General features: G+C 44.9%; 49 protein-coding genes. 26 read left to right on the top strand and 23 right to left on the bottom strand.

From position 1 onward, the window contains the following. Window positions 1-46: 46 nt before the first annotated feature. The 3 genes from AB4484_RS18450 to AB4484_RS18440 all read right to left on the bottom strand — a co-directional run bounded on the left by AB4484_RS18450 (window position 47) and on the right by AB4484_RS18440 (window position 2527). Window positions 47-781: an RNA methyltransferase gene (locus tag AB4484_RS18450; protein WP_372079698.1), complete on the bottom strand. Its 735-nt coding sequence runs from the start codon at window positions 779-781 to the stop codon at window positions 47-49. A 175-nt stretch (window positions 782-956) separates the two neighbouring features. Continuing rightward, entirely contained in the window at window positions 957-2009 is a 1053-nt protein-coding gene (locus tag AB4484_RS18445; protein WP_032545660.1) for an aldo/keto reductase, read from the bottom strand. A 371-nt stretch (window positions 2010-2380) separates the two neighbouring features. Continuing rightward, window positions 2381-2527 carry a hypothetical protein gene (locus AB4484_RS18440; protein WP_017068404.1) on the bottom strand — a complete coding sequence of 49 codons (147 nt, stop codon included), beginning with the start codon at window positions 2525-2527 and terminating at the stop codon, window positions 2381-2383. Between the two features lie 343 nt (window positions 2528-2870). On the opposite strand from AB4484_RS18440, the gene pepT reads away from it, so the two are divergent. The 3 genes from pepT to AB4484_RS18425 all read left to right on the top strand — a co-directional run bounded on the left by pepT (window position 2871) and on the right by AB4484_RS18425 (window position 5640). Then, the gene (gene pepT / locus AB4484_RS18435; protein WP_050644321.1) at window positions 2871-4103 is read left to right on the top strand and encodes a peptidase T; all 1233 of its coding nucleotides are present in this window, start codon (window positions 2871-2873) and stop codon (window positions 4101-4103) included. Window positions 4104-4179: 76 nt separating this feature from the next. Next, window positions 4180-4647 (top strand): DM13 domain-containing protein, encoded by a 468-nt coding sequence (locus AB4484_RS18430; protein ID WP_081230873.1) that lies wholly within the window; start codon window positions 4180-4182, stop codon window positions 4645-4647. A 150-nt stretch (window positions 4648-4797) separates the two neighbouring features. Further along, the gene (locus tag AB4484_RS18425; protein ID WP_050647866.1) at window positions 4798-5640 is read left to right on the top strand and encodes a mechanosensitive ion channel family protein; all 843 of its coding nucleotides are present in this window, start codon (window positions 4798-4800) and stop codon (window positions 5638-5640) included. A gap of 130 nt (window positions 5641-5770) precedes the next feature. On the opposite strand, the gene AB4484_RS18420 is transcribed toward AB4484_RS18425, so the two are convergent. Beyond that, on the bottom strand, window positions 5771-6214 hold the full coding sequence (locus tag AB4484_RS18420; RefSeq protein ID WP_004737813.1) for a dCMP deaminase family protein: 444 nt from the start codon (window positions 6212-6214) through the stop codon (window positions 5771-5773). Between the two features lie 259 nt (window positions 6215-6473). Here AB4484_RS18420 and AB4484_RS18415 point away from each other — a divergent pair, with 259 nt between their 5' ends. The 3 genes from AB4484_RS18415 (at window position 6474) to AB4484_RS18405 (ending at window position 11793) form a co-directional block, all read left to right on the top strand. Then, complete coding sequence (locus AB4484_RS18415; protein ID WP_372079696.1) at window positions 6474-7610, top strand: efflux RND transporter periplasmic adaptor subunit; 1137 nt, start codon at window positions 6474-6476, stop codon at window positions 7608-7610. An 11-nt stretch (window positions 7611-7621) separates the two neighbouring features. Beyond that, window positions 7622-10774: an efflux RND transporter permease subunit gene (locus AB4484_RS18410; protein WP_372079694.1), complete on the top strand. Its 3153-nt coding sequence runs from the start codon at window positions 7622-7624 to the stop codon at window positions 10772-10774. A 332-nt stretch (window positions 10775-11106) separates the two neighbouring features. Then, a complete protein-coding gene (locus AB4484_RS18405) occupies window positions 11107-11793 on the top strand; it encodes a MaoC family dehydratase (RefSeq protein WP_017059493.1) in 687 nt (228 codons plus the stop codon). 73 nt (window positions 11794-11866) lie between these two features. Here the strand turns inward: AB4484_RS18405 and AB4484_RS18400 are convergent, their stop codons facing one another. Continuing rightward, on the bottom strand, window positions 11867-12682 hold the full coding sequence (locus AB4484_RS18400; protein ID WP_048610785.1) for a phosphate ABC transporter substrate-binding protein: 816 nt from the start codon (window positions 12680-12682) through the stop codon (window positions 11867-11869). 253 nt (window positions 12683-12935) lie between these two features. Here AB4484_RS18400 and AB4484_RS18395 point away from each other — a divergent pair, with 253 nt between their 5' ends. Beyond that, window positions 12936-13298: a DUF3024 domain-containing protein gene (locus tag AB4484_RS18395; protein ID WP_019826408.1), complete on the top strand. Its 363-nt coding sequence runs from the start codon at window positions 12936-12938 to the stop codon at window positions 13296-13298. A 179-nt stretch (window positions 13299-13477) separates the two neighbouring features. Here AB4484_RS18395 and AB4484_RS18390 read toward each other — a convergent pair whose 3' ends face one another. Then, a complete protein-coding gene (locus tag AB4484_RS18390; RefSeq protein ID WP_372079691.1) occupies window positions 13478-14308 on the bottom strand; it encodes a helix-turn-helix domain-containing protein in 831 nt (276 codons plus the stop codon). 211 nt (window positions 14309-14519) lie between these two features. Continuing rightward, window positions 14520-16526 (bottom strand): exoribonuclease II, encoded by a 2007-nt coding sequence (rnb, locus tag AB4484_RS18385; protein ID WP_248336055.1) that lies wholly within the window; start codon window positions 16524-16526, stop codon window positions 14520-14522. A gap of 308 nt (window positions 16527-16834) precedes the next feature. Here rnb and AB4484_RS18380 point away from each other — a divergent pair, with 308 nt between their 5' ends. Together AB4484_RS18380 and AB4484_RS18375 are read left to right on the top strand one after the other, a co-directional pair. After that, entirely contained in the window at window positions 16835-18904 is a 2070-nt protein-coding gene (locus tag AB4484_RS18380; protein ID WP_080582207.1) for a DEAD/DEAH box helicase, read from the top strand. Window positions 18905-19635: 731 nt separating this feature from the next. Then, window positions 19636-20829 carry an acetate/propionate family kinase gene (locus tag AB4484_RS18375; protein ID WP_048614814.1) on the top strand — a complete coding sequence of 398 codons (1194 nt, stop codon included), beginning with the start codon at window positions 19636-19638 and terminating at the stop codon, window positions 20827-20829. A 400-nt stretch (window positions 20830-21229) separates the two neighbouring features. On the opposite strand, the gene AB4484_RS18370 is transcribed toward AB4484_RS18375, so the two are convergent. Beyond that, window positions 21230-22084, bottom strand: coding sequence for an AraC family transcriptional regulator (locus tag AB4484_RS18370; protein WP_050632932.1), 855 nt, complete (start codon window positions 22082-22084; stop codon window positions 21230-21232). A 161-nt stretch (window positions 22085-22245) separates the two neighbouring features. Between AB4484_RS18370 and AB4484_RS18365 the strand changes: the two genes are divergently transcribed. Both AB4484_RS18365 and AB4484_RS18360 read left to right on the top strand, forming a co-directional pair. Beyond that, window positions 22246-22878 carry an HAD-IA family hydrolase gene (locus tag AB4484_RS18365; RefSeq protein ID WP_372079687.1) on the top strand — a complete coding sequence of 211 codons (633 nt, stop codon included), beginning with the start codon at window positions 22246-22248 and terminating at the stop codon, window positions 22876-22878. A 4-nt stretch (window positions 22879-22882) separates the two neighbouring features. After that, window positions 22883-23500, top strand: coding sequence for an HAD family phosphatase (locus tag AB4484_RS18360; RefSeq protein ID WP_029827040.1), 618 nt, complete (start codon window positions 22883-22885; stop codon window positions 23498-23500). A 465-nt stretch (window positions 23501-23965) separates the two neighbouring features. On the opposite strand, the gene AB4484_RS18355 is transcribed toward AB4484_RS18360, so the two are convergent. Next, the gene (locus tag AB4484_RS18355) at window positions 23966-24181 is read right to left on the bottom strand and encodes a hypothetical protein (protein WP_050648117.1); all 216 of its coding nucleotides are present in this window, start codon (window positions 24179-24181) and stop codon (window positions 23966-23968) included. A 170-nt stretch (window positions 24182-24351) separates the two neighbouring features. Here AB4484_RS18355 and AB4484_RS18350 point away from each other — a divergent pair, with 170 nt between their 5' ends. After that, entirely contained in the window at window positions 24352-25401 is a 1050-nt protein-coding gene (locus AB4484_RS18350) for a cysteine synthase A (protein ID WP_372079684.1), read from the top strand. Window positions 25402-25497: 96 nt separating this feature from the next. On the opposite strand, the gene AB4484_RS18345 is transcribed toward AB4484_RS18350, so the two are convergent. Then, entirely contained in the window at window positions 25498-26064 is a 567-nt protein-coding gene (locus AB4484_RS18345) for a helix-turn-helix domain-containing protein (protein ID WP_372079681.1), read from the bottom strand. 98 nt (window positions 26065-26162) lie between these two features. Here AB4484_RS18345 and AB4484_RS18340 point away from each other — a divergent pair, with 98 nt between their 5' ends. Further along, window positions 26163-27356 carry a benzoate/H(+) symporter BenE family transporter gene (locus AB4484_RS18340; RefSeq protein WP_372079679.1) on the top strand — a complete coding sequence of 398 codons (1194 nt, stop codon included), beginning with the start codon at window positions 26163-26165 and terminating at the stop codon, window positions 27354-27356. A 113-nt stretch (window positions 27357-27469) separates the two neighbouring features. On the opposite strand, the gene AB4484_RS18335 is transcribed toward AB4484_RS18340, so the two are convergent. Beyond that, on the bottom strand, window positions 27470-28453 hold the full coding sequence (locus AB4484_RS18335) for a hypothetical protein (protein WP_372079676.1): 984 nt from the start codon (window positions 28451-28453) through the stop codon (window positions 27470-27472). A 408-nt stretch (window positions 28454-28861) separates the two neighbouring features. Between AB4484_RS18335 and AB4484_RS18330 the strand changes: the two genes are divergently transcribed. After that, a complete protein-coding gene (locus AB4484_RS18330) occupies window positions 28862-29248 on the top strand; it encodes a hypothetical protein (protein WP_048606034.1) in 387 nt (128 codons plus the stop codon). 148 nt (window positions 29249-29396) lie between these two features. On the opposite strand, the gene AB4484_RS18325 is transcribed toward AB4484_RS18330, so the two are convergent. After that, the gene (locus tag AB4484_RS18325) at window positions 29397-30329 is read right to left on the bottom strand and encodes a LysR family transcriptional regulator (protein WP_050644311.1); all 933 of its coding nucleotides are present in this window, start codon (window positions 30327-30329) and stop codon (window positions 29397-29399) included. 268 nt (window positions 30330-30597) lie between these two features. On the opposite strand from AB4484_RS18325, the gene AB4484_RS18320 reads away from it, so the two are divergent. Then, window positions 30598-31365, top strand: coding sequence for a glycine betaine ABC transporter substrate-binding protein (locus tag AB4484_RS18320; protein WP_372079710.1), 768 nt, complete (start codon window positions 30598-30600; stop codon window positions 31363-31365). Window positions 31366-31521: 156 nt separating this feature from the next. Continuing rightward, window positions 31522-32547 (top strand): zinc-binding alcohol dehydrogenase family protein, encoded by a 1026-nt coding sequence (locus tag AB4484_RS18315; protein WP_372079673.1) that lies wholly within the window; start codon window positions 31522-31524, stop codon window positions 32545-32547. A gap of 129 nt (window positions 32548-32676) precedes the next feature. Here the strand turns inward: AB4484_RS18315 and AB4484_RS18310 are convergent, their stop codons facing one another. The 7 genes from AB4484_RS18310 to AB4484_RS18280 form a co-directional block, all read right to left on the bottom strand. Continuing rightward, window positions 32677-33312, bottom strand: a complete 636-nt coding sequence (locus tag AB4484_RS18310) for a CIA30 family protein (protein WP_372079670.1) — start codon at window positions 33310-33312, stop codon at window positions 32677-32679. A 46-nt stretch (window positions 33313-33358) separates the two neighbouring features. After that, window positions 33359-33625 carry a DUF3081 domain-containing protein gene (locus tag AB4484_RS18305; RefSeq protein ID WP_017077457.1) on the bottom strand — a complete coding sequence of 89 codons (267 nt, stop codon included), beginning with the start codon at window positions 33623-33625 and terminating at the stop codon, window positions 33359-33361. Window positions 33626-33886: 261 nt separating this feature from the next. Continuing rightward, the gene (locus AB4484_RS18300) at window positions 33887-35089 is read right to left on the bottom strand and encodes a type III PLP-dependent enzyme (protein WP_048606046.1); all 1203 of its coding nucleotides are present in this window, start codon (window positions 35087-35089) and stop codon (window positions 33887-33889) included. Continuing rightward, window positions 35082-36947, bottom strand: coding sequence for an IucA/IucC family siderophore biosynthesis protein (locus AB4484_RS18295; protein ID WP_372079668.1), 1866 nt, complete (start codon window positions 36945-36947; stop codon window positions 35082-35084). The genes AB4484_RS18300 and AB4484_RS18295 overlap by 8 nt, the downstream gene beginning before the upstream one ends. Then, window positions 36919-38136, bottom strand: coding sequence for an MFS transporter (locus AB4484_RS18290; protein WP_372079665.1), 1218 nt, complete (start codon window positions 38134-38136; stop codon window positions 36919-36921). The genes AB4484_RS18295 and AB4484_RS18290 overlap by 29 nt, the downstream gene beginning before the upstream one ends. A 6-nt stretch (window positions 38137-38142) precedes the next feature. Then, a complete protein-coding gene (locus AB4484_RS18285; protein WP_372079661.1) occupies window positions 38143-39954 on the bottom strand; it encodes an IucA/IucC family protein in 1812 nt (603 codons plus the stop codon). Continuing rightward, entirely contained in the window at window positions 39951-41162 is a 1212-nt protein-coding gene (locus AB4484_RS18280; protein WP_052878688.1) for an acetyl-CoA carboxylase biotin carboxylase subunit family protein, read from the bottom strand. Before AB4484_RS18280 ends, AB4484_RS18285 begins: the two co-directional genes overlap by 4 nt. Before the next feature lie 239 nt (window positions 41163-41401). Here AB4484_RS18280 and AB4484_RS18275 point away from each other — a divergent pair, with 239 nt between their 5' ends. From AB4484_RS18275 to fecE, 6 genes are all read left to right on the top strand, one after another. Then, complete coding sequence (locus tag AB4484_RS18275) at window positions 41402-43438, top strand: TonB-dependent receptor (RefSeq protein ID WP_372079658.1); 2037 nt, start codon at window positions 41402-41404, stop codon at window positions 43436-43438. Between the two features lie 183 nt (window positions 43439-43621). Beyond that, entirely contained in the window at window positions 43622-45751 is a 2130-nt protein-coding gene (locus AB4484_RS18270; RefSeq protein WP_372079656.1) for a TonB-dependent receptor family protein, read from the top strand. 87 nt (window positions 45752-45838) lie between these two features. Next, window positions 45839-46816, top strand: a complete 978-nt coding sequence (locus tag AB4484_RS18265; protein ID WP_050632947.1) for a Fe(3+) dicitrate ABC transporter substrate-binding protein — start codon at window positions 45839-45841, stop codon at window positions 46814-46816. Continuing rightward, on the top strand, window positions 46813-47847 hold the full coding sequence (locus tag AB4484_RS18260) for a FecCD family ABC transporter permease (protein WP_372079654.1): 1035 nt from the start codon (window positions 46813-46815) through the stop codon (window positions 47845-47847). The genes AB4484_RS18265 and AB4484_RS18260 overlap by 4 nt, the downstream gene beginning before the upstream one ends. After that, a complete protein-coding gene (locus AB4484_RS18255) occupies window positions 47847-48818 on the top strand; it encodes an iron chelate uptake ABC transporter family permease subunit (RefSeq protein ID WP_372079651.1) in 972 nt (323 codons plus the stop codon). Before AB4484_RS18260 ends, AB4484_RS18255 begins: the two co-directional genes overlap by 1 nt. A 2-nt stretch (window positions 48819-48820) precedes the next feature. Continuing rightward, window positions 48821-49585: a Fe(3+) dicitrate ABC transporter ATP-binding protein FecE gene (gene fecE / locus AB4484_RS18250; RefSeq protein ID WP_372079649.1), complete on the top strand. Its 765-nt coding sequence runs from the start codon at window positions 48821-48823 to the stop codon at window positions 49583-49585. A gap of 82 nt (window positions 49586-49667) precedes the next feature. Here fecE and AB4484_RS18245 read toward each other — a convergent pair whose 3' ends face one another. Continuing rightward, the gene (locus AB4484_RS18245) at window positions 49668-50288 is read right to left on the bottom strand and encodes a heme-binding beta-barrel domain-containing protein (RefSeq protein WP_048614862.1); all 621 of its coding nucleotides are present in this window, start codon (window positions 50286-50288) and stop codon (window positions 49668-49670) included. 396 nt (window positions 50289-50684) lie between these two features. Between AB4484_RS18245 and AB4484_RS18240 the strand changes: the two genes are divergently transcribed. Beyond that, the gene (locus tag AB4484_RS18240) at window positions 50685-51104 is read left to right on the top strand and encodes a VOC family protein (protein ID WP_372079647.1); all 420 of its coding nucleotides are present in this window, start codon (window positions 50685-50687) and stop codon (window positions 51102-51104) included. Window positions 51105-51260: 156 nt separating this feature from the next. Here AB4484_RS18240 and AB4484_RS18235 read toward each other — a convergent pair whose 3' ends face one another. Next, window positions 51261-52160 (bottom strand): DMT family transporter, encoded by a 900-nt coding sequence (locus AB4484_RS18235; RefSeq protein WP_372079645.1) that lies wholly within the window; start codon window positions 52158-52160, stop codon window positions 51261-51263. A gap of 267 nt (window positions 52161-52427) precedes the next feature. Here AB4484_RS18235 and AB4484_RS18230 point away from each other — a divergent pair, with 267 nt between their 5' ends. Continuing rightward, entirely contained in the window at window positions 52428-53828 is a 1401-nt protein-coding gene (locus AB4484_RS18230) for an alpha-amylase family protein (protein ID WP_372079643.1), read from the top strand. Between the two features lie 91 nt (window positions 53829-53919). Here the strand turns inward: AB4484_RS18230 and AB4484_RS18225 are convergent, their stop codons facing one another. Next, on the bottom strand, window positions 53920-54876 hold the full coding sequence (locus AB4484_RS18225) for a LysR family transcriptional regulator (RefSeq protein ID WP_210450581.1): 957 nt from the start codon (window positions 54874-54876) through the stop codon (window positions 53920-53922). Between the two features lie 100 nt (window positions 54877-54976). Between AB4484_RS18225 and AB4484_RS18220 the strand changes: the two genes are divergently transcribed. Further along, a complete protein-coding gene (locus AB4484_RS18220; protein WP_048610858.1) occupies window positions 54977-56329 on the top strand; it encodes an MATE family efflux transporter in 1353 nt (450 codons plus the stop codon). Window positions 56330-56472: 143 nt separating this feature from the next. Here the strand turns inward: AB4484_RS18220 and AB4484_RS18215 are convergent, their stop codons facing one another. Further along, window positions 56473-56910, bottom strand: coding sequence for a Spy/CpxP family protein refolding chaperone (locus tag AB4484_RS18215; protein ID WP_050644294.1), 438 nt, complete (start codon window positions 56908-56910; stop codon window positions 56473-56475). A gap of 212 nt (window positions 56911-57122) precedes the next feature. On the opposite strand from AB4484_RS18215, the gene AB4484_RS18210 reads away from it, so the two are divergent. Further along, window positions 57123-57368 carry a hypothetical protein gene (locus AB4484_RS18210; protein WP_010430578.1) on the top strand — a complete coding sequence of 82 codons (246 nt, stop codon included), beginning with the start codon at window positions 57123-57125 and terminating at the stop codon, window positions 57366-57368. Window positions 57369-57671: the final 303 nt, after the last annotated feature.

The raw sequence follows: 57671 nt of genomic DNA, 5'->3' as shown, positions 1-57671 counted from the left end.
GCTCTTTGTATCCGCTAAATCTGGCTAGCTGTTTCTCTTGAATCGATTAGCTGTGCTGACGACGCATGTTGTCGAGAATGATGCCAGTCGCCATTGCAACGTTCAAAGACTCTGCGCCACCGAATGCTGGAATCGTAATCTTATCTGTCACGTATTTAGCGGCGTGTTCACGAATACCGTGAGACTCGCTGCCCATAAGCAAAATGCCATTTGCAGTGAAGTCAGTCTTATGAACACTTTCGCCTTCTAAAAATGCACCGTAAACCGGTAGGTTCGCTTGCTCTAAGTATGCGGGTAAGTCTGTTTGGCTTACGTGCACGCGGCCAAAGCTGCCCATAGTCGCGCTGATCGTTTTAGGGCTGTATGGGTCTGCGCAATCGCTGCTCGCAACAATATGCTTGATGCCATACCAGTCTGCTACGCGAATAATCGTACCTAGGTTGCCAGGGTCTGAAACACCATCAAGTGCAATCATCAGTCCTGTTGCTTCTGGTAGCTCAAACGTTGGGATCTCAACAACCGCAATCGCGGCATTGTTGCTTACCAAAGTACTCGATTTGGTTAGGTCATCCAGCGAGGCTTCAACACAATCAAACTCAATCAGTGAAGCATGATTTTCAGATAAGAAATCAGTGGTAGCAAAGACGTTCTTCACCACTAAGTCACTATTGAACAGCTCAAGAACGTTCTTTTCACCTTGAACTAGAAACAGGCCGTGGGCTTTACGTTGTTTCTTTTGGCCCAAAGCACGAAGGAGTTTTAATTGGTTTTTTGAAATCATGTTTTTATCCTAGATATAAGCCCGCGCATTATAGAGCAAAGGTTGGCGAACCAAAAGCGTGATGACTCAATACGATCTACATAAAAAGCAAAAGCAACTCACTTAAAAAAGAAAAGCGCACTAAATAGCGCGCTCTTATGGGATTAACTCACCTAAGTTAAGCTGAACTGACAGCCTAATACGGAGCCGGGTAGCGTTTAAATACTGTGTTGATATCAGTCAGGATCTCTTCTGATAGCGGTTTACTGAAAGCGGCTACGTTCTCTTTTAGCTGCTCCATCGTAGTTGCACCAATGATGGTGGACGTCACCCCATCAACTTGATTACACCAAGCCAATGCCAGTTGGCTCGGAGTGAACCCATGAGCATTCGCCACTTCAACATAGCCTTTAACCGCTTCGTTGGCAGATTCAGTGTCACGGAAAATGCCTTTACGTTGCATGTAAGTCCAACGGCTGCCTTCAGGTCTTGCGCCATCAATGTACTTTCCACTCAACATGCCTGCAGCTAAAGGTGACCATGGCAGATAAGCGACATCTTCATGCACACAGTTCTCAATCAGATATGGCCAGTCTTTTGCGTGCAGTAGGCTAAATTCATTCTGAATCGAAACCATACGTGGCAAATCGTGTTTTTCACTCAGCTTGAGGTATGTGTTAATGCCCCAAGTAGAATCATCTGAAAGCCCGACATGGCGAATTTTCCCCGCCTTAATACAGCTTGCCAGTGCTTGTAGGATTTCCAACATCTCAGCTTCATGCTGCTTTCGGTCAATATCACTGAATCGAATGTGATTCGGGAAATGCTTACCAAAGTGAGGCGTTGTACGATTTGGCCAATGAAGTTGGTAAAGGTCGATATAGTCTGTTTGTAGGCGCTTTAATGATGCATCAACGGCTGCGATTACGGCTTCACCTGTTATCGGCCCACCATCTCGAACCCAAGGAAGTCCAGGCCCGGCAATTTTGCTTGCGATGATCAACTCTTGGCGACGCTGTGGGTTACGCGATAACCAGTTGCCAATGATCGCTTCTGTTTTGCCGTAGGTGTCTGGAGAAGGTGGAACCGCGTACATCTCTGCGGTATCGATAAAGTTAATACCTTGGCTTAATGCGTATTCGATCTGTTGGTCGGCTTGCTGTTGCGTATTTTGTAGCCCCCAAGTCATGCTGCCAAGACAGATACGGGAAACGGGAATTTGACTACTTCCTAGCTTTGAATATTCCATTGAATTCGGGGTTCCTGTGGTTAGGTTCTCTGGTACTCGCATTATAGTTTTGAAAAGAGGGCGAGTGAGGAATGAAAACGAATATGAATTATTAGCACAAAATGACACGACAAGGTATGGCATCGGGGAGTTTAGTGAGTCATTTCTCAGCGCTGCAAGCTAGTGTGTGCAATGCGTGAAAATACATTCGCGAGAAACTATGAGCCAATTGGTGAGCGAGAAGTGAAGAACAACAAGCAATGAGTGAAGGTTTAATGTTCAGCTTGTTTGGGAGTAGGGGAGAGGATAACCGATCAAAAATAAAAAAGCTCTACAGGATAGAGCGTAGAGCTTTTTTATAGGGGTCTTAATAGTGCTAGGTATTCATTGAGTTACGAGGTCGCGTTTGTGTCTAATCCACCCTGGATCTGCGCCTGTCTTAGAGCTTCCTGCCTTTGAACTTCTTTCTCAGTTAATACTGGTTGAAGCGTTTCCTCAGAGGCTTGAGGAGAGAAAATGAAATATTTATTAATCGTCATAACTGTGTCTCCGTGTAACGTATGACAGATTCTGCATCAAGGATAAATTGTGATCATCATCCACTTTGTACTTTTTTTAGGCTGAGAGCGGAGGGCGTAGAATGCGTACAAAGCGATCTCTTATCATCCGTATGCAATGTTGAACTGACGAAACCCTCTGTTTTCAAGTATAGGAAGTGCATCTAATTTCGCACAATAATGATTTAGAGCAATTACATACATGGTCAGGGGCGTAAGATGAAAAACCTCGCTACTGACTCTGTGTTTGTATTTATTTAACGATGCATCGCTTATCGGCATAATAGTCAGTAAATCAATTACTTAATCCATGGTGAGATGAATTATGGAAAAGCTTGTAGAACGTTTTCTGAATTACGTTACTTTTGATACCAAATCCGATCCTTCTAATCAGCAATGCCCAAGTTCACCGGGTCAAATTACCTTTGCTGAAGCCTTAAAGTTAGAATTGGTGGCATTAGACTTAGTTGATGTGTCTTTAGATGACAATGGATACTTGATGGCGAAACTGCCGTCGAATGTCGATTATCCAGTGCCTGCGATTGGCTTTGTGGCACACATGGATACCGCTCCTGACGCATCAGGTGCCAACGTGAAACCGCAAGTGATTAAAGATTACCGAGGTGGAACGATTGAATTAGGTGAAAGTGGCGAGAGTTTGAGCCCAAGCCAATACCCAGACCTTGATTCTTTACATGGTCACGACCTGATTACGACTGACGGCACAACTCTGCTTGGTGCCGACAACAAAGCGGGCATCGCTGAAATCATCAGTGCAATTGCTTACCTGAAAGCGAATCCAGACATCAAACACGGCGACATCTGCATTGGTTTCACGCCGGATGAAGAGATTGGTCGCGGTGCGAACCTGTTTGATGTTGAAAAGTTTGGCGCCGAGTGGGCGTACACCATCGATGGTGGCCCAGTAGGGGAGTTGGAATTTGAGAACTTTAATGCCACGAGCGCCGATGTTATTTGTCATGGCGTGAACGTTCACCCGGGTACCGCAAAAGGTAAAATGGTGAACTCGATGAACATTGCAGCGCAATTCCAATTGATGATGCCTGCGCAAGAAACACCAGAGTGCACAGAAGGTTATGAAGGTTTTTACCACCTGAAATCGGCGGAAATGGGTGTGGCTCGATCTGAACTGGGATACATCATCCGTGATTTTGAACGTGAGGGTGTAGAAGCGCGTAAGGCATTCATGCAGCAGAAAGTGGATGAGCTGAATGAGCGTCTTGAGAAAGGCCGTGTTGAGCTGGTGCTAACCGATAGCTACTTCAACATGAAAGAGATGGTTGAACCGCATCAACATATTATCGAATTGGCCAAGCAAGCGATGATTGAGTGCGATGTTGAGCCAATGATCAAGCCTATCCGAGGTGGTACAGACGGTGCTCGTTTATCTTTCATGGGACTACCATGTCCGAATATCTTTACTGGTGGCTACAACTTCCACGGTATTCATGAGTTCATTACCATTCAAGGTATGGAGCAAGCGGTAAAAGTGATTGTCGAATTGTCTCAACGTACAGCGACGCATTACCAAAAATAGAGCATCAGAGCGTTATATCTCTTTGTATTTTTGAGAGTATTCAATAATACTCTCTTTAAGCATAAGGGAGTACGCGATGAAAAAGTTAGTTTTACTTTGCACCCACTTAGCCGTGGGTGCTTTTGGTTTTGGGCTGGGTGTTTACGCATTACCTATCTTGATTGAGCCTGATTCTCCTTCCTCAAGTTCTGTTGAAGCGATCAGTGAGCAGGCTATCTACACGGGTGAGTTCACTAAAGATCGACAAGACAGTGATTTCTTGCACTGGGGAGAAGGCATCGTCTCAGTATCTGAAAGTGCGATCGCTTTTGAAGGTGAATTGGCGCCGGGGCCTGATTACAAGGTTTACCTCTCACCTAAGTTCATTGAAACCGAGCAAGCTTTCAATGACAGCAAGAATGAGTTGCTGAGAGTCGGAGATGTGAAAACATTCGACCGCTTTATGGTTGAGCTTCCCGAAGGTACTGATCTTAATCGATTTAATACGGTTGTGATTTGGTGTGAAACTTTTGGCCAATTTATTACTTCTGCCAAGATAAAATGATAGCCTTAGCTTGGCTAATACCAGAATGAAATCGAGCGCTCAACAATCGAGCGCTCAACAATCGAGCGCTCAACAATTGAGCGCTTTTTCATAGCGAAGTCTCCGCTAATTGTTGTAAAGCTCGTCGTTATAAAGCTAAAGGAATAAGTAATGGAAAAGTTGTGGCAAGTAATTGATTTTCTACTCGCTCATAAGTTTATTTTTAGTGCGTTGATTATTACTATTATTTTAATCATTCGCCGAATCACCTTATCTCAAATAAGAGGTGATGTTGCTTTCCTTAGCGAAGACCAACGTAACTGGATGTCACGAACCAAAAACGGCACATTCGCGATTATTGTTGTGACGTTATTTGTGCTGTGGAAATCCGAAATCAGCGAGTTTGCGCTGTCGGTAACAGCCATTGCTGTTGCTATAGTTGTCGCATCTAAAGAGATCATTTTGTGTTTCACTGGTTCTATTCAACGTGCGAGTTCTCGCTCATTTAGAATCGGCGACTGGATCGAAGTGGGTAAAATCAGCGGTGAGGTGATTGAGCACAATTTGATGGCGACTGTGATTCAAGAAATCGATTTGTACCATGGGCAATATCACTTTACTGGCAAGACAGCCACGCTGCCTAATAGTATGTTCTTCACTTATCCGGTAAAGAACCTCAACTTTATGAAGCGCTATGTTTATCATAACTTTTTTGTGACGGTGAAAGACTTTGTAAACCTATACCCTATGGTGCCGGGTCTTATTGTGAAAATTGAAGAGCATTGTGAAGAGTTTATCGATGTTGCTCGCCGTTACAACGGTGTGATCGAAAAGCACGCTGGCGTTGACCTTCCGGGTTCTGAGCCTCACATCCATATCACAAGCAGTTCGACAGGTGAGCAAGAAGTGCACTTTATGATCTTCTGTCCGACCGAAAAAGCGATTCATTTAGAGCAAGATATTCGTAAAGACTTTATGGAAGCGTATGCGGAAGCATTCCCAACGAACGCTTAGTTTGCTCATCAGTTTATAGTGACCAAGCTATAGCCTCAAAACTATAGCACCCAAGCTAGAAGTCCAAACATAAGAAAGCCGAGAGCGATACTATCGAATCTCGGCTTTTTTGTTCTTACTATCTGTTAGCTTAGTCTAGGTCAGCGAGTGGTAACCAATCCACTTGTACACCAGCTTGCTCAAACATATCTTGGCTAACTTTAATCTTGTCGCCCCAGCGAGAAAGGAAATCTTCACTTTGCTCTGGGCAATGTACCGCTGAAATACCTGTTTGGATGATTTTTGCAGCACAGTTTGGACAAGGGAAATGCGTCACCCAGATTTCGCAGCTGTCCAAATCACGTTTAGCAAATAAAATTGCATTTTCTTCAGCGTGAAGCGTCTTGAGGTACTTCATCTCTCTGTCATCAGTATCCGCACTATCAGACACGCCATGTGGGTAGCCATTAAAACCAACAGAAACGATGCGGTTGTGCTTAGTGATTACGGCGCCGACTTGAGTTGAAGGATCTTTACTCCAAGAACCGACCAATTCCGCCATTTGATAGAAACGTTTAGCCCATTTTGAAATCATGAGAATTCCTTAACAATTAAATGTGAATGCTTATCTGTCTGACAATACATTATGTTAGACAATATCCATAGAGAACAAAAGCTGAGAGATTGATTTACTTAGGAATTGTAGCGTGTTTGTAATCACTTTATAAGCACTTGGTTTCAATTAACATATTGATACACTTTGGCCGGTTATAATTGATATTCCTCGGACAATGGTAACAGAGGTGTTACGTAAATTTTATGCTGTTCAAATACTAATAAGTGACGGTATAACCATGCGTAAAAAGTTGATCCTTACTGCTCTTGCAAGCTCTCTTATTCTTGCTGGGTGTGGGCAAGATGCTCAAAATGCCAAGCAAGCACCTTTACCTCTCGTAGCTGTACAGGATGTTAGCGTTGTTTCTCACCAGCAAAGTAAGTCGTATATCGGTCGTATAGAAGCCGTTGAAGACACGGCTATTACAGCGCAGGTTTCTGGCTACCTACAAAGCCGTCATTTCAATGAAGGCCAAATGGTTGAAAAGGGTCAATTGCTTTACTCGATTGAACCTTCTTCGTTTGAAGCCGAAGTAGCAAGCGCAAAAGCGTCTGTTGCTCAAGCGAACGCGAACCTTAAAAAAGCTGAGCTTGATTTTAATCGTGGTAAAAACCTACTCCCGAAAGGCAGCATCTCTCAATCCGAATTCGATGCATTAACCGCAAACTTGTTAGGTTCTCAAGCACAGCTTGAAGCAAGCCAAGCACAGCTAAATGCTGCGAATGTTCAGCTTTCTCATACCAAAATCATCGCGCCTTTCTCTGGCCGTATTAGCGATACCAAAGTGAGCACGGGTGATCTGGTTTCACCGTCTTCAGGTGTGCTGACGACTTTGGTTAGCCTAGACCCAATCCACGCATCGTTCAGCATCAGTGAGCGTGAGCGTATTGAGCTAGGTATGGACCGCATTGAAGGCGATGGCAGCAGCGACTCTGCAGGTGTTGAAGTTCAGATCATGCTTGAAAATAGTGAAGCGTTCGAACATCTAGGTCAGCTTGACTTCTTGGGCAACCGTATCAACCTCAATACTGGTACGATCGCGATGCGCGCGATTGCCGATAACCCGAATCAGCAACTACTTCCAGGCCAACACGTTCGCGTTGATCTACGTGAAAAACAACCTATTGATGTTGTGACTATTCCTCGTCGCGCAGTGCAGACCGACCTCGAAGGTGACTTCGTGATGGTATTAGTTGAAGGCGAAGCCGAACCCGTTGCTGAGCGCAGAAACATCGAGATGGGTCGCCAGATTGAAGGTGGCGTGATTGTTCATTCTGGATTAGAGAAAAACGACGCGGTCATCACTCAAGGCCTACAGCGTGTACGTAATGGTATGTCTGTTCGTATTCAAGCTTCTGCTGAACAAGCTGAGTAAGGGGACTATTTATGTTAAGTCGTTTCTTTATTCAAAGGCCTAAATTCGCCCTTGTTATATCCATAATCTTAACGCTGGCGGGTGCGATTTCTCTCGCTATCTTGCCAGTGGCTGAATATCCAAAAATTAGTCCACCGTCGGTTAGTGTTTCGGCATTCTACACGGGCGCAAGTGCTGAAGTGGTGGAACAGGCGATAGCCGACCCCATAGAAACGTCGGTTAACGGCGTAGAAGATATGATCTACATGTCTTCTAAAAGTGCTAACGATGGTTCATACAACCTTAACGTGACCTTTGATGTTGGTACTGATCCAGATATGGCTCAGGTCAACGTTCAGAACCGAGTTGCTCAGATCGAATCGAAGCTTCCACAAGAAGTAAGAATGGTGGGTGTAACGGTTAAGAAGCGTTCTCCGGACCTGTTGATGGTATTGAACTTCTATTCGCCAAACGGTGAGTACAACGACCAATTCCTGATCAACTACGTGAACTTGAACATTAAAGACCAGCTGGCTCGTGTGAAGGGCATCAGTGAAGTTAACGTATTGGGTGGTGGCGAATACGCGATGCGTGTTTGGTTAGATCCTGAGAAAATGGCTAACCTCAATATAACCACCTCTGACGTGAATCGCGCCTTGGCTGAACAGAACGTTCAAGTAGCAGCTGGCCGTATTGGTGCAGCACCTTACGACAATGCACAAGAAGTGCAGTTCAACTTGGTAACCAAAGGTCGACTAGAAACGGCTGATGAGTTTGAAAATGTTGTGCTTCGCGCTAGCCAAGATGGTTCAACGGTTTACTTAAAAGACATCGCACGTGTTGAGCTTGGTAAAAAGTTCTACGACGGCAATGGTAAATACCGTGGTCAAGACGCTTCAATCGTAACGCTGTCACTTCAATCAGACGCTAACGCGCTGGAAAGTGGTAAAGCGGTAATGGCGATGCTGGACAATCTAAGCAAAAACTTCCCCGAAGGCGTTGCTTATGAGGCGAGCTATGACACGACAGTATTCGTTGCTGAGTCGATCAAAGGGGTAGTAAAGACCTTAATCGAAGCTATCTTGCTGGTTATTGCGGTAACGTACCTGTTCTTGGGTAGTGCGCGTGCAACCTTGATTCCTGTGGTTGCGATTCCGGTATCTTTGATTGGTACCTTTGCAATCATGCAGATGACGGGGTTCACCATCAACACGGTAACTCTGTTTGGTTTGATACTAGCGATTGGTATCGTAGTAGATGATGCGATCTTGGTTATCGAGAACGTTGATACCACGATGGCTAAAGACCCAGCCATTTCACCGCGTAAAGCAACGCTCATCGCGATGAAAGAAGTAACGGGTCCGATTATTACTTCTACATTGGTTCTGTTAGCAGTATTCATTCCAGTAGCGATGCTGCCAGGTATCACCGGCATCATGTATCGTCAGTTCGCTCTGACTATCTGTATTGCGGTTGTTATCTCTTCTATTAACGCACTAACGCTATCACCAGCATTGTGTTCATTGGTTCTTAAACAGGGCGGTGGTAACACAGCACGTTGGTACCAAGCGTTTAACCGTGGTCTTGAATCCGTAACCAACAAATACGGTCAAATTGCAGGCTTCCTTGTGAAAAAGGGTGTTCTACTGTTTACCTTCTTTGTTGTGGCACTAGCGGCGGTAACTTACTTCGCGAAAACTACGTCTACGGCATTTGTACCTCAAGAAGATAAAGGCATCTTGCTGGTTAACGTGCAGCTTCCTGACGCGGCATCACTGTCTCGTACAGAAGATGTGACTGAGCAATTGCTAGAGATGGTTGAGCAAGAGCCGGGTGTTGATGGTGTGACACTGGTAAACGGTTATGCATTCATGACGGGCGCTTCTGCTTCGAATGGTGCGTCGCTATTTATCAAACTGCATGATTGGGATATGCGTAACGCACTGGACGGTCAACACTCAGCGCAAGCTATCTCACAGCGTATTAACGGTCGAGCAGCAACAGAATTGCCTCAAGCGATTGTATTTGCAATGGGACCTCCAGCAGTACCGGGTATGGGTGCAGCGTCTGGTTTTGAGTTCGTTCTTGAAGATACATTAGGTCGTAGCCGTACTGATCTAGCGATGGTTATGAATGACGTGATTGCTGAGGCCGCAAAACAGCCTGAAATTTCACATACATTCAGTACCTTCCGTGCCAATGTACCGCACTACTATGTCGACATTGACCGTGAGAAAGCGCAGCAACTTGGTATTCCGTTGTCGGAAATCTTCCAAACACTACAAGGTAACCTAGGTTCTCTGTACGTGAATGATTTCACCATGTTTGGTAAGAACTTCCGCGTAACCATGCAAGCTGACAGTGAACACCGTAGCAGCATGGACGACCTACAACGATTCCACGTTCGTTCGTCTAATGGCGAGATGATCCCGTTAAGCACATTGGTGACTTACGACCAGATCTTTGAACCGGATGTAGCATGGCGTTACAACATGTACCGCAGTGCGGTGATTCAAGGTCAACCTGCAGAAGGTTACTCAAGTGGTGATGCGATTGCGGCAATGGAACGCGTAGCTGCAGAAGTATTGCCTCAGGGTTATCAGTACGAATGGACAGGCATGGCTTACCAAGAAGTACTAGCAGGTAACCAAGCGATCTTTGCTTTCGCACTGGCTCTGATCTTCATCTATCTGTTTATGGTGGCTCAATACGAGAGTTGGACAATACCGATTACGATTATCCTCGTGGTACCTGTCGCAACCTTAGGCTCCTTCTTAGCGTTGAATCTAACGGGCACACCGTTGAACCTATATGCACAGATTGGTTTGGTTCTCTTGATAGCCTTGGCCGCGAAGAACGCAATCTTGATTGTGGAATTCGCAAAGGTTGAGCGTGAAGAGAAAGACGCACCGATTGAAGATGCGGCGGTGAAGGGCGGTACGTTACGTTTCCGTGCTGTGAACATGACGTCTTGGTCGTTCATCTTAGGTATCTTCCCGCTTATCTTTGCTGCGGGCGCAGGTCACGTGAGTCAGAACTCTCTGGGTATTTCACTGATCGGCGGTCTGTTATGTGTATTACTGGCGGGTACGTTCCTAATCCCTGGCTTCTACGCATTCGTGCAACGTAAGCGTGAGAAAGCACACGGTGGTAATACCAAGCTGGTTCCGCTTGATGACGAATAGGGATTGAGTGTCTTGTAAGATTTGTCTCTTGCAAGACCAACCCTTGGGGAATTAAATCCTTGTAAAAACTAAGGCTTAGCATCGCGCTAAGCCTTTTTTATTCCACTTATGAATAAAAACGCCTTTTATATAAACAAATGTTTGTTATGTGATAGAGCTAACACTCTAATTTGGGTTTTGTAATAAAATGATGTTTTATTGGTAAGTGTATGTTTAATATGATTTTAACAAGGTTCAGCTAACGGGTGTATGCTCGAAAACATTTGCACAATAGTGTGAAGTGTTTCAAAATTACGGAGTTATATTGAAATTTTTTGTGCATTGAGGTTCTTATGAAAGTCATTGATTTATTTAAACACCGAGGCGATAGCATGTCTTCGCAACACTCAGAGTTTATGCAATGGATGTCTCCAGCTCTTAGAGATTACTGGGGCGACTTTCTTAATCGTACGCAAAATAGCCATTTCTTTGCGTGGGTTCGTGATCACCACAAACCTGCTGTCAATGAAGATGCACCAGAGATGCCGGTGGAACAGCCGATCGTACTTAAGCCTGAAGCACAACTTGTGTTTGATGAGCTTAATCAGCAGATCGGTGAAGTCATCCATACTGGCGACTGGATCAATGTAAGTCAAGACCGTATTAACCAGTTCGGCCTTGTTACTGAAGATATGCAGTGGATTCACACTGAGCCTGAAAAAGCGGAAACAGACTCTCCGTTCAAAACAACCATCGCACATGGTTTTTTAACTTTATCTCTGCTTCCTCGATTGACTGACAGTGTTGACCCTGACAAATCTCAATTCCCAACAGCGAAGATGGTCGTAAACATTGGTCTTAACCAAGTACGTTTCCCATACCCTGTTAAATCGGGCAGTAATGTTCGTGCTAAAAGTACGCTAACAAAAGTAACGCCAATTAAGAAAGGCCTAGAGATTGAACGCGAAATTCGCGTAGAAATCGAAGGTATTCGTCGTCCTGGCGCTGTGATCGTTTCAGTGATTCAACTTCACTTCTAAACGAACCATATAGATTCCAAAAAAAGAGAGAGCTTAATGCTCTCTCTTTTTTCATAAGATAAAACTCACTCACTTATTTAATGCGAGTGTAGCCGTATTCTTCGATAAGGTCTTGCCCTTGCTTTGACTTCACGAACTTGATGAAGTCTTTGCTTTCGTCAGAAACTGAGTCTGTCTTATGCAGCAACAAGAATGGGCGAGCCAATTCATAGCTGTGGTTAGCAATGTTCTTAGATGTTGGCTCTACGCCTTCAAATGTGATTGCTTTAATCGAACGGTCGATCGAACCAACAGAGATAAAACCAATCGCATGCGGGTTATGGTTAACAATCGTTTTAACCATGCTGTTGCTGTTTACAACCAAGTTATTTGGGTTGATGTCAGACACTAGACGGTCATTAATGATCTTCGTTAAACCAAGCAAGCTTTCGAAGCTATAGCGTGAACCAGAAGACGCCTCGCGAGTGACAACTGCGATAGGCTGATCTGCGCCACCCACAGCTTTCCAGTTCGTGATTTTGCCTTTGTATATATCGAACAGCTGCTCACGTGTAACGTTGCTTACAGCGTTTGAGCGGTTAGTTACGACAGCTAGGCCGTCAAAGGCAATTGGAAATACCTTCAACTTATCGTCCTGTTCGCGGTCGGTTAAATAACGCGAGCTCATACCGATGTCAGAGACACCTTTATTAACCATCGTAATACCTGCTGTAGAACCAATGCCCTGAACCGCAATATAGTTATCAGGGTGAGTCTTGTTGTACTCCTCAGCTAATACATCCATCACTCGTGATACTGAAGTGGAGCCCGAAATAGTGGTTTCTTGTGCTAAAGCAGCATGAGAAGACAGGGCTAAGGATAAAAGAGAGGCAAGCGCGACTCGTAACATAAACAACTCCTAGTTAATAACATTTGTCGCATATGATAGGTCGGTTATATGACACTTTTGTGAAATTCCATACGCTCGATGTATAGCTGTTTGCTTGATGAGTCGTAGCTTTCTGGGTTTCCGAAAGCAAGATTCGTTTCTGGGAGCAGGGCGGGTATTTTGGTTGCGCTTGTTCGCTAAAATGTTTGTTGAGTCCTAAGCTAAGTAGAGGAATTCACTACTTAGAAGTTTCTATGAAGTTACAAGGGGTGTTATGTCCGTCATTCATATCGAACTGAATCGTCTTTTAATTGGAGCTGAGAGGCTCTGTACATCTCGAAATCGCAGTTTACCTGTCGAGCTAGGTAAATCCCTATATGAAGAGTGTGAGGGGGGTGTGCTGTTTTCTCAGGCGCATTATCTACTCGACTCATCTCACAGTGATTATACAAACGAGATCGCCTGCGTGACTTTTGATGAGTCGTTATCTTGTTGGTTAGTGATGGTGCCGCTTGAGGGGGATGTCGAAACCGATTCTGTGAATTGGGGGCCTTATCCGTACCTGCCTAAATCGAAGGATCTTGATGCTATTTTGGCGGAAATAGAAAAAGACCCTAAATCGTACTTCTGGTCATAGTCACTCGGGCTTCACGTTTGCTGGTGGCCTGTTCCTGAAGATAATTAGCTTAATCTCAAAACTCAACCGCTGAATCCCAAAACCAAATGACCTCACCTCAAATCCAAGTGGCCTAATATTGAAGACACTTGGTTACACCCCAACTAAGACGTTCACTTCAATCCTATTACTTTGTTTGTTTAAACTTGCGGCTTGACGCTTTGCAGTTGTGCTTGTGCCACTAGCGATCGGAAGTCTTTTGGTGTTTTGCCGTGATACGTTTTAAAGGCTGTGCTGAAGTGAGCGGCACTTTTAAAACCGGACTCATACGCGATTTGAGTGATCGACTTATCCGATGTTCTTAACTGAGTGGCTGCATGAGCAATACGTTTTATCTTTAATAGGTTTGAGAACGACAGATCTTCAGCGGATAAGCGACGTTTAAGCGTAGCCGGTGACATTCCCATGTAACTGGCGAGCGTATCCAAAGAGATATTGTTTTCAATGTTTTGCTCGATGTAATGAATGACTCTTTGGGTCACGGTTAATCTTGAAGCTCGAGCAATAATAGCCAATAGAGCAGGGTACTGTTCCACCATCAAAGACAGCAAACTTAAGCCTAATTGAGTGAGTGCGTAGTCATTCTGAGAAGAAGAGTTGGCCAGTGACATGATGAGATCTTTCAACTGACAGAGCTCAGTATCCGTTTGATTGAACTTAATGTACTTGTCTGGGATTCGAGTGGATTCTAAATCGCTGAACTGATTAATGAACTTCTGAAAGATAGCCAAATCAAAATCTAAGCAGGTTGCGCTGAATTCGCCATTTTCAGTGTTAACCGTGATGTCTTTAATCTGACCAGAATTGTAAAGGGTGAAATCTCCCGCTTGCAACGAGGCTTGGGTACCATTGGGTAACTCAAAAGAAATGCTGCCTTTCGATACCATGAAGATACCGTTTTTAGAGGCAGGATAACGTTCTCGTCTCCTGGGAATGAAGTTTCTGAACTGAGTAACTGTGATTGATGACATAGTGAGCTTCTTTGACGTTGTAAATTGATTGCTTATTGATTGTTTTTTTTAAGTATTGTTTAAGCATGAGACATTTACAAAAAAGGCGCTAATAATTAGCGCCTTTAGAAGTGAACCTTTGAAGCTTTTGACCTTGAAAGCTTTGACCTTGAAAGCTTTGACCTTGAAAGCCGTAACCTTGAAAGCTGTAGCTGTTTAAGCCTTTAAGCCTTTAAGCTTCGGTTTCGTTTGTCGTTTCAGGCTCGCTAGGCAAGTCCGCAAATACTTGAGTAGGTTTTGCTACTAAGTTACGGTTTTCCTGATTAACTTCTGAGAGAACTACTTCTAAAACGTCTCCCAGTTTGTATACCATTTCTTTATCGATAGATACAGTACCCATATCACCGTTGCACTCTATTCTTTCTTTATTATCAAGAATGAGAGATCCAGGGATAAATGCAGCCGCACCATTTTCAAGTAAACGTACACGCATACCTGCACGGTTAATATCGAAAATCTCAGCTTGGAAACGAGTTTCTTCTACAGGGGCATTGGCTAGAGTGCGAGCATACAACCAATCGCCAACATTACGCTCAGCCATGCCGTGGTGACGGCGGTGCAGGGCAAGTTCATCACCGATAGTTTCATCTGGTGTTTGAATTGGCGCTTTACCTAGGATGTGTGCTTTCAGCATACGGTGGTTAATCATGTCGCCATATTTACGAATTGGAGAAGTCCAAGTTGCGTAAATATCTAAACCCATCGCGTAGTGCGGTGCAGGCTCATTGCTGATCTCGCTGTACGCTTGGAATTTACGAATACGGTTGTCGTAGTAGCTGTTATCTAAAGAGCCTAACCAACGACGCAGAGTAGCAAAACCTTCTAGAGAAACGATTTGCTCTTCAGTGAACGGTGTTTCCGCTTGCGGGTTTACCAGTTCAAGAACGTCAGAGATTTTCTCAGCCTTGAAACCAGAGTGGCAGTTAAACACACCTTGGTTGAAGCTTTCTTTTAGTACTCGGCCCGCACAGATGTTCGCGCTGATCATTGATTCTTCAACCAGCTTGTTTGCGCTACGACGCATGTCAGCATGGATAGCAACAACATCGTTATCTTCGCTCAGTTCAAAGCGGTAGTCAGGGCGGTCTGGGAACACAACAGCGTTTGCTGAGCGCCATGCTGAACGTGCTTGAGCAAATTGGTGAAGATCAGAAACAATTGCAGCAATCTCTTCTGATGGTTGCCATTTCTCTGATGCACCTGTTTCTAGCCAGTCTGATACGTTGTCGTAAGCAAGACGAGCATGAGATTTGATGTTTGCAGCGAAGAAGTTAATGTCATCACCGATAACGCCATCTTTAGATACCGTTACTGTGCAGCAAAGTGCAGGGCGAACTTCGTTCTCGATCAGTGAACATAGGTTGTCAGCAAGATCACGAGGCAACATTGGGATGTTGCGACCAGGAAGGTAGATAGTGAAACCGCGCTCGCGAGCCACTTTATCCATCGCATCATCTGGAGAGATGTAAGCCGTTGGATCAGCAATTGCGATAGTCAGTTCAAAATCACCGTTCTCTTTCTTCTTCGCGTAAAGCGCGTCATCCATATCTTTTGTGCTTTCGCCATCGATAGTCACAAAAGGGACGTGCGTCATGTCTACACGTTCAAGATCGGCGTCATCGTTGATTAGCCAGTTGTCGATGCCTTCAGGCTCGCTGTTTGGTAGATCGTTTTGTGCCAGCGTTACCCACCAAGGTGCAATCTTGTCGTCAGCGTCTGTGATTTTCTCAGAGATCTGAGCCAAGAAGCCATTATCACCTTTTAATGGGTGTTGAACGATATGAGCAACAACCCAGTCACCTTCTTTAAGCGTTTCAGGGTTTAGACCCTTCATTGCTTTCGCTTTAAGTTGCAGTTTTTTGAGCTGCGGGTGATCAGGAACAACGTTCAATCGGCCTTTGAAAAGCTTAACTCGCGCAATAAATCGAGTAAGACCTTGTTCAACCAATTCCTCAGGCTCTGCTACTTCGCGCTCTTTCTCTGTGCGAATGATGGCAATCACCTTGTCACCGTGCACACATTTTTTCATGTACGGAGGTGGGATAAAGAAGCTTGTTTTGCTATCAACTTCGAGAAAACCAAAACCTTTTTCGGTGGCTTTGATAGTACCTTCCTTTTTAGGGAGGGTTTCTTGGATTTGCTGCTTGAGCTGAGCGAGTAGAGGATTATCTTGAAACATTTGACTTTTATCTAACGAGAACAATTGAGCACACTATAATCATTGCGAGGCCCGATTACTACTTAAAGCCGAAGAGAGCGTAAATTAATTGCCCTCTTATTTAACTCTATCAATTTGGTCGAACTCTATCGCCCTGACGAGATATTCATCAAGTTTTGACGATATGATAGCCAGTATTGATAGAAAACCGAAAAATATGTGATGTATTTCAATTTTTTCTGGCTTTTTTTATGCATTTAGGGAATAATCCGCCTCCCTTAGACGTCCCTAATGGCTTGAAGTGTTTTATTACTGCTTCGTAACTCTGAATGGAATCAGTATCTGATTGGATCAGTATTGGAATTGATAGAGCTCCCGGGACCTTTTGTTTACTTATATATAGTGGGATCCCAATGTCCGAATCTGTAATTCAATTTAATGAATTAGCCCTAAACGATAACATTCTTTCAGCTCTTGATAGCATGGGTTTCGTTTCTCCGACTCCAATCCAAGCAGCAGCTATTCCTCTTCTTCTTGAAGGCCGTGACGCACTAGGTAAAGCACAGACTGGTACTGGTAAAACAGCAGCATTCTCTCTGCCTTTACTTAACAAAATCAACCTGAACCAACACAAACCACAAGCAATCATCATGGCTCCTACTCGTGAGCTAGCGATTCAAGTTGCTGCGGAAATCAAAAACCTTGGCCGTGATATCAAAGGTCTTAAAGTTATTGAAATCTACGGTGGTGCTTCAATTGTTGACCAAATGCGTGCTCTAAGCCGCGGTGCTCACATTGTTGTTGGTACTCCAGGTCGTGTTAAAGACTTACTAACTCGTGACCGTCTACACCTAGATGAAGCACACACATTTGTTCTTGATGAAGCAGATGAAATGCTGAAAATGGGCTTCGTAGATGACGTTACTTGGATCCTAGAGCAAGCTCCAGAATCTGCACAACGTGTACTTTTCTCTGCAACTATGCCTCCAATGGTTAAGACTATTGTTGACCGTTACCTACGTAACCCGGCTAAAGTTGACGTTGCTGGTACTAACCACACAGTTGATAAAGTAGCGCAGAACTTCTGGGTTGTTAAAGGCGTAGAAAAAGACGAAGCAATGTCTCGTCTTCTAGAAACTGAAGAAACTGACGCGTCAATCGTATTCGTACGTACTCGTCAAGACACTGAGCGTCTAGCTGATTGGCTATCTGCACGTGGCTTCAAAGCTGCTGCACTGCACGGTGATATTCCTCAGTCTCTACGTGAGCGTACTGTTGATCACATCAAACAAGGTGTTATCGACATCCTAGTTGCAACTGACGTTGTAGCTCGTGGTCTTGATGTTCCACGTATCACTCACGTATTCAACTACGACATCCCATTCGATGTTGAATCTTACATCCACCGTATTGGTCGTACTGGCCGTGCTGGACGTAAAGGTAAAGCGATCCTACTAGTTCGCACTAACCAAATTCGTATGCTTCGCACAATCGAGCGCGTAACTAAGTCTCAAATGGAAGAAATCCAACTTCCTCTACGTGACCAAGTTGCTGCTGCACGTGTTGCTAAGCTTGGCGCAGAACTTGAAACTGAGAAAGAAAGCAAAGCACTAGAAAACTTTGCAGGTCTTATCTCTACTCTTCAAGAGTCTCTAGAAGTTGATGCTGCTACTCTAGCTGCAATGCTTCTTAAGCGTCAGCAAGGTAAGAGCCCACTATTCTACGTTGGCGAAGACCCAATGATCGCTGCTATTGAGCGTGATAAGAACCGTCGCAAAGAGCGTCGTGAAGATCGTGACAACGGCCGTGACGGTGGTGGTCGCAACTTCAATACTCAAGATTGGGATACTTACCAACTACAAGTTGGCCGTGAGCAAGGCGTTCAGGTTAAAGACATCGTTGGCGCACTAGCAAACGAACTTGGCCTAACTAAAGGTTCTATCGGTGCTATCAAGCTAGACCAAGGTTCTACTTACGTTCAACTGCCAAAAGCAATGAACTCTGAAACTGCTGGTAAGCTAAGCAAACTTCGCATTCGTCAAAAAGAAGCTGGCGCTGTAGTTGTTGATTTCAATGACTTCCGTGAGCCTCGTCGTGGCGGCGGCGGTCGTGATGGCAACCGTGGTGGCAACCGTGGCGGTCGTGATGGTGGCGGCTACCGTGGTAACCGTGAAGGCGGCAACCGCGAAGGTGGTAACCGTGAAGGCGGTCGTGGTGGATACCGTGGCAACCGTGATGGTGCTCGCGATGGTAACTCTGCTGGCGGACGTGATGGCGAACGTCGTTTCGACCGTAACCGTGGTGGCGATCACCGTGGTAACTTCCGTGGCGAACGTGGCCATGGTAACGGCAATGGCGGTGGTAACCGTGGTCGTCGTCCAGAGCGCAACGAAGGTTAATCAACCTGTCGCTTAGACGCTTTAGTCTAGACCCTGAATTTAAAAGCCGAGCGTAATGCTCGGCTTTTTTGTGCCTGCTATTTGAACTTAAGCTTTGGTTGGTTCGATATTCGTAGCCAGCTTACTTTAATCAAGCTTCGTCCCTGTAACTATGCTTCGTTCATGTAACTAAGCATCGCGCCTAGAACGAATGTTAGTGCCTAAACTTAGCTGTATCGCGTTCTAAGCCTATACTGAAAGAACGTGCTACAAGGTGCTAAAACAAAGAGCGAAGGCTATCTAAGCGGCGTTACAGTGCATCTGTTTGTAGAGTTGTGCTCGAAGGCAATCAAATCACTACTCTCAACTCCAGTGAGCTTTTTGATGCAAACACTGAGCAATTGAGAAATCGAGCAAAAAGTTATCGGTAATGATAAGCAGACGAAAGGGAAGGGTGGTTGTTTTCTAAGCGGATTACCTGCATTTGTTCGAGTCGCTCTAATTAACTGAATCAAGTTAAAAATAACGTGAGCACTCGTTTGCGTCACCTGTTCATTAATTTTCTTACTCAACTATTTTTTAATTTTGCTCTCGAAATAAATAATTTGATGACTAAGATCAACTTAATTGTGTTCATTTAGTGATTTTTTCAAAACAAAAGTTGAAAGATTCAAAAATTATTGAATAATGGACTTAACTAAAATTGAAGTAAACACTTCATCCAATTCGTACTGAAACAGGATCCATATCCAATGTCTAATTCGTTTGTTCTGGTTATTAACTCGGGTAGTTCATCCCTAAAATTTGCTGTAATCGATTCTGTTTCTGGTGAAGCAGTATTAAGTGGCCTAGGGGAGTGTTTTGGTCTTGAAGATGCTCGTATGAGCTGGAAATATCAAGGCGAGAAAACTGAAATTGCAATTCAAGGCGAAGATAACCACCACAAAATTGCCATTGGCAAACTAGTTGGCCTGATGGAAGATCTAGGCTTCACTGCTGATATCGTGGCTATCGGTCACCGTATCGTTCACGGTGGTGAGAAGTTCACTCAAACCGTTCGTATTACTGAAGAAGTAACGAACGAAATTGAAAGCCTATCTGACCTAGCTCCACTTCATAACCCTGCAGGTGCTGTCGGCATCCGTGCTGCGATTGAAGCTTTCCCTTCTCTACCTCAATTTGCTGTATTTGATACGGCTTTCCACCAAACAATGCCACAACGTGCATTCACTGGTGCAATCGCAAAAGAGCTATACACAGACTTCGGCGTGCGTCGTTACGGTTTCCACGGTACGAGCCACTACTTCGTGAGTCGTGAAGCTGCGAAAATGGTAAACAAGCCTATCGAAAAATCGAGCTTCATCTCTGTTCACCTAGGTAACGGCGCATCTGTCTGTGCAATCAAAGACGGTAACAGTGTTGATACTTCAATGGGCTTCACACCACTTTCTGGCCTTATGATGGGCACACGTTGTGGTGACTTAGACCCAGGCATCATCGAATACCTACTTAAGAAAGGCTGGTCACAAGAGCAAGTATTTAACTCTCTAAACAAGGAGTCTGGCTTCCTTGGCGTGTCTGGTCTTACGAGCGATGCTCGTGGCATCTTAGAAGCAATGGAAGAGGGCCATGAAGGTGCTAAGCTTGCGTTTGAGGTGTTTACTTACCGCGTATCAAAATACATTGCTTCTTACCTTGCAACGTTAGACTCTTTAGACGGCATCATCTTCACTGGTGGTATCGGTGAGAACTCTCTACCGATTCGTCGTGAGATCTTAAACAACCTTAAGATTCTAGGTTTCGTTGAAGATGTAGCAGGTAACGAATCTGCTCGCTTTGGTGCTGAAGGCATCATCGCTAAGTCTGAAATGTTAGACGCGGTAGCAATGGTTATCCCAACCAACGAAGAGTTCGTGATTGCTCAACAGTCGGTAGAACTTCTTTAATAGAGTCTGAGAAAATCAGATAATGAAAAGCGAGCCCAAGTGGCTCGCTTTTTTTGTTTTATATGTTGGTTAAATCATCCCGAACGATACTTTTTTCGTCTAGTAGATCTTCGAGTCTGCGAGGCTAGAGTTAACTCACTTTTGCCCCATTCCGCCTTAGTGCAATGACTAACCAATGGATCACGCTGCTGAATTTCCGATACTTGTAGTTATGACTGAGTGCGGAACAACGGTTCTCAGCATCTCTCATTTATGTGCAAAATCGACACTTCTATCCGACAACTTCCGCTTGCATTGTTATGCAATTTCTTTGGGCGTGATAAGGCGTTAATGAACAAACGAGTGAGCTACTCACTTGTGTTAACTGGTGAACAACTATCTGAATACATAGTACTATCTGCTATTTACTAGAAAATTTATCTCGGTATTCCCTAGGTGTTATTCCTTTGTAGCTCTTGAATAACCGATTAAAATTTGAAGGATTATTGTATCCAACCATTTGGCATATATGACTGACTTTCAGGCTAGACGTTTCTAACAACCTAGCAGCATGGCTCAATCGTATTTTTTTCAGCCTTTGACTAAATGTTTCGCCAAAATGACGAATAAAAATACGATTTACCGTTCGCTCACAACAAAAAATATGCTGAGACAAATCATGCAACGAAATATCTTGGGCATAGTGCTGATTCAAATATTCAGATAGTGCTTCAATTCTATCTTTTTCAGACTCAAATTTAACATGTTCAGAAGAGCCTAAAGTCACGGGGTTCTTGTCTTGAGTTACCACTGAAAAAACACGAAAAAGCACCGATAGCTGCTCTAGGCTTGAGGTTTTATAATCAATCTGGTTGATGACTGTTTTCACTTCGACAGCCGTTGATCGGGAAAATTGAATGGATAAGCCATCACCAAGTATGCTGGATAGCTTTCTCATTTCCTTACAGTGCATCAACATATTCGACACCCATTCTTTATCAACCCATAGACTGTACCTCTCGGGGGGAAGCTTTTTACTATTTGCTACTAAGCCTCTTAAATCATGGGGTAATTCTGGAGGAATCAAGAACAAAGAACACGAAGTGACATCTATATCAACACTTCCAATCCTGATTACGCCTTGGTAGTGATCCAGCAACAGGAATTCAAACTCACTGTGAAAATGAGCTTTCAATAACTCTAAGGGAGAGTCATCTAAATGATGTCTCCAAGAGTAGCCTGGACGTATCAAGCTTTTCGTCGGTATAGGTCTCATTCTGCCTAGATCCAATAAATACTGCCTTTAAATATTGTCGAAATAGTATCACTTAATGTCCAAATAGTGCGACTAAAAGCGCGAAATATACCGAATAATAGTCCCAAGAGCTTAGCTAACCTCAAAAACAAAACTAACAACAACTTAAAGAGGTTGAAAGAATGAAGAACTATGCAAAATTCATCTTTGATATGGATGGAACACTTGTCGATTCAAAGGACGCTGTCGAAAAATCATGGAGTCTATGGGCGCTAGAACATAACATCAATGTCGATCGCATTTTAGCCATATCTCATGGTCGCCCAGCGGACGACGTCATCAAAGAGCTGATGCCCCACCTTAATATCAAACAAGAAGTTGCTAAGCTGGAAGCAATAGAATTGGACAATGTCGATTCTGTAAAACCTATACGCGGAGCGATTGCTTTCCTGAACAAGTTAAACGATCACGACTGGGCAATATATACGTCTGCACCAAGAGAATTGGCCGTTCAACGATTGATGGCTGCCTCAATTCCAGTCCCTCAAATATTGGTTACCGTAGAGGATGTACAAAAAGGAAAGCCTGACCCAGAAGGTTACAAGCTAGCGGCCGAAAAACTAAAAGTGCTCCCTGAGCATTGTCTTGTTTTTGAAGATGCTCTAGCAGGTATCCAATCCGCCCTAAGCGCTGGGTGTGATGTTGTTAATATTACCGCTGTTGCTCCCACACAACCCACTATAAATGGAGTTACATCAGCAAGGGATTACTTTGATGTATCAGCATGTCTAAACGACCAATTCATTCAGGTATAAAACTATGGCTCAACCAAAAGTAAGGAACATTGTTTTCGACGTTGGCAACGTGATTGTTCGTTGGGATCCTTTAGAAATAACTCGACTCACTTTTGTGGAGAGTGAAGATCATCAACAACTTGCCAAAGCAACCTTCCAATCCCAGACGTGGATAGATTTGAACAAAGGACTCATATCAGAAACAGAAGCCAAAACTCAGTATCAGCAGATTCTCGGGTTCTCAGAGCAGGAGTGTGAAGAGCTGTTTTATTATGTAAAGCAGACTCAACGTCTAATAGTTGGTTCCATTGCTCTCATTCAACGCATTAAGAGTGCAGGTTATGGTGTCTATGCACTAACGGATAACGTTCACGAAATAGTAGCCTACTTAAAGTCAACCTACTCATTTTGGCCGCTATTTGATGGAGCGATAGTATCGGCGGAAGTGGGCATGCTGAAACCTCAACCAGAAATTTATCACTTGTTACTCAATAAGTACGAACTTATAGCTTCAGAGACCGTGTTTATTGATGACATGCTTTACAACGTGGAAGGAGCAAAGTCTGTTGGTATGCATGCAATTCAATTTGAAGATATAGGCCAATGTGAAAAAGACTTAATATCTCTAGGGCTGAATATCTAGGGCGTTTTCGGGTCTAGTTCCATTTTGCATGTTCAGCGAAACATTCTGCATAAAGCGAATCCAATGCCATAGATAGAGATTGCTTGGTTTTGTCCATCTCGTGCATATCAGCCATCGTGAGAAGCGATAGCTGTTTGTGCTTTGGAGTACTAAAAGTTATCCGAAACAAGCTAAATTAGTAAACTCACTGACTCAGAATTGTCCAAATCCGTGTTAATAGGTGCGATTCTAATAGCTTGCCAACCAACGAAGAACTCGTTGTCGCTCAACAGTCAGTAGAACTTCTGTAATAGAGTCTAAGAAAATTAGATAACGAAAAGCGAGCTCAAGTGGCTCGCTTTTTTGTGTCTAGTAAAGATGCGTCTGAACGTTTTAACTGGGGGGGATAGCCTACAAGGTGATCGTTAAACAGTTTTAGAACAGAGTTTCAATTGCGACTCATCGGGTGCTCTGGAAGCGCTAAGGTTATTTAGTCCCTGAGCGGTAGTTTGGGTCTGTCCAGCATCGAGGTAACTCTTCCCCTGACATAAACATCAGTTCGGATTTTTTAAATATTTCAGGGTCTTGCTGTTCTTCGCCTGCTTGAAACCGACCTTCGATACTGTCTTGAAATAAGTTGGTTAATTTGGTCATTTCAGTTACATCAACGAGGTCACCGCTTTTTTTCTCTTTTAGAAACATTTTTTTGCCCTCAATCTAATCGGTCACCCCTAATTATAATTGCTATTTGGAAAATGAGAGTCTTTTCAATTCCGGCACTTCTTGACTAAGCAGACCCCAGAGCTACGCTTATGATCATCGACAACCCAATAAATGAACAAACTTATCCTCAACAAATAAATGGAGTCGCGATGTCATCTGCCCATATTGCAAACAATCTCAGTGAACTGATTGGCGATACCGATCTGGTTAGAATCAACAGCCTTTCAGAGATATCAGGTTGTGAGATTCTTATTAAGTGCGAACACCAGAACCCGGGTGGTTCGATTAAAGATAGAGCAGCACTTCAGTTGGTTATGGATGCAATAGAAGCCGGTAAGCTTAAGCCGGGAATGACAATCGTTGAAGGTACTGCTGGTAATACGGGGATCGGCCTTGCTCTGGTGGCTAAATCCGTCGGTTACAAAATGTTGGTGGTGATGCCAAAAGGGCAGGCACAAGAGAAAGAGCGTATGATCTCGCTTTATAACGCTGAATTGTTATTGGTCGACCCTTGTCCTTTTGCAAACCCTGAACACTTTTACCACACGGCTAAACGGATCGGTGTCGAAAATGAAGATTATTGGTGGGCAGATCAGTTCGAAAATCTTAGTAATTATCGAGCGCACTATTTAAATACTGGACCTGAAATATGGCAGCAAACCCAAGGGAATATTGATGCTCTAGTTTCTGTGGTGGGGACGGGCGGAACCATTGCCGGAAACTCACATTATCTATCTGAGCAGAAACCTAATCTCGAAACTTGGTTAGTTGACCCAAATGGGTCCGGCATTTATTCATTTCTACGCGATGGACACTATCAATCAACGGGAAGCTCGTTCACGGAAGGCATAGGGATCATGCGAACGGTTGAAAACTTCAGGCAGGCAAAAATTAATCGTGCAATCACATTGCCCGATCAGGATTTGGTTACGATATCCCGCCTCGTTGCGGAACATGACGGTATTCTTCTAGGAAGCAGTTCGTCATTGAACGTAGCTGGTGCACTATACGCTGCGGCTAGAATGGGGAAAGGAAAAACCATCGTTACATTTAGCTGTGACCTTGCTGAGCGCTCGTATTCGAAGTTGCACAACGAAGCGTTTCTGAAAGAAAAAGAGATACAGCTTAATAAAGAAAACCTTTCTCAACTATGGGCTCGTTATCAAGCAGAAGATGGCAGCATGGTCGTCAACGTATAGTTGCTTTAAGTTAGTAACAGCCAGTGGTCTGCCAGCTCTTTCGTTAGTACTAAAGATCCGGTTAGAACTAAACATACGTTAGCGCCAAATCCGGCACTATTGCTTGTTATTAGGGTAGTGAATCACATTATGAAATACGGCATTTCCTTCACCGATATTTTTGTAGCCATGGCTCTGGTTAGCATTAAAGCGAACGGCTTGTCCTGCGCGTAACGTATGCCACTCATCATCAAACATCACGGCCATCTCTCCTGAAATGCATAAGATGTGCTCAGTGACGCCTGCGTTATGTGGGGCGGACTCATGCTGGTAATTGGGTGCTAGGGTGAGTTCGAATATTTCAAACCCTAGTGTTTCCTCGAAAGGAAACAACAAACTGACGAAAAAGCCAATGTTGTATTCCTCATGTCTTAATTCGTTTGCATCTCTGAATAAACTCGTCAGTTCACTGTTTGGGCTAGCCGCGATAAAACTCGAAAGTGACACCTCGAACCCAGAAGCTATCTGCCAAAGCTTAGCGACTGTCGGGCTGGATTCTCCACGTTCAATTTGTCCTAGCATTGCTTTGCTCACGCCAGTTTCTTTCGCTGTTTTGTCTAAGCTCCAGCCTTTTTCTTGGCGAAGGCGTTTCAAGTTAACACCAACTTTAATTTCTGTTTGCATATTTTCTCTACAAGTTTTTTACAAATAAGTTGTGCGTTATAGCGCACAGTGCTAGGTTTGGTCTATGGACGTTATAACGCACGCAGGAAGAAATTAACATGACTAAGCTAAAATTTTCTCACGTCAGTACCGGCTTTATCGCTGTTTTCATTGGTTATGCGAGCGCCGCGGCGATTATTTTCCAAGCGGCAATGAGTGCTGGAGCAACCGAAGAACAAGTGGCGTCATGGTTTTGGGCGTTGGGGATTGGCATGGGGATGACCACAATACTGCTCTCGTTTCATTACAAGAAGCCTGTGGTTACAGCGTGGTCGACGCCTGGAGCAGCTTTGTTAATCACATCTCTTGAAGGGCTGACAATGAATCAGGCTGTGGCCGTGTTTTTGTTCAGTTCGATGCTGATCACGTTAGTTGGACTAGCGGGGATATTTGAGAAAGTCCTAAAACAGATCCCAACATCGATTGCCTCTGCGATGCTCGCGGGGATTCTATTGCAATTCGGTTTGGGTTTGTTCACGTCGCTAATGGAAGAAGCTCAAGTCGTAGCGGTCATGCTCGCTGTATTTATTCTGGCGAAAGCGCGGTTAGGAAATTTACTGATCCCAAGCATTTTCATTATCGCACTGGTTATGTGTGTGGGTTTTGGCAAACTCGATGTCAGTCAGGTGACTATGGGATTGACGACCCCAGTGTTCATCACGCCCGATTTTGAGTTCTTTTCATTGTTCAGTGTCGGTATCCCACTGTTTATAGTGACGATGGCTTCACAGAACTTACCGGGATTTGCGGTTCTAAAAGCGAATGGATACCAAGTCGATTCATCGAAGATCATTACCACCACCGGGGTGACAGGTTTGATCTTCGCGCCGTTTGGTGGCTTTGCGTATAACCTTGCAGCGATTACGGGCGCTATTTGTATGGGCCCGAATGCGGATAGTAATCCAAAGACACGTTATATGGCAGGGATCTGTATGGGCGGATTTTACTTGTTAGCTGGCGTGATGGGGATGTCATTTGTGTCGCTGTTTAGCGCTGTGCCCTCCGAGATTGTCATTGCGGTTGCTGGCTTAGCGGTGATGCCGACCTTGATGAATTGTTTAGCTGTTTCGATGGCAGACAACCACTATCGAGAGCCTGCACTGCTTACTTTCTTATTCACTGCTTCTGGCACCAATTTATTGGGGATCGGCAGTGCATTTTGGGGGCTGTGCATCGGGTTGTTTTGTTGCTGGTTACACAATTATAAAGCTAAGTCGCGTGGAGCAAGCAAGGCTTCGCAAACTTCGTCGTAATCAAACGACCCAAGATTATGATCAGGTTCGCTGTGAATTAGAAACACCAGCAAGTCGTTTGAGTAGTAAGCCCAGTCATACTCGTGACTGGGCTTGCTTACAAAGGAATAAAGCTATTTAACTTCGTATCTCAGTAGCACTTCATTATCAAGAACGACATTTGTCGACCAGATAAAGCTTGCGCCAGCACCACTGAATTTTTCGATAAAGTTCATGTACGCTTTTTTATTGTTCACGCCAATATCGTCTTCTGAATATACCGATGCTTGAGGCCAAGATGTTGAATCGAACTCTTGGTTCATCCAGTTGGTTGGTGTTTCCCAATGAGCGGCGTAGGCATCTTGACCTTGGTCAGTTCCTTCCGTGGTGCAGCTTTCAGAAAGACGCTTCCCGTCCACTTCACTCAAACAAGTCAGGTCATAAATCGGTGAGGTATAAAAGGTTTGTGCTTGCCAGTCTTGACCTGTCACGGTTCCGTCACTAAAGCTCGCGACAAAGCCACCATCACCAGCGTGGTATGCCTTTCCGCGGTTATCTTCGCTGCCAAGACCTAGGTTTTCTTCCCAATCAATCACTTTCACTGCAATCGTGTAAGGCTTCTTCACCTTAAATTTGACGATGTTTGAGTTAAACGGTGTGAAAGGCACGGTGTCTACCGCGATTAACTTGCCGTTGATATAAAGTTCGAAATAGTTATCGGCAAAAATATAGCCTGTTATTTCCTCACCGTCTTGATCCACAACAGCGACCGGTACAGAGCTTTGATCTACTTCGGCTAGGCTGCTTGGCGTAGTGTTTGAGCACTCTTCATAAAGATCAAAGGCTTTTGGGCCTATTGAAAAGTTGTTCTTGGCTGGAACCGTCCAAACCTTTCCTTCGGAGTCCGTAATTTCCCCGACGCCCGCCACTCGGCTACGTCCGTTTGCACACTCAAAGAGATTCGATTCAACGGTGGTCGCCACACCTTGAGTTATACTCGCTGAGCCTTGGTAATCACTGATGTTGCTGACCGAAGGCGTATCTGATGATGGTGAGCAGCCTGTTGCGAGCAAAGCAACCGATGAAAGGGCAAGGGCTTGATATTTTGTGATGATCATTGATTGGGTATCCGAGACGGGGTGATTTAAATAAGCGTGGTTCAAAATAAGCCAAGTGCAAGTAAGTTAATTGAAAACAAAGCGATTTCAAACAAATCCGAGCTAAGTAGCCAAGTAAGCCGTGAACTCAAAGCTGATAGCTGGAACGACGAAACTAAGCAAGAGCCAAAGCAATTGTGAGGTGCCACGCTTGTTATCTGATAAGGCATATATTACCCGTACAAATGTAAACAATCGTAAAGCTGAGTAAGCATGGGTAAAACAGCGCTTTTATCGAATGATCACATCAGCTTGCGCGGAGCTTGCAAAAATACTCAGCCCGAAGCGGTTTCAGGTTGTGATTGAGATAGTATTTTGCTACAAAACGCGCATAATCTCGCTATACAACATTTAAAGAAGAATTTACCTATGACTACCTTTCAATACTACTTTCACCAACTGCCTTGCTTCGACTGTAAAAAAACGACAGTAAGTACTGATCTTGGTTGGTTAACGCCTGCGATGAAAGACGATGCTATCGCACAAGTGACAGCGACACTTGCACAAGGCGAGGTTACTCCTGATCTTTCTGCAGACGTGGTTTGCACGAAAGAAGAAGCTCGCGAGTACTTACTGCTTAACTTCTTTGGTTATTCAGAAGAAGAATTAGAAAGCGGAATCGAAGCGGATGATGAAAAAGAAGTGGCAGACGAAATCGCAGAGCTAGTAGAAGAAGGTAAAGACACTATCACCTTCGAACATGAGATTGCTCTTCAGTGCTGTGCAGACTGCGATGTTGAAGACGAGTCAAACTAAGCTTTTGTATTAAGAGTATTAAACTAAGTACTCTTATTAAGGTTCATCATGCAGCTATGATGTTCTAATGATGAAAGGCGTTAGCGAATTGAAGTTCGCTAACGCCTTTTTTGTCTCTCTGTTTCTTATCTTTAAGCGGCATTCAATCTTAAGATGTTGTGCTTTCTATAATGCCTTGTTTGCTCAGTTGCGAAAGGATCTCTGCGGTCTTCTCTCTGAATAAATCTCTCAGTAGACGCACAGTAGGGGTGATGGATTGACGACTTGGACACACTAACCACAGCTCGGTAGGGGTCGGCTTAAACTCAGGCATAACTTTAACCACTTCACCTGAAAGCAGATGAGGTGACATGTCTAAACAAGATTTTATTGCCACTCCTTTACCTGCTATACACCAACGTCTGACAAGGTCTGCGTCGTTCGAGGCGCGATTTCCTTTTAGTTTCACTTTATGATCTTGAGTACCATCGTTAAAGACCCACTCGTCTTGCAACATGTCATGGAGTTGGTAAAGCAACCCATTGTGCTTCGCTAAGTCACTCGGGTGTTTTGGTGTGCCCATTTCAGCCAAGTAGTCAGGAGCCGCACACAATATCCTCGGCACATCGCATATCTTGAAACCATACATGTTCGCATCGGTCGGAGAGCCGTAACGCAGCGCCATATCGACGGAATCTCGGTAGAAGTCGATATTGCTATCGCTGATGCTAGTGCGAAGCGTCGCCTTTGGGTATTCAAGCAAGAACTCATCAAGCCAAGGTGTTATTAGGTTGCGTCCTAGATCCGATGAAAGTGCAATACGAATTTCACCGTCAAGAATACCGAGCTCTTCGCGCATATTGAGCTTTGCTTGATCCAACATCTTTAAGGCTTGTTCGCATTCCGGTAAATAACGCTCGCCAGCTGAAGAGAGCCTTAGGTGGCGCGTGGTTCTTACAAATAACTCCGCACCGAGTGCCGCTTCAACACGTTTTACCGCTGCACTTGCTGTCGCAGTACGCATATCGAGGTTGGTGGCTGCAGCGGTGATACTGCGAAACTCCGCCACTTTCAAAATGACCTGTAAGTCTTCAAGAAGCATGTTATCTACCTGTATTGAATTATGTTCTAAACATGGTGTTGGGATATTTCCCCATCACCATCTGCAAATGGGTTATCTCTACCTATCGCTTCTAAGTTAGCTTCAAACACTTAATTGTCAAAACTAATTTGATAATAATTCAAATGTGAGGCTGTTTTTCATTAGTAATTCTCTCACTATCATTTTCCCATATCGACAACGTAGCGCAGTACACATCGTATGGACGAAGCTTACGATCTAGGGGGATAAGATGACTAAGAAAATCACAATGGGTGTAACGGATTTGTCGTTCCACCGTACGACCGCATCATTGGTTGCCAATGTATTGAAAGCCATGGGTTTTGAGGTAGAGCGTATTTTCTCTCCACATCAGGAGAACTTTGAAAAGCTGAAAGCAGGCCAAGTGGATATGCTTTCTTCTGCGTGGTTGCCATCAAGTCACGGTATCTACAAAGCGGGCGTTGAAGAAGCTGAGCCACTTATCGAGCTTGGGCTTCATTATGAACCTTATGCTTTGTGGGGCGTACCAGACTATGTGCCTGAAGCGGCGGTTTCTGAAGTCTCTGATTTATTAAAAGCTGAAGTGATCGAGAAAATGAACGCGACCATCCAAGGTATCAACCCCGGTGCTGGTATCACACGCTTCTCTATCCAGATGATGAAAGACTATGGCCTGAGCGATGCCGGCTACCAGTTCTTTCCTGGCAGTGAAGACGATTGTTTCAGTGCCTTTGAAAGTGCAGTGGCGAACAAAGAGTGGGTGGTAGTGCCACTGTGGAAACCTCAGTTTTTGCACTATCGTTACGATATTCGTGAGCTCAAAGAGCCAAAAGGCCGACTCGGAATTGTGGACAGAGCAGTGCTTCTTTTGAGAGACGACAAGCAGCATATGTTTAGCGAACAACAGATTCAGAAGTTGGATTCCCTACGCTTCTCGAACGACATCATCGCAGAACTGGATTACAAAGTTTGCCGTGAAGGTAAACCACAAGATCAACTCACACATGAGTGGTTGATTGAGAAAGGGATTATTTAACTTCTAAGCCGTTGGTAATGCAGTGAGATGTCTGCATTACCCAGATAACGGCAATACCATTATCAAAAATTATTTGAGAATTATTCAAATATTAGGCGGTTTATCTAGAGTGAGAATTGACTAAGATTAACTCGTCTAATTCAAGGAGAAAGCACCATGTCAGTACCATCAAAAATGAAAGCGATCGGATTTACTCAATCACTTGCGATTACAGAGCAAGACAGTTTATTTGAGTTTGAAACGAGTCTGCCAGAACTAAAAAATAATGACTTGCTGGTAAAAGTGAGCGCGACTTCTATCAACCCTGCTGACGCAAAAATTCGTATTCGTAATGCTAAAGACAAAACTCTTGAGCAGCCAAAAGTGCTGGGCTATGACGGAGTCGGCGAAGTTGTTGGCAAAGGTGCTGACGTTGAAGGCTTCGAAGTCGGTGACCGTGTGTACTATGCGGGTGACGTAACACGCATGGGTGCTAATGCAGAATACCAAGCTGTGGACTCCCGTATTACCGCTAAAGCGCCTAAGAGCCTTTCTGATGAGGCTGCAGCTGTTATGCCACTAGCAACACTGACCGCTTGGGAAGCGTTGTTTGATCGTCTGCGTGTTCGTCCTGAAGAGAAAAAGTCTATCCTGATCATTGGTGGAGCGGGCGGCGTTGGTTCAATTACGATTCAACTGGCTAAACAACTGACCAACCTCAATGTCATCGCTACAGCTTCGAGACCTGAAACGGAGCAGTGGGTAAGAGATATGGGGGCGGATCATGTGGTGAACCACCGCAACCTTGTCGAGTCAGTGCGAGAGCAAGGCATTCAACATGTCGACTACATTTTCAATGTTGCTGATACAAAAGGGCACTGGGATGCGATGGTTGAGTTGATCGCACCGCAAGGCATGATCAGTTCGATTGTTGAATTTGATGGTGGCATTGACTTATCGGCGCTGCAAGGTAAATCAGCAGGCTTTGTTTGGGAACTGATGTTTACACGTTCGTTGTTTAACACCGAAGATATCCAGAAGCAGCAAGACATCCTATTTCAAGCCGCAAATCTGATTGATGCGGGCCGTATTAAAACGACCCTAACCACGACCCTAAATGGCTTTAGTGTGGATACAATTAAAGATGCACACCAACGTATTGAAAGCAGTACCTCGATTGGTAAAACAGCCATCAAATACTAATTTCTGATGCTTTAATCCGCCGTTGTTTTGAATCGTTGACGGTTTAAATAGAAGAAGCCCCTGATATCTTATCGCTAGTCAAAAGGTATCAGGGGCTTTTGTTTTTTGTTTGTTTTCAGTTTAGTCAGTTTAGTCAGCTTCTGGTGACCTGATAGGTAGCGATGTTTTGAAGTGAAGCTGTATTAGGTCTAGCTCAAAAGGTGAGGGCTGTTTGTCCGCAATCAAAAAGCCGATTTGTTTGATGTCTTGCGCCTTAAGTTCCGGCGCATCGCTCAGCAGCCGACCTCTGAACACCGCTTGAAAATCATTGAAGTGGAACACCTTGTTAAGCTGCTCTCCCTTAATGGTATCAAAATCGTGTTTGTATTGAACTCGATTGCCGTCCTTCGATGTTGTGAACCTCAGTTGGTAGGTGCGACCATCACCAACGAAAACTAGCTCTGCGCTATCTATTTCATGGGTAGGTGATTCAATGGAGCGCTTTACAGAACTGAAACCACCATTGTTTTCTAACGATAGCTCGCCCCTAAATCGACTCATATCATCAAGATAAATGAGCTCGCCTGTTGAGATGCCACCCATTACATCGTCGTTGGTCACTGTCCAGTTTTGATACTCACTCGCTTGTGTAAAGTCGATCATGTTTGTCCCTATTGCTTCAGCCTTAAGACTTAACGAATGTAGGCTGAGTAGAAGGAGTAAAGGTGTGGTTAACCTAAGTGGTAACCGCGTTTTACAATTGGTTCCGTTCATCATTTTCTCCACTGCTCCCCATAGGCTTTACGTTGTTTACTCATTAGCGATGGATAGTTTATGGAGAGGGCTCAGTTTCAAGCATAGCTAAACAACGCTTGATGAAGTCTTCATAGTTCGATGTTTTGTCGTATTCGATCTTCAATGAGCCGTGGAACATCAGGGTCACGGTAACGTCTCGGTAGCTCAACCAACAGGTGTAACCATCGTAATCATGCCACGCTACCATCTCGCCCAATTGATATTTGCTATCCAATTGCTTGCCCGAGGAGCGAATGCAATCGAACACTCTGAGAAACTCTAAAATGGTGATTCTGTTGTCCATGTACCACTCCCGCTGCGCAGTCGATGAAAAATGCTAAGTGCTTGTATTCGAATTAACTACGGTTTGGTTATGCATTGCGATCACTGTGGGGAGTCGAGCACTCAATCGCTGTAACTCTTTGGTCAAAGGGCTAAGATAAACATAAAAAAGGCGTTAGTAGACCTGGGTTTACTAACGCTTTTTTCATTTAGTGTCTTTAGCTGGCTCTATGGATCTTCAACTCAAACCGTCAGTTAGAAATCATAGAGCACAGCGGGGTGCCTAGAAATAATGAAACACCGGAGGCTCATGCATTAAGAAGTTTTGATGCGAGATGTTCCAAGCATAAGCGCCTGCTAGAGTGAACACCACATAGTCACCGATATCGACCTGCTCGATATGTTGATTTCGTGCCATAACATCTTTTGGCGTGCAAAGTTGTCCAACTAGTGTGGCGGTAGCATGGCTTATCGGATGTGAAATGGTGGGTTGTTGATTACTTTTTACGATAACAAAAGGGTGATCATGGTTTTGTGCAGCCGGTGTACGGAAATGATGTGTTCCACCACGTGCAATCACGAAGTTCTCACCAAGGTTTTGCTTAATATCCAGTACCTCCATCACGTAATAGCCGCACGGTGCCGAGATATAGCGGCCACATTCAAAACGTAGCTTCCAGTCTTGCATATGTTCTTTAGCAATCAAGAACTCCAACTTGTCGCAGAACTCCATCCAAGGAAAGTGTTGCTGCGGGTTTTGGTAATTGATTCCCATCCCTCCACCAAGGTTGATGATCAGCTCATCGAGTGAGAACGTCTTTTGCCACTCTTTGACGACTTGGAAATAACGTTGCATCAAGGCGAGGTGGCGATCGACTTCAAGTTGATGCGACATCAGGTGGAAGTGGAAACCTTTTAGCTTGATCAAGGGAAAGTCGCGCAGATACATCAAGGCGTTATTGAGTTCACCCTCATCGAGTCCAAATGGAGTGGGTTTTCCACCCATGGCTAACTTGCTAAGTGTGATGTCACCAATGTCTATGTTCATACGCAAGAAGATCGAAGCAGGTCGATTCAACCTCTGAGTTAAAGCACCAATGCGTTGTAACTCAGTGAGGCTTTCGACATGAATCGCATCGACATCGAGTTCAATTGCTTGCTCCAGTTCACTTGGCATTTTCCCCGGCCCACCAAAGATCAGTGGTTTATTGAGTTGTTGCTGGTGGAGGTGTGTAAGCTCTCCGCCTGATGCCGCTTCGAAACCATCAACATAAGGAGCTAAAGTACGTAATATCGGCGCTGAAGGGTTCGCTTTGGCGGCGTAAAATAGATCTACGTTTTTTGGTAATACATGGCGCATCTGCTTGATGTGCTGCTCCAATGCATCGAGGTCATAAAGATAAGCACATAATGGTTGCGTTTGTTGCTTGGCCAATTGCTGTATTTCTTGGTGGATGCTCGCAGGAAGTTGAGGTGAATTAAGCATGGTGAACTCCTTTTGAATGAGTAGGCCAAGGCGCGACTACTTGGGTGTACCCAGACTCTTTATCAGCATTTTTCATCAAACGGGTTGTGAAGTTATTTTTGCTAGGGAAATGACCATCGTTGAGCAACGACATAAGTTCGGGTTGCTGACCATTGATCGACTGCCAGCGGACGATAGCGTCTTTTAAAGTTCCCCATAACGTATTTTCAAGTGCTGAGTTCCCCTCAGCGATAAAGAAAATCGCCTCACTGATATTGTTAATGAAGGTGCAATAGCCGATACGGTTCCAACCTTGCTCACGGCTGTAGTAAACCGATTGACGAGCACGTTCTGAAAGTTGCTGAAGTGTTTCTGACGGCCAAAACTCGCGTAGTAGCTTGGTACCTTCTAAGTCTCGAATCCATACACAGCACGGCATGCCTTTTTCAAACCCAATCAACGTATTTTGTAAGTGCGGTTCAAACGCAACCCCATGTTTGAAGTAGTAGTTAAAGACGCCCGGAATCAAACAATGCAGATAGCGCTCAAACCACAGCGTGGCGACACTTTGATATTGGGATTGTGTTGTTTGCGCTTTTTGTTTGAGTTGAGTGGCGATGCAACTGTTCCCGTCTGTGTCGTAAGCAAAGAGCGCACCCGCTAACGTTGGCTGCAAAATATCGGTTTCGCTTAAAGTGAAATTCTCTCGATATAAAATACCAAATGACTCTCGAGCCTTTATAACATCCGCATGCTCTTGTTCAGCCACAGATTCTAGATTCAATGTGGTGGCGTAAGGCTCTGTCATTACCTTGAATACAGGGTTACGTAACTGTTCGCTTTCTTTAATTGGGTGCAAAATCGAGGTTAATTGAACGGCACTATCGAGCTCATACCATGCGTTCTTACGTACACAGTTGGTTAAACGTACATTGATAGAGAACTTAGCAAACCAATCCATATCTGGGTGATACAGAGTGCGCACGGATGAGGTGGGTAAGAGTTTTTCTCCACCTAATCCCAGTGGGATGATTTTGCCTTGTTCAATGGCCATTTTGACCACTGGGTTTTGCAAAAGTGTGTAACTTTCCCAAGGGTGGCAAGGGTAAAGCATGGTAGTTGCTGAACTGTCCTCGTCAGGTGCAAGTTGTTCAAGCATGGTAGTTGGTGAGGTTCGGTTATCTGAACTCAAGACGTCGAGCAACGCAGAATCCACCTTAAACCAATACAGCGGAACTTTCGCTCCAACCTCAGGGGAACACGCTAGCAGATCATCGATACTGACACCTGACCGACTCTTTGGCGTTGGGTGAAAAGTATGTCCCCAAAGTAACGATTGCTCTGATGCGATAAACGCATTGTGATGCTGCGGTGAGCCGTCTGAGTTTAGGAACTGCTCGGTGATCAACAAACTATTTTCCATTTGCTCGATCAATTCGTGATTGAATGGAATCGTCAGCACTTGTTTTAGATAACTGAGTAGAAGCGTCAGGGTTTGCGTTGCGTCCAGTTTACACCAAGCTGTGCCGGGCATTTTGACCCAAGGTGTATCGTAGAGCTTCACTTTTCCCAGTTTGCTGGTGTATTCAACAGGTAAAACCATCAAGCCATTTTTCTGAGGCTGACTTTGGTGAGGTAGGTGAATGGCCACGCGCTGGTGAGCGTTGTAGTTTCTTTTCAAAGTTTGAGGCAGAGAGGCTGAACTGTAGCGCCAATCAACCTGCTCATTGGGTATCGCGTATTCACGTAAGTAACAGTTCACCACGCCCATGATGGTATTGAGTTGGGCTTTTTCTCGGTTTAGCAGTACTTTTTTACGATTTTGAAGAACTTGGTCTTCAGCGGAATATTCACTTGGAGATAATTGATTCTGTAACATGTTGATGTCCAAATTTTGAATGGATGATCAGCGCGATAGCAGCAATGCCACTGACCAACATAGAAAGTATGAAAGGAACCTCAAGCCAGCCCAGGCTTAATATGAAAGACGCGCTCAACCCAGCCGCAACGCCACCCCATTTAGACATAGCGTCAAAGCGCGAAAATATTTTGCCGCTTTGTCGTCGATCAATTTGGTTTGCTAACGCTTGATGCAAGCCGTGATAACAGCAAACCATGCCAAGTCCGAAAACGATGCGAGCAATAATCAACACTTCTTGATAAGGAGTGAGATGCATTGCGGCACTGAGTGAAAGCAAACCAAAGCCCAGCCATAAAGTACGCTGCGCTTGATTGCGTTCAAGCTGGTGGCGGTCAACCCATTCAGAGAACAGATGAACTTTCCCTGCAAAGAGCAGATAAACACCATGTGGGAGGGCATACAAAAAACCAACCCACGCTTGATTCGTCACGCCATATTGCTGCACATAAGGCGAGAAATAGGGGAACGTGACGACCATGGTGAAAGCAAAACTGAATTGCGCGCCAAACACCCAATAAAGAGTATTTAACGAATTGGCTTGGCTGCATTGAGCTTTATTCGATACCTGTTCTTTTACAATCCCCTTAGATTTCGCTAAGTCATCGATGGGTAATGTTAAGGTGATCAATAGCGCGAATAGCGGCAAAGCGGACAACCACAGATACGCGTTCAGCGGGTTTGTTTCTGATAAGCTCCAGCCAAGCCCTATCGGAGCAATAATTAGCGCCAGACGGGCAGAAAGCTGAGTTTTATTAAGTGACTTACCGAGTGTTTTCGCATCGTTAATTTGGCTGGATAAGTAGCTGTTTGAGGCGGCCATGGTGCCACCAAAGGTTCCTTGAACGATGAGACCAAACACAAACATTGAGAGATTATCGGCTAAGCCGCACAGCGCGAAGCCTGCTGCAAGCCCGAGTTGAGCACGTAATAGAGAGTGACGTCTGCCATATTTATCAGCAAACTGCCCCCAAAAGCGTGCCGCAACGGCCGTGCAAAAGGTGGGTAAAATGAACAGTACCCCCGCCCAGTCCGAAGTAATGTTTGCATCCAGTGTTGGCAATACCATTGGCAAAAACAACGGCATTCCCAAGGCTGCAAACGCGGCGATAAAGTGGCTTAAAAGCACGCAATAGATGAGTTTGGTCATAATGGGCTAACTCACGCTCTGCTTGATGTTTTCAAGGTAAGCGTGTTGTGCTTCTTCGCTGGCTAGCAATAAAAAGTTCGGTGCTGACAAGCCATAGAACTTATTGATATCGCTGGCGCCAGATGCCTCTTTAGACAATAAACTACCCGAGCTCAAAAGATACTTAGCGTATAGATTGGGTGACTCAAATAACATCTCGTTTGCGAGCTTGGTGTTGTGTCCCTGTTTGTCCAACTGGCTAAGCTGTTGGGAAAGGCTATTGACAACCATTTCATACAGATAAGCTGACGTTGCGATTCCTTTCGTCGCCATTGCTTCCACAATCGCGGCAATGTCTAACTGCAAAGTAATGGTGGTAAACATCTGACCAAGAGCGAGCTCGCTGTCTACTGTGATACGTTGATCTAAAAGGTGTTCGCATTTTACGGGTGATTGTTGTTCAAACGTTTGGAAACGCTCTGGCCAAATACGCGCTGCATCGTTGTCTTTCATGGCTAAAGTCATCTTGCCTTGCTCATCGAATGCGATGATGGCGTTTTGTTGGTTAGACTCCAAAGCGATACCGTAACGAATCCACAATGTAAGGTGCACTTTGCATAACAGATCAACGTAATCTTTAAACCAAGTCAGCGTACCTTGTTGATAATACTGTTCGGCGAGGTGTTCCAAGAACAAACGTCCATCAGGCATTGGACTGGCAAGGGCAGCCACAGGCACCAGTGCTTTGTCTTGGAAGTAGCTCTGCGGGTATTCACGTACAATGTAAGCAAAGGTTTTATCGTCTCCAACATGGCCGCCATGTTTCTCATTACAATGGTAAAGCGTGCCGTGTAAGTCTTGATCTGTTTGCTCTAAGTGTGTCAATAAACGTTCAAACCAATGCCCATCATAGAGTGTGGAGGGTTTGATTAGGCGAATGTTTTTAGTACCTAAAGATCGCATGATCAGCGGTACCTTGATGTGGATCTGTGGTGCTTGATTCACGACCACAGTGCGCACTGATAAAGTTGGAGTCACCTCAAGGCATGCAACCGGAGCTTCAATAACACCGTCAGGAAGTTCATCAAGACTCCTTAGTGTTAATGGATGTGCGGGGAATAACTCATGGCTAAGAGCAAAGTCGGCGGGCAGACCCACTTGCTCCATCGTTGGCCAACATTCTGGTTGTGGACTGGTCAATGTAACGAGTGACTTTTCGATTGCGAGCCAACCAAGTTCAAAGCTTTGTGCAAATTCTGGCGCGAATTGCTCTAGGTCGTGATCGCTTAAACCGAACTTAGCACGTGCTGTCGGATAGTAGGGGTGGTCAAGATAGGATGCGATTTGATCGGCACGTAATAGCTTTTGCTCCCAACGTTCTAGTTGAGAAATCGGCAGCATGAGTGCTTCCGAGTGCTGGTTGAAGGCGTTATCACACAATCCTTTGTGTTTTTCTGCACATTCGAGTTCTTGCAAATAACCATCTAATAAGGAATGCGAACTTTCGTGAGCACTTGCTTTCAGTAGTTCGATCCAATCTTGATAGTGCTGCTGGGTTTCAACGACACCATTTCTCTCGATGAGCCAACCATCACCTTTCGATCCATCCGGTTGGCCGTATACCCAACGCTGCATGTAATAGCTCGGAGCAACGGGTAAATAGAGTGTAAAGTCTGAACCCGCAAAAATAGCCCAAATTTGATTACGAGGATAAGAAGATAGTTTGAGCACACTCGGGAGTTTAGACTCAAATCGGCTTTGAGAAACTAATCCAAACAAATCTTCACGCAAGCACGTATCGACTAAGCGTTGAGTGAGGTATAACGCGCTTTCATTCATGCTGTTACCTCGTTTGTTGCTGTTAGGTTGAAGCGAGAGATTGCCTGTTGTAGCGCGAGTTCTAGTGTTTGACCAGAAGGAGAAACGACCGAAATTCTCGCTAAGTAATCCTTGTTGGAGAAACTTTGTTGGAACGTCTCACCAACCTTTTTAAGCACTTGCTGCTGAGTGACAATATCGCCCTCCTGGTGAATGAAAGAGGTTGATGATCCTTCAATCAAACCGCTTTGTTGCGCCACTACATAGTGCACATGGGCACTGCCATCAATACGAAATGTAGGATCAAGTTTGTGACCCAAGTGAAGATTTAAGATGGTATGGAACCAATTCCCGCCACAGAGGTTATCAAGCAAAAATTCTCGTCCATCACCAATACTTCGATAGTTGATCTCGACCAGTACCGGCCCCGAATCTGTGATGATGAATTCGCTATGACAGACACCAAACCCCACCCCAAATGTTTGAAGCTGACGTATACATTCTTCTCGGTAGTGAACGCTGTTAATACCATTCCAACTCGCAGCGGTTTCGATGAAGTAAGGTGGCGCAGAGAGTTCTACATCAAACCCACCAAGTGCGACTAAATTTTCCCCGTCGCCAATGGTTTCGACAGTGATAAGCGGACCTAGTAAAAAAGCCTCAACTAAAATGGGAGTCGTAGGGTGCTTTTGCCAAAACGTATCGCAATAGTTATCCAGCTCAGCCGCAGAATCGCAGCGCTGCACGTCTAAACTAGCCACGCCCTCCTTGGGCTTCGCAACGACAGGAAAATCGAAATCGAATACAGGAGCGCTCTCTCGACTTAACAAAACACTCTGAGTATTAGGTAACGATTTTTCGTTGAGAACCTGACGAGTTAAGTATTTGTTTTTCGCCTTGAGCGTCACATTCCAATCTTTAGCTGGTAGGCCAAAGAACTGTGCACAGATTGCGGTTGAGGTTTGTAGGTGGTCGCTGTTGCTGAACACAGCATGAGGCTCTAGATCTTGCTCTGTGATGATTTCGATGAGTTCAAGAGGGTTGAACACATCGCACTCTAGAATTTCATCTGGATTGAAGCGGTCATCTTCATTCGCCAGTTTTAAGTGGTTGAGCTTTTGGTCTGTGACTAAAACGACGTGGTGACCCATCGCTTTTGCTGTCGGCACGAAGCCATGAGTGACTGCGTCATTCACGACATGACTCACGATAATAATCGTAGATTTCATGGGCTTTTCCTAATTTTCTAACGTTGTTGCTACCTACTCACACATGACTTCCAAGCGGTCTCTTTCAAGGTTTAAGGAAAGAGTGTTTTATTATAGCTTTGTTTTTATTGATTATTTTATCACTACGCTTGTTGCATAAGGGAAACAAATATAGATCATAAAATTTATATTGCAAACACAAATGATATTTGTTTTCATTCGCACTGTTGTGATTTTATAAACTAAAACGGAATTAGAAAATGAACATTAGATTGGCCTTGTCCCCGCTCGCTTTGGCAATTGGAGGCGCATTAACCGCAATGACCACTATGTCAAATGTAATGGCAGCAGAAGACGTCGCGGTAGACGAAACTCTGCAAGTTATTGGTCACCAGTACGAAGGTTACGCGGAGCATATGCCGCAGTCGGGTACCAAAACGGATGTTGAATGGTTGGATGTACCGCAGGCAGTATCAGTGGTCACAAAGACGGAAATGCAAGACCGCGGTGCTGTACGTTTGGTGGATGCTCTTGATGGTGTTGCCGGAGTTAACAATACCCTGGGTGAGGGGAGCCGAGACCAATTTGTGATTCGTGGTTTTGATGCTCTTAACGACATGTACCGTGACGGCATGCGTGATGACGGAACGCTTCAATCGTACCGAAGCCTAGCGAATATCGAACGTGTCGAAGTGGTAAAAGGCCCTGCGGGCGCACTTTATGGCCGAGGTTCAGCAGGCGGTATCATCAACTTGGTCACCAAGCGTGCTAACGGAGATAACTTCACTCACGTTAATGGCAGTGTTGGCAGCAACAATCTGTTTGTTGGTCAGGTTGACAGTTCGATGGCGTTGAGTGACAAAGTCAGCGGTCGTATCAACGTGGAAAGTCGACAATCGGATTCCTATGTAGACCACATCGACTCGAATGGCTTCTTTATCGCACCCACCATTCGTGTATTACCAGCGGATGGTCACACGATTGATCTCGATGTCGAATATGCTCACCAGGAGTTGGTGCCATATCGTGGTGTTCCATCAAAGAATGGTAAGCCTGTCGATGTCTCTGAAAGCACATTTTACGGTGGCACGAATGACTATCAAGAGTCAGACAGCATTCGTGTTGGCGTTAATTATGAATGGCTTTTGAATAGTGAATGGGCATGGACAAACCGCGCAGCATACAACCATATCGAGCTTGAGCAAAAGGGTACACGCCAAGGAACGGTAACTGGGAATGAAGTATCTCAGACGGTAAATAACTTCGGTTACGATCCTCGCACCACGACCACTCTTCAATCGGAGTTGGTTTGGGAGACCGATTCGAACCAAATGATGATCGGTGCCGATTACAATCAGATCAATATCGACTTAACGCTCGCAAGCGATAAAACCTTACCTTCGAAAGACATCTATAACCCTGTCGCAGGTCCAACACCTGATCCGGGCTTCAAACCTTTCCGTGATAACACGACAACGACGAAAGGTGTCTACATTCAAGACGTTTACACCTTTGGTGATCTTTCAGTGATCGGCAATGTGCGTTACGACTCGATGGAGCTTGAACAGCAAAAAGCGGGCTCAGAAAAAGAGAACCTAGACGATGACAAAGTGAGCTACCGCGGTGGTTTGGTCTACCGAATCAACAACGATATGTCAGTGTACGCAAGCTTAGCTCGTTCATGGCAATTGCCTTACTCAGGTATCTACATCAACCCTAAATTAGCAGAATTCTTCCATACCGATCTAAAAGAAATTGGCGCAAAAGCTTACCTATTAGATAACGCTTTGATGCTGAATGCCGCGGTCTTCCAAATCGATCAAGAACAACCTGAAACCAATATAGACGGAGACGTTGTTAACAAGATCGAAGCTCGTCACCAAGGTATTGAGCTAGAAGCTCGCGGTCAGTTTACCGAGCAGTGGGACATTTCGGTGGGCTATAGCTACCTCGATGCAGAAAACAAAGAGACAGGCAAAAAGCCAAACGATGTGTCTGATCATCTGTTCTCTCTTTGGAGCACTTATCAGTTAGATGACAACTGGCGTTTAGGTGGTGGCGTGAAATACGTAGGCGACCGTTACGCGGGTAATGATGAAGCGGTAGCTCTGGGTGACTACACCACGGTTGACTTGATGGCAGCGTACACCACGGGTCGTCACAAAGTTCAAGCGAATGCTTACAACGTGCTTAATGAGAAATACATTCTGGGTGCAACCAATGGCACTTCTGGTACTAACCAGATCGGTTACGGAGCGCCAGCCGAATTCATGCTCAGCTACGGCTATCAGTTTTAAAACCTAGTTCAGTTTTAAGAGTTAGTTCATTTCTAAAAGCTCTTTCTACTCTAAAGACGATTGATTTGTTCACTACAAATGAGTGAACAGTTGGCTTCATTTTGAGGCCGTTTAGCCCATAGGACCAAAGCGCCGAATCGTAAATACGGCCTTGATCCTAACTTGCCTATTTAGGAGATTTTCATGCCTTACCAGAATTTGGATGGTAAACCCTGTACTCAATCACATCAAAAGTTGCGTCTAAGTGCCCTTGCGATGGCCATCGCTTCAGTGACTTCCATGGGCGCATTTGCCGCGTCTGATCCTCAAACGACAACAATGGAAACGGTTGTCGTGACGGGCAGTTTGATCGGTAATTCAGAGCTTGCGGATGTGAAAGAATATCCAGGAGCTCGTACTGTCCTGACTAATGATCAAATTAAAAAGACCGCAGCACTCTCGATTGATTCGGCATTTCAAAGCGTGCCGGGCATTAAGGTTCAAGACGAAACGGGCACCGGTGTTTTGCCTAACATCTCAGTACGTGGTTTGAAAGCGAGTCGCAGTGGCCACGCTCAATTCCTCATGGATGGTGTTCCTCTAACATTGGCACCGTATGGTCACACAGGACAATCAATTTTCCCTGCGACTCTGTCGATGCTTGACCGAATTGATATCGTGCGTGGTGGCGCTGCTGTGCAGTATGGGCCAAACAACGTGGGTGGTGTGATTAACTTGGTGACTAAGCCTATTCCACACGAGTGGCAAACGGAAATCAGTAATCGCTTAACAGTATTCGAGGATGGCGATACGCCGCTCAACGACTTTTACCTGCGCACGGGGGGCTGGTTAACCGATACGCTGGCACTTCAAGTAGAGGGTAACTTCTTAAAAGGCGAAAGCTTCCGTGAACACTCCGACACAGATGTCAAAAACTTCCAAGCCAAATTGCAATGGTTACTGAGTGATACTCAAGAGCTACAAGCTTTCGTTCAACGTTATGATGCCGACACCCAAATGCCCGGAGCTTTATCGCCAGATGATTACGAAAAAGATCGTACTCAGTCGAAGCGCCCATACGATGAATATCAAGGCACTTCAACGCGTTGGAGCCTGAAGTACCTGCATGACTTGAGTCTTGCAGATAGCGCCGAATTAGAAATACTAACCTTTGGCCACCGTTCTGAGCGTTTCTTCCAATGGGGCTTTAACAGCGCTGGTGGTCACTGGGCGGACCCGGCATTACCGTCAACCGATATTCGTACGTCACCACGTGAATTTGCTGTTTATGGTGTTGAACCTAAACTCGCGATGTACTTTGACGGAAATACCGTAACGCAAAACGTGATTGTTGGGGCACGCTACGTCAACGAAGACATCGATTACAAGCTGACCCAAACGCCAATTGCTGGTGGTGCTACAACAACCCCACGTGATTGGCACTTAGATACTGACGCTTTTGCAGGTTACATCAGCAATGAAATCGGCCTGTTTAATGACGTACTGAAAGTCACGCCGGGTATTCGTTACGAATCGATTGATATGACGTTTGATGATCTGGGTACAGCACAGAGCACAGACAACAAAGTGACGGAATGGCTGCCGGGCTTAACCGTAGCATACCATCTGACAGAGCAATGGGTGGGTTACACCAATGCACAGAAATCTTTGCGTGCACCACAAATCGCTTACATCCGAGGCAAAGGTGAAGAGGGCAGTGAACTAGCGTGGAACTACGAGTTGGGTGCACGCTACAACCAAGATTCAACCAGCTTTAACATCGCACTTTACCGCATTGATTTTGAAGATCAGCTGCAATGGCAAAGTGCTACCCAAACTTTCGATAACATTGGTAAAACCCTTCACCAAGGTGTTGAGCTCTCTGGTCGTTATATTCCTCAAGCGATGCAAGCTTTGAGCCTTGGCGCTGGTTATAACTACTTAGATGCAACGTTAGAGGAAGAGGGTGCAAACAAAGGTAATCAACTTCCTTATACGTCTAAACATCAATTTAGCTGGGATGCGACTTACGCCTTTAGCAAGGTAGATACTACTTTATCTGGTTACTACTTTAGCGAATCTTATTCTGACAATGCGAATACAAGTGCCGAAGATGCAACGGGCGCGACAGGTAAAGTGCCTGCCTACATGGTCTGGAACTTTAACCTAGGTTCGGATTTGTACAAGGATGAAAACAGTAAGCTGCGCATGAACCTTGCGGTGAACAACTTGTTTGATGAGGACTATTACTTCCGCGGTATTGATACCAGCCCCGTTGGTCGTTATCCAGCCCCAGGACGTTCTTACACTTTGGACCTGAATTATCAGTTCTAATACGTAATTTATTGAAAGTAATAACGAATAAAAGTCGCCAATACTCTTGGCGGCTTTCACGGTTCTAGCGTTTAAGGAAAATTAAATATGGAAAACAGCTCTCGCCTTTTGTTTTCGAATCCATTGCTGCTGTCGAACGGACTGCTGTCACTCAATAAGCCGTTTTTATTCAGCAAGATAGCGATAACCTTAGCTTTGCTGGTTTTAAGCTTGTTCTCATTCTCCAGTTCAGCACAAACGAGGCTCATACAAGATGAGCAAGGTCAGTTTGAAATAGCGACTACCCCGCAACGTATTGTGGTCTTGGAGTTCTCATTTGTAGATGCGTTAGCTGCGGTGGGTGTTTCTCCCGTTGGTGTTGCTGATGACAATGATGCTTCGCGAGTGATTCCGGCGGTACGTGAATTGGTTCAACCATGGGAATCGGTTGGCATGCGTTCTCAGCCTAGCCTAGAAGCCATTGCGGTATTAAAGCCTGACCTGATCATTGCAGATGCAGAACGTCATCGTACTGTCTATCAAGATCTACAACGCATCGCACCAACGCTGCTTCTGAAAAGCCGCGGCGAGACGTATCAAGAGAATTTGGAGTCTGCGCTCAAGATTGGCATCGCTCTCGACAAGCAATCGTCAATGGAACAACGCATCCAACAACATCAACACGCCATGGCTGAATTCAAAAGTCATTTCTCGCTCAAACAAACCGTCCAATTCGCTGTCGTGTCGGATAAAGGTATGTGGTTACATAGCCCTGCATCTTACGCAGGAGGCGTGCTCACGACATTAGGCATTGCGAGCCCTATTGTGAAACCAACAGAGAAAGCATATTTGCCAACCAGCTTTGAGTTGTTGTTGAAAACCAACCCGGATTGGTTACTCCTTGGCGCTTATTCTCATCCAAATATTGTTGATGATTGGCAGGAAAATCCGCTATTCAATGTACTAACCTCTGCAAAAAAACAGCAAGTTGTAGAAGTGTCACCAGCACTTTGGTCATTGAATCGAGGCATGTTAGCGGCAGAACAAATGGCGAAAAATCTTGAGCAGATCTTGGATCCATCATGAGTACGATGTCGTTCTCTAAAAGTAAGCGATCCTGGCCAATACTGTCGTGGCGAGTCACGTTATTTATGGCATTCGTGTCGTGTTTGGCACTGTTTGGTTACGCGGCCTCTATGACCGGGTGGTCTAATTTCTCATTGACATTGAGTGACTTGATTGACTACTGGTTTGCGTTTGATGAAAGCAACATGACTCATCAAATATTGGCGACATTAAGAGCACCAAGAGCTTATGCGGGGCTATTGATTGGTGCGAGTTTGGCCGTCGCTGGGTTATTGATGCAGGGATTAACGCGTAATCCACTCGCGTCTCCGTCGATTCTTGGTATTAATGCTGGCGCAACCTGTTTTATGGCGTTAGCTGCGATAGGTATACCCGTGATCAGTGAGCTAAACCCAATCCTTAACGCGGTTCTTGGTGCATTGCTGAGCGGCGGTGCTGTGATGCTTCTAGGCGGTTTTTTCTCTGCACGTTCTCATCCGTTACGTTTGGTTCTCGCGGGTATCGCCATTACGGCGTTATTGCTCGGGCTGACACGAGCGGCGCTGATTCTTGCTGACGATATGGCTTATAGCGTCTTGCATTGGCTTACTGGCTCACTGTCTAGTGTGGATGATGGGCAATGGCAACAGCTTTGGCCGCCTGTAGTGATTGGTTTGGTGTTAGCAATGAGCCTTGCTCGCAACCTCAACTTGTTGGCACTTGGCGAAGAAGTTGCTGTGGGTCTGGGCAGTAACATCCGGTTTACTCGCTTCGTGAGTGGACTGACGATCGTGTTGCTTGCCGGAGCAAGCGTCGCTATCGCAGGGCCTATTGGCTTTGTTGGATTGTTAGTGCCTCATTTGGTTAGACCTATGATTGGGCACAATTACCATTTACTGATTCCCATTTCAGCATTGGCAGGCGCAGCATTAGTGTCTTGGTCAGATGCGCTGTCTCGAGCGATTGCTTTCCCGACTGAAACACCCGTTGGCGTTATTACTGCTTTGCTCGGGACACCTTGTTTTATTTTGATTGCGACGAGGAGATCTTAATGCATCATCAAACTAAGATAGTTTTGTTATCTGGGATTCTCATATTAGTGGCATCCGCAGGTTTGTTTGTCGGTGCAGCTTCGCTTTCTGTTTCTCAAGTCATCGAACATTTGGTCGCGTTTTCCAGTGACGACTTTGTTATCCATCAGTATCGGCTACCACGTATGTTGCTTGCGATAAGCGTGGGCGCAGGGTTAGGGCTTTCAGGGGTATTAGTGCAAGGCGTGATACGTAATCCGTTAGCATCGCCTGATCTTATGGGTATTAGCGCTGGGGCAGGACTTGCTGCGACAGCGAGTTTAGTCTGGTTTCCTAATACAACGGTCAGTGTGCTTCCTGTGGTGGCGATGTTGGGTGGGGTATTAGCTGCTGGACTGATTGCTGCATTGGCCTGGTGGTCAAGGCCAACACCCGCCAAATTGGCGCTGATTGGTATTGCGGTGAGTGCGTTTCTGGCCAGTTGTATCGACTTCTTGTTGGTCACCAACCCGATAGAGATCAACACGGCCATGGTGTGGCTAACAGGCAGTCTTTGGGGCAGAAATTGGCAGCAAGTCCCGTTTATTTGGAGTGCACTGCTCTTGTTGTTACCCATGGCATTGTGGTTGGCGTGGCGATTAGATGTGATGGGGCTTGGTGAGGAAAGTGCAACCACATTGGGCACTAAGCCAAAACAGATTCAAGCTCTCGCTTTATTGGCCGCTGTATTGCTTGCCAGTGTTAGCGTTTCTGTTGCTGGAACGATCAGTTTTGTGGGTTTATTGGCACCTCACTTAGCACGCTTGTTGTTTGGGCATAATCATAAATTGTTAATCCCAGCATCTGCACTGGTAGGGGCAATTCTGGTTACAGGCGCTGATGGGTTGGCCAGAGGTCTACAACCACCTATTGAATTGCCAGCAGGCGTTCTCACGTCTGTGATTGGCGCGCCATATTTCATCTTTCTTCTCTATCGTTATCGAGGTTGGTAACCATGCTTAAAACGCAGAATCTTTCCGTCGCGTACGGTAAACAAACGATCATACCGAACCTGTCTGTTTCTATCCCTAAGGGAAAAATCACCGCATTGATAGGACCTAACGGGTGCGGTAAATCCACCTTATTAAAGACGTTAGTCAGAATTAACAAGCCAGTGGCTGGAGAGGTGTTGTTTGAAGACAAACCGCTATCAAGCTTCGGCGATAAAGCACTCGCTCGCTCGGTGTCACTTCTTCCGCAAATCTTGGTCAGCCCAGAAGGGATCACGGTCAGAAAATTAGTCGAATATGGCCGTTCGCCTTATGTCTCTCATTGGGGAAGGTTAGGGCAGGACGACCAAAGGATTGTCGAGCAAGCAATGCGAGATACAGGTGTGCTTGAGTTTGCTGATAAGCCTGTCGAGTCACTGTCTGGTGGCCAACGTCAAAGAGCATGGATTGCGATGGTAATTGCACAAGATACCGACGTAGTGATGTTGGATGAACCGACCACATACCTTGATATGTCTCACCAGGTGGAATTAATGAACCTGATGCAACAGATGAATGCCAAAGGAAAAACGGTGGTTGTTGTGTTGCATGACCTGAACCAAGCCAGTCGTTATTGCGACCATCTAGTGGTTTTGGAAAAAGGGTGCTTAATCGCAGAGGGATCGCCTGATGAGGTGATGACCGAAACGATGCTCAGTAACGTATTTGATCTCAAAGCGAGCGTGTTTCGAGACCCTATTTCAAACACACCAATGTGTGTCGCGATTTAGGAGAATATACTGATTGTCATTTTCTAGAGATTGACTCAATCAACAACGCCTTTCACAGAGCTGCGAAAGGCGTTTTTTAGTTTTACTTCACTTTAACTAGAGTGCTTGAATCTGTATGAGCAAATGCGCTGTCGTAGATCTCTAAGCCTGTTGTTTGAGAGTACGTCAGCGTATCGTCTGAAATGCTAATGTTCATCGTGAAGCCCGTGGTGGTTGCGTTGTCCGTCATGTATTCAGACTCAGCGATGCCACGTTTAGACGCAACTAACGTCATTGTATCGCCAGCAGGGCCTTCTGCGGTGACACATGTGGTGCGTGGTACACAGTAAGAGTTGTAGACGACCTGATTTTTTTGATCGTAGATGAAGTAGCCACGTTGATCGTGGAATTTAGAGTCATCGGCCTTTCTGAATACTTCTTGCTTGTAGTACAGAGCAACCAGATATTGATCGCTGGCATTGGTTGCATCTGCCGCAACCTCAAACGTCATCACTTCATAAAATGGTGTGACCGCGGGGCCACCTTTGCCCACTTCTGTGCCTTCTTGGCCTGGAGAAATATCAACGCCGCCAGTTTCGACTGATTTCCATGTGCCGACTAACTTTGCGAGTGGACCAAAATCCATACCATTGATTGTGCTGTGGTCGGCTACTGCTGGAGCCGAGATTACCGCTGCGATACCAAGTGCTAATAATTTTTTCACTTTAACTTCCTTTTTATTAATTATCTGACCCCAATAAAAATAAGGTTATTGTGAAACTCGTTTATTAACCCAGATCAGTGTTGTTGGCTAATATGAAATCGAATTGTAACTTGATGTATCAGTCATTAAGAGGATATTAATGTGTATATATTGAGCAAGAAGCAGGTGTTGGATCGTCTAATCTCAGTGATAAACCTTAGGTTTGCTGAGTTCTGAGGCTGAGTTAAGTCACATTGGAATAGGTCGTCTAAACTTAAAGCTTGTATCGCTGCAAATACGACAATTTGGGCTCTAAAGACCTTCTCGAAATAAATGCAAATTAGTGCTTTACCTCAACTTAACTTGAGGTATTAGGATGTACAACGTTGCTTACGAGAATACTTTAAGGAGAGAAGAATGATCCAACTTGAACATGTGAATTTAGTGGTAAAAGACATCCCAGAAATGCTGGTTTTCTATAAAGCGGCGTTCCCTCATTGGTATGTCCGTGATGAGGGAAAAGGGGAGTGGTCAGGTAAGCCTCGTAACTGGCTGCATTTTGGTGACGAGTACCAATACATAGCGTTGAGCGATCACGGCGAAGGTGAAAATAGAGATTTGGCTGGGCATTCTGTTGGTCTCGCACACTTCGCTTATGTGACCAACAATATCGAAAGTGTAACCAAGCGGCTTGTTGATGCGGGCTTCCCAATTGCCAAACCCGGCGCCGAAGAACCTTATCGAAAAAACGTCTATTTTGTGGATCCGGTGGGCTTTGAAATCGAGTTTGTTGAGTATTTGAGTGATGATCCCAAGTTACGAAATGCCACAAGTTAGTTACGTAATACGCCGTTTTATTAAAGTTGGTTAGCGGCATGAAAACCCGTTAGAGAACATTTATAGAAAAGGGCATTGTGGAATAATCCGCAATGCCCTTTTTCGATCTATTTAACCGCTATTGGCTAACTGATGTTGAGCTCTTTTAGCTGGTATTTACTTAGCTTTAAATGGCACCAATAGTTGTTTGCCAAACACATTAATCAGCGCGCCAGTCACGATTAGACCACCACCTAGGTAAGTCCAAACCGATGGAATCTCATTGAAGATCCACACTCCTAATAGCGCTGAGAAGACGATCTGCACGTATGAGTAAGCTGAAGCTTTACCTGCTGCCTGGGTTTGCATTGCTTTGGTTAAACCGTATTGTCCTATTTGTGTGAAAATCCCGACGAGCACAAGCATCATGGTTAGGAATAGGCTAGGCCATACAAAGTCGTTCCAGATAAGAGCTGTTGAGATTGGTAGCGCAACCAATGGGAAGTAGAAGATGATGACTGAGCTATCTTCCGTTTGGCTAAGCTTTCTCACAATCACATAAGCAATTGAGCTACCAAATGCGCCACATAACGCCACCATAATGCTAAATAACGGCAGTTCGCTGCTCGCGCCACTGTTCATGCTTGGCTGAACCATCACTAATAATCCCGCTAGGCAGAACGCAATACAGATCATGGTCGATTTTTGGACGCGTTCTTTCAGAAATAGCACGCCAAGTAGGGCGGTAAATACAGGGTGAACGTATTGTAGAATGGTCGCTTCTGCCAATGGCAAAGTGGTCACAGCGTAGTAAACACACATCAAGGCTGCTGTGCCAACTGCGCCTCGAACAAACAACAGAGGTTTGTTATTTCCCCAGATCGAAATGCCTTTTCGCTTAACGTCGATATAACTGATGGTCAATGACACCAAAGCCCTTGCTGCAACAATTTCGAATACAGGTATGCCGTAGTTGCTGATGTATTTCACACACGCTGACATCAGTGCGAATCCAAAAGCAGAGAGGATCATGAATCGAACCCCAACAGGGATCATTGAAAAAGAGTAAGAAGGCATAAAAATATCAATCGGTTGAGGGAACAGGAATCATAACTTAGTTTAGAAGAGCCGACCAAAGTCTTTGTCCTGTTCTGGTCAACTTGATTCAATTAATTCTCATTTCAGTTCGATTCGTTTTTATCTCACATAAGATCGGCCATAACTCAATTTTATAAAATCAACATCAACAGAAGGTGACGCTAATTCAACTCTGATTTATCGGTCGTTTTAATTGTCGCTCTTAGTCATATCATTCTCGTGAATTTATAATAAGAGATATGTTCTATGAAACCAATCAATACCCTACTCATATCCACGCTCGCGCTTTGCTCTTTTAGTTCAGCCACTTACGCCGACACCATTTTGCATGCTTTCAACTGGAAATATTCAGATGTGACAGCCAACGCCGATCAAATTGCACAAGCCGGTTATAAAAAAGTACTGGTTGCTCCGGCAATGAAATCGAGCGGCAGCCAATGGTGGGCGCGTTACCAGCCTCAAGACCTTCGAACCATTGACTCTCCTTTGGGCAATAAACAAGATTTGGCCGCAATGATTGCTGCACTCAAAGGTGTGGGGGTTGATGTGTATGCCGATGTGGTGCTCAACCATATGGCGAATGAAAGCTGGAAGCGAAGTGACTTGGATTACCCAGGCACAGAAGTGCTAAACGATTATGCGAGCCGTTCAAGCTACTATGCTGACCAGACTCTGTTTGGCAATTTGGCGCAAGGTTTTGTCTCCGCTAATGACTTCCATGCCGCGGGCTGTATTTCAGACTGGAACGATCCTGGTCATGTTCAATATTGGCGTTTGTGCGGGGCTGATGGCGATGTAGGTTTGCCTGATCTTGATCCAAATAACTGGGTGGTTTCACAACAGCGTTTATATCTGAAAGCACTAAAAGATATGGGTATCAAAGGTTTCCGAATTGATGCGGTGAAGCATATGAGCCAGTATCAAATCGATCAGGTATTCACGCCTGAAATTACAGCGAACATGCATGTGTTTGGTGAAGTGATCACCAGTGGCGGGGCAGGGAACAGCGGCTATGAGTCGTTCTTAGCGCCATACTTAAACAACACCAATCACTCCGCGTATGACTTCCCACTGTTTGCGTCGATTCGAGCTGCATTCTCAATGGGCGGTGGTTTGAATCAGTTGCATGATCCAAAAGCGTACGGCCAAGCTCTCGATGACAACCGTTCGATTACTTTTGCGATCACACATGACATTCCAACCAATGACGGCTTCCGTTATCAAATTATGGATCCACAAGACGAGCAGCTTGCTTACGCTTACATCCTTGGCAAAGATGGCGGTACGCCGTTGATCTACAGTGATGATCTACCGGATTCTGAAGATAAGGATAACGGTCGTTGGGGCAATGTTTGGAATAGCTCGAACATGAAGAATATGTTGAGCTTCCATAACGCGATGCAAGGTAAATCGATGACGATGATTTCGAGTGACCAATGTACTTTGCTGTTTAAGCGTGGCAAAGAGGGTGTGGTTGGTATTAATAAGTGTGGTGAAACGCGTGGCGTGACGGTTGATACCTACCAGCATGAATTTAATTGGAATGTTCAATACAAAGACGTATTAAGCAGCGCGACAGAAACCATTTCTTCTCGCTACCATACCTTCAATCTACCGCCACGCAGTGCGCGTATGTTTAAGCTTTAATGTTTGCTCAACAAAGTGAAACATAACGGGTAGTTAGCATAAGCCGCAGCATTTGCTGCGGCTTATTTGTATCTAAACTTAAGGCTTATCGTTACTGTTGATCGCTAATAACACCAAACCAATGATTCTGATGAGACAGTACTTTCAGCAACTCGATCTCTTTCGTTGTCTCTTCCCTAAGCCATTCAATAAGGTCGTTGATGATAGGCGTGTGACTACGCTGGTGAATGAAGTAAGTCCACGCACTGTGTTGGATCTTTGCATTCTTAGGACAGTACAAGAAGCCTCGTTGGAGATCTTGTTGAACTAACAACAGATCCGTAACCGTAACGCCTTCACCGGATAAACAGGCACTGAGTGCCATATCTAAAGACAAGAAACTGGTATTTCTGACGGGTTTCTTTGGTGGGAATTCAACATCGGCCAACCACACTTTCCAGTCGTGATGATCTAAGGTTGGATGCAGCCTTGGCAAGGTTAAGATCGAATCAAGGTCGGTGTCTTTGGTAGTTAAGCTAGTCGAGCAAACCGGTGCCATAAACTCTTCGCGCAAGAAGGTGATGTCTGGTGCTTTGTCATAGCGTTTTTTGAAGCGCGTGTGGAAGATCAGTAGGTCATATTCGCTGCTATTGATTGATTCGTCCTCCTCAATCACAGGAACAATGACGATCTCATGATCTTGATAACGCTCGTTTAATTCTCGCACTTTAGAGATCAATACTCGCGTCGCGAAACTCAAGGTCGCTTTGATCACAATACGCTTCTGCTTCGGCTCACTCCAAGAGGCGATAACAGCTTCAATATTGCCGTAGCTTTCTCGCAAAGCGACATACAAATCATGACCTTGTACCGTTAATTCAATCGCTCGATGCTTACGAATAACCAGTGATGCGTTTAACTCATCTTCAAGCTGTTTAATCTGTCGGCTGATCGCACTTTGTGTCACATGCAGCTCTTCGGCAGCCAGAGTAAAGCTCATCAGCCTTGCAGCAGCTTCAAACGCTTTTAAGCCATTATGTGAGGATGGCAAGCTAGGATATGGGGTCATAATTCGTTCGCATGAGTTTATGGAATGTTAGAGTCGCAAATTTATCAATTGAACGCCAGCCCCATCGATCGTATTTTGGGCGAAATTACCTGAGGCGCTCATGAAAAAAATACTCACTCTTGCATTCCCTTTGATCATTTCACAGCTGATCTCTATGGCTTTAGTCCTTACTGATGTTTGGATGATGTCGCGTATCAGTGTGTCAGCCCTTGCGGCTGGTGGCTTAGGCGCCTCTATCTACTTTTTTATCTTCATTATTGCGAGCAGCACTGTAGGTTGTGTCGCGAACTTGATTGCGATCGCTTATGGTCAGCGCGTAGCTCGCCCAGAGTTTGGTAACACGCAAATTAGATTGGCTGTGAAAGGCGCAACTATGTTGGCATTCGTGCTCAGTGTGACCTTAATGGCCAGCTTCTGGTTTGCTCCGTTGGTATTAGAAGCCGCCAAACAGCCGCCAGAAGTGATCACTTTAGCCATGGAATATGTCCATGCTTTGAAGTGGGTGATGTTGCCTTCGCTTATCTTGTTGGTACTTCGTGGCTTAACCAGTGCGTTTGGCAACGTGCGCTCAATTCTGGTGATGTCTATTATTACCGTAATTCTGAATGTGCCAGTGAGCTACTTTTTAACCTTCCAATTAGACATGGGCTTAACGGGTTTAGGGCTTGGTACGGCTATCGCGGCATTTATCGTGATGGTCGGATACACGGTTTGGGTATTTAAGCGCGACGAATTCAAGCAGTTCGCCCCTTGGTTAAACACAGAAGAGTATTCAATCAAGTTGATGAGCCCGCTTTTAATGATGGGTTTACCTATCGGATTAGCAGCATTACTTGAACATGGCTTGATTTACGGTGGCACCTTAATGGCGGGCACGATCAGTATTGCTTCGCTAGCTCTGCACCAAATTCTGCTGCAATGCTTAAGCTTTACTTGGAACTTCAATTTTGGTTTCTCACAAGCTGCGGCGATTTTGGTTGGTCGTGATTTTGGCGCGGGTAACTACGAAGGAATAAAAAGAACCTCGATTCAAAGCTTCATATTGGTGTCAGTGTTGAGTGTGGCGTTGTCCGCTGTGTTTATCATATGGCCTGAGATGATCGCCTCTATCTTCAAGTTAGACGATGGTACGGGTGCAATGACTTCGCTATTAGCTTCTGTTATCTGGGTAGTGGCGTTGTGCTTTATTGTTGATGCTTGGCAACTGCTGGCGATTAACCTGCTAAGAGGCATGAAGATTGTCTCTATGCCAACCGTGATGACGGCCATCGGTTACTGGGTATTTGGCCTACCTGCAGCTTGGTATTTGATGCCAAAATTTGAATTGGCAGGGATTTGGGGCGGAATCGGTGTTGGCTTAGGCGTGACAGGTATTCTATTGCTGATTCATTTAATGGTTGTTCTAAACAAGAGCAGCAAGACACCAGACTTAGATTGTTCAGCTTACTCTTAAGCTAAATTGAAACGCAAAAAAGCCACAGCAATGTCTGTGGCTTTAGTTTATCTCATTTGATTCTTGGGGGAGGGAATCAATATCAGGATTAGGGGCAGCTATTTTCTACCAGACGACTTATTGCCAAACTACTCTCTACCAAACTACTTGCCACCAGAGAGCGCAGATTTCATCATCGTTTTGAATTGCTCTTTTTGTTCTTCAGTTAACACGTTATAGATGTTGTTCTTTAGACGCATTTCTTGCATCACCATCGACTTCTCGGTTGCTTGAACCGTATCAATGACCTTTTCCATCTCAGCTTCATTGAAATCAGGTTGAGTCACAAGGCTGATCTGTTTTTTCTTGAGTTCTATCGCACTATCCATGTCAATCTGTGTTCTATCAGATTGATAGTCTTCAATAAGGGAGATGACTTCCGCATGTTGTGCTTCACTTAGGTTTAAAGAAGCAATAACCATTTGCAGTGGGCTCACTGCTGGCTGTGGCGGTTGTTGTGGTGATGAAGCACTCACAAAAGGAGCGGTAACGAGTAGAGCTGAAGCAGTTAATACACAAAGTGACTTTTTCAGTGATTTCATTGAGTTTCTCCTGTTAGTGGAAACATGAGTATAGGTGAGTAAGCTGAACTCGATATGAACATGTCGTTCAGTTTAATTCGCCGAGCTCATTGCGTTCACTTAGTTACCTTCATCTAAGCGTGGAACGAGTTAGACCTTGGTCTTACAGAAACCGAGCTAAAAGGTGACTAGAATGATTTGAGTTGCTCACCGTTTTATCAAGGAATACACAAATGGAAGTTGGATTGTTCTGGGCTGAAAAAGGAATGCTAGTGCTTGGCGCACTGTTTGTTTTGACGAGCATGATGCAGTATGGAAGACGCAGTAGCGATTGGAAAGGCGTGATTACGATGTTCTACAAGCGTATCCCAATGAACATAGCCGAATACAAATGGTACCGCCTGGGTATCGCTCTGTTGGTATTTGCTGTGATCATACGTTTCGCATTACTGATTCTATGGCCTTCATATCAGTTCTAACTGTTCACACTATCTCTCTTATGATGGCTACATAAAGCAGATAAATGAATGAGTCAGCCGAGCCTTAATAAACCCGTTTGTTAAGGCTGCTGTTAAATAAAATAGTGCTATTACTCAACAGTAAGGAGTGGCTATTACCTTTGTAGCATATTGTTTTTCATGAAGAATAATGCGAAATAATAGCTTACCCACCTGTTTCATCATTCTTACTAATAATCTGCACATAAATCCATTCACCCCGTACCTGATACCATAATGTTCTGTTACACTCGTTCGAATTAGCTTTATACCCGTGATCATTGA

The organism is Vibrio sp. 10N.261.46.A3, assembly GCF_041472995.1.
Taxonomy (GTDB): Bacteria; Pseudomonadota; Gammaproteobacteria; order Enterobacterales; family Vibrionaceae; genus Vibrio; species Vibrio coralliirubri.
Note: the sequence above shows the minus strand (reverse complement) of the source record. Positions and strands in the feature narration are given on the sequence as shown.

Bases quoted from the DNA above. Each gene is read 5' to 3' on its own strand.
- AB4484_RS18445 (WP_032545660.1), bottom strand. From the start codon at position 2,009: ATGGAATATTCAAAGCTAGGAAGTAGTCAAATTCCCGTTTCCCGTATC.
- AB4484_RS18320 (WP_372079710.1), top strand. From the start codon at position 30,598: ATGGGTGTAACGGATTTGTCGTTCCACCGTACGACCGCATCATTGGTT.
- AB4484_RS18325 (WP_050644311.1), bottom strand. From the start codon at position 30,329: ATGCTTCTTGAAGACTTACAGGTCATTTTGAAAGTGGCGGAGTTTCGC.
- AB4484_RS18280 (WP_052878688.1), bottom strand. From the start codon at position 41,162: ATGAAATCTACGATTATTATCGTGAGTCATGTCGTGAATGACGCAGTC.
- AB4484_RS18315 (WP_372079673.1), top strand. From the start codon at position 31,522: ATGTCAGTACCATCAAAAATGAAAGCGATCGGATTTACTCAATCACTT.
- pepT (WP_050644321.1), top strand. From the start codon at position 2,871: ATGGAAAAGCTTGTAGAACGTTTTCTGAATTACGTTACTTTTGATACC.
- AB4484_RS18210 (WP_010430578.1), top strand. From the start codon at position 57,123: ATGGAAGTTGGATTGTTCTGGGCTGAAAAAGGAATGCTAGTGCTTGGC.
- AB4484_RS18265 (WP_050632947.1), top strand. From the start codon at position 45,839: ATGGAAAACAGCTCTCGCCTTTTGTTTTCGAATCCATTGCTGCTGTCG.
- AB4484_RS18285 (WP_372079661.1), bottom strand. From the start codon at position 39,954: ATGAATGAAAGCGCGTTATACCTCACTCAACGCTTAGTCGATACGTGC.
- AB4484_RS18365 (WP_372079687.1), top strand. From the start codon at position 22,246: ATGAAGAACTATGCAAAATTCATCTTTGATATGGATGGAACACTTGTC.
- AB4484_RS18395 (WP_019826408.1), top strand. From the start codon at position 12,936: ATGTCCGTCATTCATATCGAACTGAATCGTCTTTTAATTGGAGCTGAG.
- AB4484_RS18230 (WP_372079643.1), top strand. From the start codon at position 52,428: ATGAAACCAATCAATACCCTACTCATATCCACGCTCGCGCTTTGCTCT.
- AB4484_RS18425 (WP_050647866.1), top strand. From the start codon at position 4,798: ATGGAAAAGTTGTGGCAAGTAATTGATTTTCTACTCGCTCATAAGTTT.
- AB4484_RS18440 (WP_017068404.1), bottom strand. From the start codon at position 2,527: ATGACGATTAATAAATATTTCATTTTCTCTCCTCAAGCCTCTGAGGAA.
- AB4484_RS18305 (WP_017077457.1), bottom strand. From the start codon at position 33,625: ATGGACAACAGAATCACCATTTTAGAGTTTCTCAGAGTGTTCGATTGC.
- AB4484_RS18260 (WP_372079654.1), top strand. From the start codon at position 46,813: ATGAGTACGATGTCGTTCTCTAAAAGTAAGCGATCCTGGCCAATACTG.
- AB4484_RS18340 (WP_372079679.1), top strand. From the start codon at position 26,163: ATGACTAAGCTAAAATTTTCTCACGTCAGTACCGGCTTTATCGCTGTT.
- AB4484_RS18355 (WP_050648117.1), bottom strand. From the start codon at position 24,181: ATGTTTCTAAAAGAGAAAAAAAGCGGTGACCTCGTTGATGTAACTGAA.
- AB4484_RS18290 (WP_372079665.1), bottom strand. From the start codon at position 38,136: ATGACCAAACTCATCTATTGCGTGCTTTTAAGCCACTTTATCGCCGCG.
- AB4484_RS18370 (WP_050632932.1), bottom strand. From the start codon at position 22,084: ATGAGACCTATACCGACGAAAAGCTTGATACGTCCAGGCTACTCTTGG.
- AB4484_RS18275 (WP_372079658.1), top strand. From the start codon at position 41,402: ATGAACATTAGATTGGCCTTGTCCCCGCTCGCTTTGGCAATTGGAGGC.
- AB4484_RS18430 (WP_081230873.1), top strand. From the start codon at position 4,180: ATGAAAAAGTTAGTTTTACTTTGCACCCACTTAGCCGTGGGTGCTTTT.
- AB4484_RS18415 (WP_372079696.1), top strand. From the start codon at position 6,474: ATGCGTAAAAAGTTGATCCTTACTGCTCTTGCAAGCTCTCTTATTCTT.
- AB4484_RS18240 (WP_372079647.1), top strand. From the start codon at position 50,685: ATGATCCAACTTGAACATGTGAATTTAGTGGTAAAAGACATCCCAGAA.
- AB4484_RS18270 (WP_372079656.1), top strand. From the start codon at position 43,622: ATGCCTTACCAGAATTTGGATGGTAAACCCTGTACTCAATCACATCAA.
- AB4484_RS18345 (WP_372079681.1), bottom strand. From the start codon at position 26,064: ATGCAAACAGAAATTAAAGTTGGTGTTAACTTGAAACGCCTTCGCCAA.
- AB4484_RS18215 (WP_050644294.1), bottom strand. From the start codon at position 56,910: ATGAAATCACTGAAAAAGTCACTTTGTGTATTAACTGCTTCAGCTCTA.
- AB4484_RS18410 (WP_372079694.1), top strand. From the start codon at position 7,622: ATGTTAAGTCGTTTCTTTATTCAAAGGCCTAAATTCGCCCTTGTTATA.
- AB4484_RS18300 (WP_048606046.1), bottom strand. From the start codon at position 35,089: ATGCTTAATTCACCTCAACTTCCTGCGAGCATCCACCAAGAAATACAG.
- fecE (WP_372079649.1), top strand. From the start codon at position 48,821: ATGCTTAAAACGCAGAATCTTTCCGTCGCGTACGGTAAACAAACGATC.
- AB4484_RS18295 (WP_372079668.1), bottom strand. From the start codon at position 36,947: ATGTTACAGAATCAATTATCTCCAAGTGAATATTCCGCTGAAGACCAA.
- AB4484_RS18330 (WP_048606034.1), top strand. From the start codon at position 28,862: ATGACTACCTTTCAATACTACTTTCACCAACTGCCTTGCTTCGACTGT.
- AB4484_RS18405 (WP_017059493.1), top strand. From the start codon at position 11,107: ATGAAAGTCATTGATTTATTTAAACACCGAGGCGATAGCATGTCTTCG.
- AB4484_RS18225 (WP_210450581.1), bottom strand. From the start codon at position 54,876: ATGACCCCATATCCTAGCTTGCCATCCTCACATAATGGCTTAAAAGCG.
- AB4484_RS18375 (WP_048614814.1), top strand. From the start codon at position 19,636: ATGTCTAATTCGTTTGTTCTGGTTATTAACTCGGGTAGTTCATCCCTA.
- AB4484_RS18450 (WP_372079698.1), bottom strand. From the start codon at position 781: ATGATTTCAAAAAACCAATTAAAACTCCTTCGTGCTTTGGGCCAAAAG.
- AB4484_RS18235 (WP_372079645.1), bottom strand. From the start codon at position 52,160: ATGCCTTCTTACTCTTTTTCAATGATCCCTGTTGGGGTTCGATTCATG.
- AB4484_RS18390 (WP_372079691.1), bottom strand. From the start codon at position 14,308: ATGTCATCAATCACAGTTACTCAGTTCAGAAACTTCATTCCCAGGAGA.
- AB4484_RS18420 (WP_004737813.1), bottom strand. From the start codon at position 6,214: ATGATTTCAAAATGGGCTAAACGTTTCTATCAAATGGCGGAATTGGTC.
- AB4484_RS18350 (WP_372079684.1), top strand. From the start codon at position 24,352: ATGTCATCTGCCCATATTGCAAACAATCTCAGTGAACTGATTGGCGAT.
- AB4484_RS18220 (WP_048610858.1), top strand. From the start codon at position 54,977: ATGAAAAAAATACTCACTCTTGCATTCCCTTTGATCATTTCACAGCTG.
- AB4484_RS18335 (WP_372079676.1), bottom strand. From the start codon at position 28,453: ATGATCATCACAAAATATCAAGCCCTTGCCCTTTCATCGGTTGCTTTG.
- AB4484_RS18360 (WP_029827040.1), top strand. From the start codon at position 22,883: ATGGCTCAACCAAAAGTAAGGAACATTGTTTTCGACGTTGGCAACGTG.
- AB4484_RS18255 (WP_372079651.1), top strand. From the start codon at position 47,847: ATGCATCATCAAACTAAGATAGTTTTGTTATCTGGGATTCTCATATTA.
- AB4484_RS18380 (WP_080582207.1), top strand. From the start codon at position 16,835: ATGGAATCAGTATCTGATTGGATCAGTATTGGAATTGATAGAGCTCCC.
- rnb (WP_248336055.1), bottom strand. From the start codon at position 16,526: ATGTTTCAAGATAATCCTCTACTCGCTCAGCTCAAGCAGCAAATCCAA.
- AB4484_RS18400 (WP_048610785.1), bottom strand. From the start codon at position 12,682: ATGTTACGAGTCGCGCTTGCCTCTCTTTTATCCTTAGCCCTGTCTTCT.